This window comes from Alphaproteobacteria bacterium LSUCC0719 (assembly GCA_040839025.1).
Classification (GTDB): Bacteria; Pseudomonadota; Alphaproteobacteria; order Puniceispirillales; family Puniceispirillaceae; genus UBA8309.
This window is the reverse complement of record JBFPJN010000002.1, coordinates 114,788-172,123: the sequence shown is the minus strand read 5'-3', so window position 1 is coordinate 172,123 and position 57,336 is coordinate 114,788. Positions and strand designations below refer to the sequence as shown.

Below are 57,336 nucleotides of genomic sequence, written 5' to 3'. Positions count from 1 at the left end.
CGGAAAACCCCTGAACGAAATAGATGTCATCGTCGGTTCTGCCGAAATGCGGGATGCGGTTGACGGTGATGCCGATCCGGCCTGACCAGACCTGTTCGGTCTCGGCATCCGCCAGGATTGGAAACACATCCGTCATCCGGTGCCGCAGATCCATTTCGACATCGCCGAAATCGACATTTGTATAGCTGGCCCGGCCCCCGAATATCATTCTGTTGAGGCCATCAATCCGGTAGTAGTTCAGCGCCGCGTTTTCATCCGCCACGGCAGCGCCGGTTGGCAGGAGCTGTGTGACCATATTTTCTGAAAGCGGCTTTGTGGCCAGAATGGATGACGTGACAGGTGCCAGCCGCCGTCGCATATTCGGCAGCGCGACATCGGCAAGATAGGCATTGCCACACAGCATCACGACTGGCGTGTTCACCGAAGCGCCGCCCTCGATCACCAATGTCTTGCGGGGGCCACGCAAGATCTTTTTGACCGGTGCCTGTTCATAGATATCAGCACCCAGAAGGGTGGCCGCGCGGGCCAGGCCGTGAAGATATTTCAGGGGCTGGATATGTCCGCAGCCGGTGTCGTGAAGCGCGCCGACATAGGCATCACTGCCGATATGCTCGGACAGGGCGACCTTGTCGCCAAGACAGGTGAAATGCTCATAGCCGCGGGCTTCCCACGCGGCCTGCATGCTGTCCAGCCCCCGCATCTGCCGCCTGTGCAGCGCGGCATGAAGATAGCCAAAGGTCAGGTCGCAATCGATGCTGTAACGGGCGATCCTCTGTTTCACCAGTTCCACCGCATCCATGCCGGCCTGCCAGGCGATATCTGCCTCGGCGGGGCCAAGTTGACGGCTGATCCTGTCGAAATCATTCGGCCAGCCCTGACACAGATGGCCACCATTGCGTCCCGAACCGCCGTCCCCAATCGCCCCTGCCTCGAGAACAACGGCTTTGATCCCGGCCTCGGCAAGTGTCAGCGCTGCCGAAATGCCTGTCAGACCGCCGCCTATGATGGCAATGTCGGCATCTATCTGGCCGTCGGGCGTCGGGTAGGTTGGCCGGTTGCTGTATTCGATTTCGTAGATGCTGCCGGTGGTCATCGGTCGGGTGCCTTGGCGGGTCCGGGTCAAGGGTGATTTCGATTGTTTGCGAAACCCATTGCCTCAAGGTAGGCTGACGCCGCACAGTTGATCAAGCTGAACCGCATTGGCTGAACCGCATTGGCCGAACCGCATTGATCGAGACTGACAACTCTTTGGCAAATCCGTGAATGGTGCCGACATGACATATGACGACCTTTCGACTGACCAGTGGCAGGCACTGGATTCTGCGCATCACATGGCGCCTTTCACCGACTATGCAGATTTGCGTCAGCATGGCGCGAGAATCATCACCCATGCTGATGGCCATTATATCCATGACAGCGAGGGGAACAGCATCCTCGACGGTATGGCCGGCCTGTGGTGCGTGAATGTCGGCTATGGCCGGCAGGAACTTGTCGAGGCCGCCGCCCGTCAGATGACGACGCTTCCCTATTACAACAATTTCTTCAAGACCAGTAACCGCCCCGTTGCGGCGCTGTCGGCGCGGCTCGCCGACATAACGCCTGATGGTCTCAACAATGTGTTCTATGCCAATTCAGGGTCCGAGGCGAATGACACCATCATCCGAATGGTACGGCATTTCTGGGCGCTTGAAGGCCGGCCCGAAAAGCGGGTGATCATCGGTCGTGACTATGGCTATCACGGCAGTACCGTGATGGCGGCCAGCATGGGCGGCATGGCCGGTATGCATGCCCAGGCGGCACATGAACCCGATTTTGAACATATCCGGCCACCCTATGGGTTCAGGTATCAGGGTAATCAGGACGAAGGTGAATTTGCCGCCAACGCGGCTTCATGGCTTGCCGAACGGATCGACGAGGTCGGCGCTGACCGTATTGCGGCGTTCATTGCCGAGCCTGTCCAGGGTGCCGGTGGGGTGATCATTCCCCCGGCAGGCTATTTCGACCACATTCAGGAAATCTGCCGCCGCAACGACATATTGTTCATCGCGGACGAGGTGATCACCGGCTTTGGCCGTACCGGGCAGTGGTTCGCCAGCCAGACAATGGGGCTGTCCCCGGACATGATGACCCTGGCCAAGGGGCTGACGTCGGGTTATGTGCCGATGTCGGCGGTGATGGTTGGTGACAGGGTGGCAAACCGGCTGATTGCCGACGGCGGGGAATTCTATCATGGTTTCACCTATTCCGGGCATCCTGTCGCCGCCGCGGTTGCGCTGGCCAATCTTGAGCTGATTGAACGCGAAGGTCTGATCGAGCGTGTTCGCACCGACACCGGTCCCTATCTTGCGGCCGCGCTGGCGCCGCTGGCAGAACATCGGATTGTTGGTGAAGTCAGGACGTTTGGCATGCTGGCGGCGATTGAACTTGTGAAGTCCAAGGACGGGCCGGAAATGTTCAGCGATGAAGGTGCGGCTGGCATCATCTGCCGCGACCACGCCATTGCCGGTGGTCTGATGATGCGTGCGGTACGTGATGCCATGATCCTGTCGCCGGCGCTGACCTTTGGGCGGGATGACATTGACGCCACCGTACGGATTGCGTCTGCAGCGCTGGATGCTACAGCCGAGCAGCTTGGATTGTGACGCTGGCATGCCACTAACAGGAGACATCGCATGACATTCGACATGCATAGCTGGCTGACCGAACAGTCGATCACCGAGGTTGAATGCCTTGTCAGTGATATTGCAGGCATTCCGCGCGGCAAGATCCTGCCGGTGCATAAATTCCGTCAGGCCGCCGATTCAAGCGGGCTGCGCCTTCCCGAATATGTCTTTGGCCAGTCGGTCACAGGTGCCTATCTGGACAGTGAGGTGCTGAATGAAATCGGTGCCGATGTGATTCTGCGCCCGGACGTCAATTCCTGCCGCCTGGTGCCGTGGTATGACGAGCCGACAGCGCAAATCATCCATGATGCCTATAACCATGAAGGCAAGATCGTTCCCTTTACCCCGCGTGCCGTGCTGAAACGTGTTCTGGCATTGTTCGAGGATGCCGGGATGGTGCCGGTTGTTGCGCCCGAGCTGGAATTCTTTCTTGTTGAACAGAGCGCCGACGCCAACAACCCGCTTGTCAGTCCGAAGGGCAAGTCCGGACGCGCCGAAAAGGCGCGTCAGGCCTATGGCATCGATGCGGTGAATGAATTCGACCCGCTGTTCGAGGATATTTACGATCATTGCGAGGTCCAGAAGATTGACATCGACACGCTGAGCCACGAGGCCGGCGCGGCGCAGATGGAAATCAATTTCAATCATGGTGACGCGCTGGAACTTGCCGACCAGGCCTTTCTGTTCAAACGGACGGTGCGGCAGACCGCGCTTGACCATAATCTTCATGCCACCTTCATGGCAAAGCCGATGCAGGACCAGCCCGGCAGTGCGATGCATGTCCATCTGTCACTTCGTGACAAGGAAACCGGACACAATCTGTTCGTGACCAAAGATGGCGAAGACAGCGAGGCGTTCTTTCATGCGCTTTCGGGCATGCAGCGTTATCTGTCAAAGGCAATGGCGCTGATGGCACCTTATGTGAATTCCTACCGTCGTCATTCGCTGACCGAGGATTCGCCAACGAACCTTGCCTGGGGCATGGACAACCGCACCGTCGGCTTGCGGGTGCCAACGGGCGATCCGGCGAACCGCCGGATTGAAAACCGCGTTCCCGGGGCGGATGCGAACCCGTATCTTGCGATTGCCGCCAGTCTTGCCGCGATCTGGCTCGGCTTGAAGGAACAGCGGCGTCCCACGCGCCCCAGAACGGTGAGTGGTGAGGATCTGACCACCCTGCCACGCAATCTTGACATTGCGCTCGATGCTCTGGAACGTGCCGGTCCGCTCCAGGAGATTCTCGGTGAGCAGTTCGTAAAGCTGTTCATCGAAGTGAAGCGCGGTGAGGCGGACGCCTTTCTTGAGGTGATCAGCCCGTGGGAACGTGAATATCTTCTGCTGAATGTCTAGACGCCGGCTGGTCGGGAAGGGTCAGTGCTGAGCCGTCTGGCAGGCCTCGCATATGCCGGTGATTTCGATCATCTGGCGGCTGCCGCTGAAATTCCGGGCGGCGCAGGCCGATGCCAGCGCGGCCGCCGTGCCCGTATCGACGGCTTCGGTTACGCTGTCGCATCGCTCGCACAGCATGAAGATGCTGATCTCGCTGCCGCCACATTCATGATGTTTGCAGGCGACAAAGGCGTTCAGGCTTTCAATGCGATGAACCGAACCGGAATCGATCAATTTCGACAGCGCCCGATAGACCTGCAAAGGCGCGCGCAGGCCATCACCGCGAAGCCCATCAAGAATGTCATAGGCGCTTGCCGGCTTTCCGGCAGCCTCCAGAAATTCATAGACAAGGGTTTCGTTGCGGGATCGGTCCACGGCGGGCTCCTTGAAGAAGGGCCACATGATGCCGGGTGTGAAGGCGGCTTGTCAAACCTGCGATGACTTGCCTGCGCCCTGCCGGAATGCTAGCCAGACATCGCATGCGATAGTGCCAAGACTGCGTGAAGGACCGCCGGACATGACCCACAGCCTGACCCTGACCCGCCCGGATGACTGGCATCTGCATCTTCGCGACGGCGCGATGCTTGATGTGGTGACGCCGGACAGCGCTGCCGATTTCGGCCGGGCGTTGATCATGCCGAACCTGGTGCCACCAGTAGTCCGCGGTGTCGATGCGGCGGCCTATCGCGATCGTATTCTGGCCGCGGTTCCTGCTGGTGCCGATTTCACACCATTGATGACACTCTATCTGACCGAGACAACCGAGGCTGACGATCTGGTGGCGGCGGCAAGGGACGGCATCATTACGGCGGTAAAGCTGTATCCGGCAGGTGCGACCACCAATTCGGCATCCGGGGTCCGCGACATCAATGCCGTGATGCCGGTGCTGGAAGCGATGGCTCTGGCCGGAATCCCGCTCTGTGTACATGGCGAGGTGACCGACTCTGAAATCGACATCTTTGACCGCGAGGCGGTCTTTATCGAACGTGTGCTGGATCCGCTTCGGGGCCGGCTTCCCGAATTGCGTGTGGTGATGGAACATGTGACCACCGCCGACGGGGTGGACTATGTCCGTACAGGCGGGTCGAACATCGCTGCCACCCTGACCACGCACCATCTGTTCATCAACCGGAACCATATTCTGGCTGGCGGAATCAGGCCGCATTATTACTGCCTTCCGGTTGCCAAGCGCGAGACGCACCGCCGTGCCCTCGTTGCTGCGGCCACTTCCGGTGATGGGTCATTCTTTCTTGGTACCGACAGTGCGCCGCATCCTGATCCGGCCAAGCTGTCCGAATGCGGCTGTGCCGGAATCTATACCGCGCCCAATACGCTGGCCTGCCTTGCGCAGATATTCGAACAGGAAGATGCGCTGGACCGGCTGGACGGGTTTGTGGCGCGCCACGGTGCGGCCTTCTATGGTGTCGCGCCGAATGCAGGCACCATTACCCTTGTCCGCGAGACCGACCCACAGAAGGTGCCGCCGAACCGGGTCACGAACGATGGCGGTCTGACGGTCTTTGATCCGATGGTGCCAATTTACTGGCGGGTTGCCTGATGCGTCATAGCGGGGTTCGGACCTCGATATCCGAAGGTGGCGGGTTGCGCTTTGCCAGTGCCTCGCGCCGTGTGATATAGGCCGTCGAGGCAAAGATAACGCTGCCACCAAGCCAGATCCAGATATCCGGCCATTCACCGAAAGCCATCCATGCCAGCACCACGGCAAAGGGAAGTTTGGTGAATTCGAGCGGCTGCAGGCTGGTGATCTCGACCATGCCGAATGCGCGGGTGAGAAGAATATGCGCCGCCGTCCCGCACAGCGCCATGCCCCATAGATAAAGCCAGGCTTCAGCCGTTGGCCACTGCCAGATAAACAGCGTCGGCACCAGCGCGATCGGTGCCTGCATCATCACCATCCAGAAGACGATTGCGGATGCCGATTCGGTTTCCGTCATCTTCTTTACGATCAGGCTGGCAATGGCGATTGTCAGCGCGCTGACAAGGGCCAGCATGGCGCCTGTCGACACCTCGACCAATCCGGGGCGAAGGATGATCAGCGCGCCCAGAAACCCGACCGCAATGGCCGCCATCCGGCGCAGGCGGATCACCTCGCCAAGAAACAGCGCGGCACCAATCGTCACAAAGATCGGACTGGTAAAGGTCAGCGCCGTCATGTTGGCAAGCGGGATCAGTGTGACGGCGGTGAAACCGCTGAGCATGCCGATGAAATTGATCAGGGCCCGCCAGAAATACAGCTTCGGCCGGTTCATCCGGATGCTGGACACGCCACTGCGGATCAACAGCGGCGCCAGAATCAGCAGTGCCAGGAAATTGCGGAAGAATACGACTTCCAGCACCGGCACGAAGGCCGAGGACAGGCGGATGAAAATCCCCATCATGGTGAACATCAACATCGCAAGGATCATCATCAGCGTCGCTTGAAGCGCCGGTGACAGCGACGTGAATCTGGCGATCACATCAATGCTCGTATCTGTGGAATCATGGCAAGATTAGCGCACAGCGCCGGACAAAAGGCAAATCAAAGACATACTCTCTGTGACGGCTTTCTGTGACGGCTGTCATCGATCAAACCGCACCCTTTGCCGCCGCCCAGTCGCGCAGCGCGGCACGGTAGCGGGCGTCTTCTCCGGCAACCGACGGGTGCGCGGCCAGCGCAGCGGCATAATCCGCCAGACTGCCAGGCATCGTCACCGGCAGATCAAGACACTCTTTCAGAAGGTCGAGGATGGCAAAGCTGGCGACAAATCCGCAATCGGCAATCGCCAGATCGGCCCCGGTCAGAAGTGGCGCCGGGCGCGCCATGACGGCAAGCTGGTCAAGGCGCGATTGCAGGAGGCGCGCATTGTCGGCGATGAAACCGGGATCACGCCCATCCGGTGCAACCTGGCCGAAATAGCTTCGCAGAACAGGTTCCAGCCTGGTGTCATGAAACCGTGACAGCTCGCGGGCCCGGGCGCGCGCGGCGACGTTGTCCGGCATCATCGGCGGCGCGGGGAATGTCTCGTCGAGATATTCGGCGATGGCCTCGGAATCGGCAAGCGTAAGACCGTCATGGATGATTGCGGGTACGGTGCCAGCCGCCACAATCCTGCGATAGGCGTCACTGCCATACCCGTCCGGCGGCAGTGCGTCCGTCCAGGTCAGTGCCTTGTGACCAAGGATGATCCGGACCTTCGCACCATAGCTGCTGACAGCGACATTATAGAGTGTGATCGTCATCTCCGGGCCTCATGCAACAGACAGAAAAAAGGGCGGGATCAACTCCCGCCCTCCGGCCATATGGTCATGTCAGTTTGACAGCTGCCATTTCTTGCCAAGCTGGTCAAAGAAACCACGCTCGGTCTTCAGCTTGATCCATGTGTTTACATAGTTGATCCAGACCTGATCGCCCTGTGGCAACAGCATCGCAATCGGTGTTGGTGCCTTTGGCGCGGATACCGGCACAACCATCATCTCGGGATATTTCGCCACAAGCTTGTAGGCCTCGACATTCGAGGTGATATGCGCGTCGGCACGGCCGGCAAGAACTTCCTGGAAGTCACGGGCCGGGGCTTCGACAATCTTGTGTGTGGCATTCGGGAAGAATTGCTTGACCTGCTTTTCCTGTGTGGTGCCAAGCGTTGCCGCGACAGTTACCGATGACTTGTCGAGATCTGCCCAGTCACTGAATTTTCCGGCATTCTTCTTCAGTGTCAGCGGCACGGTGGCAAGCGAGAAATAGCTGTCGGAATATCCGGCTGCCTTGGCGCGCGCTGGCGAGATGGAGGCCGAACCGGTCATGTGGTACTTGCCGGATACGACACCGCTGACCAGTGTTTTCCAGTCGGTCGGCACGAATTCAATCTTGACGTCGAGGTCTTTGGCCAGCTCGGTCATCACGTCGATGTCATAGCCGGTATAGCTGTTGGTGGCCGGGTCTTTCATGGTCATCGGGTTCCAGTCGCCGGTTGTCCCGACCTTGAGAACACCGCTTGAAAGAATATCCTGCAGGGCGCTCTGGGCATGTGCCGGAATGGCGGCACAGGCAAGCGCAACGGCGGTAAGCGCCAATTTGAAAAATTTCATGAAACTGCTCCTAACTGAGATTGGGTGCGACAAACTGTCCTGAATGGTAGACGGGAGATGGCTATTTCATCAAGTCCCTGCAACCGCCTGGTTTGTTTTTTGGACAGATTTTTTTTGCGACGGGTGACCGGTGCGGGAGCCTTGCAATCAATCCGTATCGCGATCCTTGGCGCCGTCAATCCGACGTTCGACCATTTTGCGAAAGCGCATTGCGCCGGCGTCGATGCCCAGATTTATGTGCCGTGTCCGGCTCTGTTTCATGGCGCGATGGACCTCGACCAGCACATCACGGTCCTCGATAAAGGCGGTCTTGGCACCCTCGAACATCTGCCGTGACATCTCTTCATTGTCGGGATCGGAATTACGATGCTGGAACCAGAAATACCGCGTGTTGTCGGCATCGACCGGCGTCATGAAATTGTAGGAGATGTTCAGGAAAACATCATCCGGAAGGTTGGAGTCATCACCACCAGTGCCGGCGCGGCTGTAGACCGACATGTTGATCGCGGTCGAGGGGAGCCGGCATTCATAATGCTGCTTGCGGTCACAATTTCCCGAAAATGGCAGGATCGGCGCGTAATAGGGCGGCGGCGGCGCGTCCATTACCCAACGCGACACGATAATCCCGTCATCCAGTTTTTCGATATCAAGCGGCAGATTGCCAGTGCCCGCACCCGCAAAGGACGAGACATGCACCCAGGCGACATGTGACGGGTCGAGCAGATTATCGATGACATACAGATAGTGGCAGGCGATATCCATGCTGCCGCCGGGGGTTCGCCCCCAGGCCGGATTGTCATAATTCGGGATCTCCATGATGCTGTCCGGGTCAGCCGCGGTTTCATCGCCCATCCAGATCCACAACATTCCCCACCGGTCGACAACCGGATAGGATCTGACCCGCACGCCGGACGGGGGCGGGCCGTCCTGTGTCGGTGCCCTCACGCAGGCACCGCTGCAATCGAAGGTCAGCCCGTGATAGCCACATTCGATGCTGTCCCCCAGAAGCCGCCCCTTTGACAGCGGCAGCTTTCGGTGTGGGCAGGCATCCTCAAGCGCCGCCGCAGCCCCGGACTCTGTCCGGAAAATAACGATCGGCTCGTCAAGAATACGAAGCGGGGTCAGCGCATGGGTGAAATCCGCGCTCCAGCCGGCGACATACCAGCAATCGCGGATAAACTCGGTTTCGATATCAGCCATCAGATGCCTCTTATGATGCCAGCGCCGAACCTGCCGGTGGGGGGCCTGTCAGTGCGGTATCTGCGAGCGCCGAAACAGGTTCAACCCCGACTGCGCCGGCCGGCATCTGGAACGCGGCTGCCAGCGCCGGATCCCGATCAAGAATCTGCCGCATCGCTTCGAACCGTTCGGGATATAGACGCCCGTTTTCCCATAGAGCGATACCGTCGATCTCGATCGTCGGATCAAGAATCATCCAGCTGATCTCGCCTGGCGGCCCGCTGCCACAGGTGTGGAAATGCAGCAGGCGTGGATGCTGGAACGCCGACCCTGACCAGCGAAGCGGGTCTGCGGCTGCCGGCTGGTCATAGGCCATCAGCGGATGAATGCCGGCATGCCAGGAATCAACATTATATCCATCAAGGTCGAATTCACCCGCCACCCGGTCATAATGCGCCTCGACTTCGGCCACGATGTCGGCCGCACCGGAAAATCCGATGATCCGGTTGGCTTCGAAATGTGCAACCACAGGTTCGCGAAGCGGCAGATATGCCGGCGCATAGACCTTTGATCCGGTCGGCGTCAGATAATGGGACAGCACCGCCCGGCCCTGGAACCCGGCTGCCAGAACCGGCTGGGGAATTCCCATCGGGAACCGTTCGATGACCACCTCGCTGCCTGTCTTGACAGTGGCGCTGGGGCTGCCTTCGAAATTGGTCCCCAATGGACAGGTAACGCGAATATGGCTGGCCGACAGGGTCACCATGTCGACTGCGGCCTTTATCTGGCACATCGATTGATGGTCGAGCGATCCAAAACCGCCCTCAAGCATGGTTTCGTTCAGCGCGTAGCTCATCACGCAACGCGGCCCGGTGTAATGCCAGTTGAACCGGCCCTGGTCGCCAAGCCGCGAAAAGAACACCACCCGGTCGACATCATTCATCGCCGCCTGGACCTCGGCATTGGGATGATTCTCCGGCAGGTCGACAGTCATCCGTCTAACCGTGGCACCCCGTGCCGCCAATTCACGGTGAACGCGGTCGGGCGCGGCATTGTCATACCAGCCATGACGCGGATCCTCGCAGACGAGAAGGACGGTCATGCCCTCGACATTGCCGATGCAGTTATCGATCAGATTTGCCGCCCCGGCGCTCCGCGCAAGGTCCAGATCCTGAAGCCCGGTGGCGTCAGCCGCCACAAATCCCGGTATCTGGTTGTTCATTTCCCCACCCTACGCACGGTCAGTCGGCATAATATCCGATGACGTCTCCTTGTGTTGTCACGCCAAGGCCGTTGATGCTTCTGTTCACGTAATTGAAGTAACAGATGATCTGATTGGCCTCGAGAATGGCACCGTCATCAAGCCCGGCTTCGCGCAGGGCGGCCACATCCGCCTCTTCCATCGCGCCAGGCGAGAGAGTCAGTTTTTCCGCATAGCGCATCAGCGCCAGCTCGGCACCGTCGAACACGGTTTCCGGCTGGCGGGACCGGATGGCGGCTTCAATCCGGCTGGCGCGTGCAGCATCACCGATCAGATGCGCCGCGTTCTTCCAGTGATTGGCGAATGAGTAGGCGCAGTCATTCAGCACCGAAACGTAGGAGCTGATGGTTTCCTGCAGCCATGTCGGCAGGGTATTGGCATCGTCATGGAGCGCCGCGCGGTACAGCACGACATGGCCGTTCATGGTGTTCGGGCGCAATGAATGCACCCGCATGACATTGTCGACGGTTCCATGCGGTGTTCTGGCGAGGTTCAGCGCGTCCCGCAGTTCAGGACCTGCATCGGCATCGCTGATCATGCTAATCCACGCTGCCATTCATCCCCCCAGAACAGGCACTGTGTATTACTGGCAACATTCAAAATGTGCAGCTGCATGGTGAGCCTGGGAAAGGTCTTCGTCAATTGCATTTTCATAATTTAGAATATGTAAATATTGCGATGACTTAAGGTCTGTTTTCGGCTGGCCTCGCCACCGCCCGACAAATGAGAGATGAAGAAGTTGATTCGTCAGGTTGCGTCACGCTCCGCTGTCTGGTCTGATGGGCCGGTGAATGTCAGGACGGTGTCATGGGCGAGACTCAACGAGCAGAACAAAATGACGAGACGGCGGGTGCGGCTCTCATCCGCATGCAGGATGTCAGCAAGTTTTTTGGCACTTTTCAGGCTCTTGACAGGGTCAGCCTGGATATTGGCACCAGCGAGAAGGTTGTGATCTGCGGCCCGTCCGGGTCTGGCAAATCGACGCTGATCCGCTGTATCAACAGGCTGGAACAGCATGATGGGGGCGAGATCAGGATCGATGGTATTGCGGTTGATGACAGCGCCGCCGCGCGCGCTGTTCTGCGCAACAATGTTGGCATGGTATTTCAGCAATTTAACCTGTTTCCGCATCTTTCCATTCTCGACAACCTGACCCTTGGCCCGATCCGGGCGCGTGGTCTGGCACCGGCGGCGGCGCGTGAACTTGCCGAATATTATCTCGAGCGGGTCCGCATTCCCGAACAGATCCAGAAATTTCCCGACCAGCTTTCAGGTGGCCAGCAGCAACGTGTGGCCATCGCGCGGGCGCTGTGTATGGAGCCGCGGATCATGCTGTTTGACGAGCCGACCTCGGCACTCGATCCCGAAATGATTGCCGAGGTGCTGGATGTCATCAGCGAACTTGCCGCCACTGGCATGACGATGATTGTTGTCACGCATGAAATGGGTTTTGCCAGCCATGTCGCCGACAAGATGGTGTTCATGGATCATGGGCGGATTGTCGAGATGGCGCCGCCAGAGCGTTTTTTCTCGGATCCCGAAAGCGACCGCTGCAAGCTGTTCCTGCAGCAGATTTTGCGAAATTAGAGGCGCATCATGCGGATTTTGTCACTCTGGCCGTTGCTGTCTGTGTTTGCGCTTGCCGGCTGTTCGGGAAATTGGGGATGGTATGTGGTCAATCCGACCACCCCGGCCGGACAGCGCAACCTGATGTTTCTCCTCGACGGGCTGTACTACACCATCGCGCTGTCGGTGACGGCGATTGCCATTTCGGTACTGGTTGGCCTTCTTGTCGCGTTGCCGGGTCTCGCCCGCCAGCGCCCGCCACGAGTGATCAATCGGGTCTATGTCGAACTCGTGCGCGCGGTGCCGATCCTGGTGCTGATCCTGTGGGTCTATTATGGTCTGCCGCAGGTTGCTGACATTTCGATTTCCGTTTTCTGGGCCGGGGTGCTGGCGCTGGCGATTTCCGACAGTGCCTTCCAGGCGGAAATTTTTCGTGCCGGAATCCAGTCGATTGACCGTGGCCAGCATGAAGCGGCGCATTCGATTTCATTGTCCTATGTCGACAAGATGCGGTTCGTGATCCTGCCGCAGGCCATCAAGCGGATCCTGCCGGCGCTCGGAAACCAGCTTGTCTACATGCTGAAGATGTCGTCGCTGGTATCGGTGATCGGTATGGAAGAACTGACCCGGCGGGCGAATGAACTTGTCGTCACTGAATACCGGCCGCTTGAAATCTATACCGTTCTTGTGATCGAATATCTTGTGCTTATCCTTGTTGTTTCGGGAGGAGTCAGGTGGCTCGAAACGCGTATGGGCATGGCTGATCGCCGCTGACATCCTGCTCTTTTGTTTCTGATATTTTGTTTGTGATGATTGTTGCCAGCACCTGACATCACCGATCAGGGAGGGCCCGATAATGGCACATTCGCAGCCGATCCGCGCCACATTGCAATATCTGGCAATGGAGGATGATGGGGATGCCGTCTATCACGCCTCGCAGGCTGGCGGCGACACCGCCAGCCACGATGGCCAATATGACATGCGTGAGGTGGCAATCCACAATGGCAGGGGACAGCGGTTCGATCTGGACACGGCCGGTTTCATGCTGGTGCCTCATGTCAGCGAGATGACGGATTTTCACGATGATGCCGCGCTGGCGACAATCTATGATGCCGAGGCAAAACAGCTTGTTGCAGAGATCACGGGCGCGCGCCGGGTCGAGATTTTTGATCACACGCGCCGCGCCGCCAGTGACGCGATCCGCCGCCGGCAGGTCATGCGCGAGCCGTCATCCGTGATCCATAATGACTATACCCCCTGGTCGGCGGAACGCCGGCTTCGCGATGTTCTGCCGGATGAGGCCGAAACATTGCTTGCCGGCCGGTTCGCAATCATCAATGTCTGGCGGTCGATTGGTGGCCGTGTCGAAACCAGCCCGCTGGCGTTCTGTGATAGCCGGACGCTTGCCACAGGCGATCTTGTCGAGGTCACGCGCCAGGCAAAGGACCGTGTCGGGCAGATCCAGATGGCGCGGTTCAACCCGGCGCATGAATGGGTCTATTTCCCGGATATGGAGATGGATGAGGCGGTGCTGATCAAGACCTATGATTCGGCCACTGACGGGCGGAACCGATTTACCATTCATACCGCGTTTACCGATCCGGCAGCACCGCCCGATGCCGCCCCGCGGCAGAGTATCGAGACACGCTGTTTCGTATTTTTCTGAGCGATCCGAATTATCACGCTTTGCGCCGTTCAGGCCTTGAAAGCTGGCCCCGGCAACGCGATCTAAGACCGGTCGGATGTTGCGATCCGGACAATGAATATCTGCAAAGGAGGGGGAGCCGTTTGCACTGACACGCCGCGTCTTGCGTGGTGGAAAGGATGCTGAATGTCGCGCCCGCTGTCCATCTTCTGGTTTCGTCAGGACCTTCGTCTGGCGGACAATCCCGGGCTGTGCGCTGCGGCGGCGCGGGGCGAGGTGCTGCCTGTCTATATCCTTGACGACGTGAATGCGGGTGATGACAGGATGGGTGCCGCCAGCCGCTGGTGGCTGCATCACTCTCTCACCGCTCTCAAGGACTCGCTTGGTGGCACGCTCCATGTGGCGGCTGGTGACGCGCTGACGCTGATCCCGGCGCTGGCCCGTAAAACAGGTGCCAGCGCGGTATTCTGGAACCGCAGCTATGAATCCTGGTTGATCGAACGTGATACCGCACTGAAGACGGCGCTTGGTGATGCCGGGATCGAGGCTGAAAGCCATAATGGCGCGCTGCTGTGGGAGCCGTGGGAGGTCAAGAAGGGTGACGGCACACCGTTCAAGGTCTTTACCCCCTTCTACCGGCGTGGCTGTCTTGCCGCACCGCCGCCACGGGTGCCCCTGGCTGTGCCCGACATCACCGTAACCGACACCGCGCCGGACAGTGACATTGCCGCGCTGGACCTGCTTCCTGCGAGGGACTGGGGGGACATGCTCACGCCGCACTGGCAGATTGGCGAAGTCGGTGCCCGCGACCGTCTGGCGGCATTCCTTGATCATGGACTTGCCGGATACAAGGATGGCCGCAACCTGCCGGCGGCGCCGAACGTATCACGCCTGTCACCGCATATTCATTGGGGCGAGATTTCGGTCAATCAGATCTGGCATGCGGCGCGCGACCGCCCCGACCTGCCGGAAAGCGATGTCGACAATTTCTGTTCGGAACTTGGCTGGCGTGAATTTTCGCATTCCCTGCTCTATTTCAATCCGGATCTGAAACGGCGCAACCTGCAAACAAAATTTGACGGGTTTGACTGGCGCGACGATGCGGGTCTGCTGCGGGCCTGGCAGAAGGGCCGCACCGGCATTCCGTTCGTCGACGCGGCGATGCGTGAATTGTGGCAGACAGGCTATATGCACAACCGCATGCGGATGGTCACAGGCTCCTTCCTTGTCAAGAATCTGCGCCTTCACTGGCATCATGGCGAGGCCTGGTTCTGGGATTGTCTTGTTGATGCGGATCATGCGAGCAACAGCGCTTCATGGCAGTGGATTGCCGGCTGCGGGGCCGATGCGGCCCCCTATTTCCGGGTTTTCAATCCGGTGACACAGGGCGAGAAATTCGACCCTGACGGCGATTATACGCGCCGGTTTCTGCCCGAACTTGCAAGGCTTCCGAAAAAATATCTATACGCGCCCTGGACAGCGCCGCAGGCCGTTCTTGCAGAGGCCGGCGTGCGGCTTGGTGAAACCTATCCACGACCCGTTGTCGATCTCAAGGAGTCGCGCGAGGCGGCGCTTGCAGCTTTCAGCGCGCTGCGTCAGGGGTCCGGCTGATGGCAGGCGCATTGCGACTTGTCCTGGGGGATCAGTTGAGCCGGGGGCTTGCAGGTCTTGCCGATCTCGACCTGTCGCAGGATGTTGTCCTGATGGCCGAGGTGATGGAAGAGGTCACCTATGTCCGCCATCACAAGCGCAAGATCGCGTTTCTGTTTTCCGCCATGCGCCATTTTGCCGAGGCGCTTCGTGCCGAGGGTGTCACGGTTGCATATACAAGGCTGGATGATCCGGCGAACAGCGGCAGCATCGGCGGTGAAATCTCGCGCGCGGTGGCACGTCATGCGCCGGACAGGCTGATCGTCACCGAACCGGGGGAATACAGGCTGCTGGCCGCGATGAAAAACTGGCAGGAGGATCTTGTCATCGCTGTCGAGATTCGCAGCGATGACAGGTTCCTGTGCCCGCCGGGTTTCTTTGCCGACTGGGCGGACGGACGCAAACAGCTTCGGATGGATTTCTTCTATCGCGAGATGCGCCGCCATCACGACATTCTGATGGAGGGTGGTTATCCTGTCGGGGGCAAATGGAACTATGACGCCGACAATCGCGAGCCGCCGGATCTGTCGCTGAGGGTGCCGGGACCGCGATTGTTCAAACCAGATTCGATCACCGACGAGGTATTGGCGCTGGTAGAGAGCCGCTGCGGGTCGCATTTCGGCGATCTGGCGGATTTCGGTTTTGCGGTGACACGCGATCAGGCGCTGGAAGTACTTGACCATTTCGTTGCGGAAAGGCTGCCGCTGTTCGGCACCTATCAGGACGCGATGATCGAGGATGAACCGTGGATGTATCACAGCCATATCGGCTTTTATCTGAATGCCGGGCTGATTCTGCCGGTCGAGGCCATTCGGGCCGCCGAAGCGGCCTGGGCCACGGGACATGCGCCCCTGAACGCTGTTGAGGGGTTCATCCGGCAGATTCTCGGCTGGCGTGAATTTGTGCGTGGCATCTACTGGTTGAAAATGCCGGACTATGCCGAGATGAATTTCCTGGCGGCAGACCGGCGCTTGCCCGATTTCTACTGGACCGGCGATACCGACATGAACTGCATGGCGCAGTCGATCGACCAGACCCGGCGCTATGCCTATGCCCACCACATCCAGCGGCTGATGGTCCTCGGCAATTTCGCGCTGCTGGCGGGTCTGGCCCCGCAGCAGGTCAATGAGTGGTACCTTGTCGTTTATGCCGATGCCTATGAATGGGTCGAGCTGCCGAATGTGTCGGGGATGGTGCTGTTCGCCGATGGCGGTTATCTGGCCAGCAAGCCCTACGCCGGCGGCGGCGCCTATATCAATCGCATGTCCAATTACTGCGCCAGCTGCCGGTACAAGGTGGCAAGCAAAACAGGCGAGGGGGCGTGCCCCTTCAACTATCTCTATTGGGATTTCCTGATCCGCAACCGTGATAGTCTCGGCGGGAATGCGCGGCTCGGGATGATGTATAAATCACTTGATCGCATGGCGGACGAGCGGGTCGCGGACATCCGTGGTGATGCGGCGCGTTTCCTTGCCGCACTCGATCAGATCGAAGAAAGGAAATCGACATGACCAGATCTTCACCGTCCCTTGCCCGCCGCCTGGCCGGCATGATGGTTACCATACTGGTGGCGACCGGCCTTCTTGCCGGGCTGTCAGCCTGTACGCGCAAGGATGTGGCCACACTTGCCGATCGCCAGCCGCCGCTGGATCTTGCCTCATTCTTTGCCGGTGACAGTGTTGCCTATGGCATCTTCGAGGACAGGTTTGGCAATCTGCGCCGCCAGTTCCGGGTGAATATGACCGGCACTGTCGAGGGTGACACGCTGACCCTGGTCGAGGATTTTCTGTATGATGACGGGGAACGCGCTGATCGTACCTGGGTGATCCGCCGCAGCGGCGTCGATGCTGATGGCAATATGCGCTATGAGGGCAGCGCCGCCGATGTGAGCGGTACCGCAAGTGGTCGGATTGCCGGCAATGCGCTGAACTGGGAATATGACGTGGTGCTGGAAATGTCGGGGCGGTCGGTCGAGGTGCATTTCGATGACTGGATCTACAGGCAGGACGAGGATGTTGCCATCAACCGTGCGTTCATCAGCAAGTTCGGTGTCGAGATCGGGTCGGTGACAATCGTATTTCTGCGGGGTCGTGCGGCATCGGCTGTCGGGCCACTTGATCTTGAAAGCTGGCCGCAATAGGAAAGGACTCTCGAGCCGGGAGGTGCCACCGAATGACCATGCTGCCACGACGCCATGTCCTGCTGGCCTTGCTGGCGTTTGTCGCCATCCCGCATATGGCGCGCGCCGAGCTGATGCGTGACTATGTTCCTGATGCCGGGCTTGTCGGACAGGCGCGCTTTCAGGTGTTGTTCTTCAAGATCTACGATGCACAGCTTTTTGCCCCCAAGGGCCGGTATGACCGGAACGCGCCCTATGCCTTGCGGCTGACATATCTGATCAACGGCAAGAAAGACCGGATCATCAGCCAGACCGTCAAGGAAATGAAACGCCAGCGCGCGGCAAGCGATGCCGTGATTGAAAGCTGGCAGCCCTTGATGGACAGGGCTTTCATCGATATGCCAAAGGGCTCGTCGGCCGATTTCATCAATACCGGCGATGGCAGGCTGGTGCTTGCCACCGGGGGCAGGGTCATTGCTGAAATCGACGATCGCGACTTCACCCGCGCCCTGATGGATATCTGGCTTGGGCCAGATGTCCGCGATGCCGATTTTCAATCGGCATTGCTGGGAAAGGCGAAATGATCATGCGTGCCGCCATGTCCGGTGCCCTGCGGGCTGTCACCCCATGAAGCTTGGCGCCTTCTTTGTTGAAATTCTGCCATTGCTGGCATTTTTCGTCGGCTATCAATATCTGGGCCTGATCGCGGCGGCGGCATTGTCGGTCGGTATTGGCGGGCTGGTGATGGCGGTGGCGTGGCTGCGTGAAGGGCGGGTTGCGGCCTTTCCGCTGTTCTCGCTGGTCATGTCGGCGGCCTTCACCGCCGCTGCCTGGGCGCTTGGTGATGGCGTTTTCATCAAGATCCAGCCGACGATCTTCAACGGCATGTTTGCGGCGGTGCTTCTTGGCGGCATTCTGCGTGGCCGCGCGATGATGCGGCTGTTCTTTGCCGGTCAGTTCTCGCTGACCGAGGATACATGGCGATTGCTGAGTCTGCGCTGGGGATGTTTCTTTCTGGTTCTGGCGGTCGCCAACGAGGTCATCTGGCGCGGCTTCGACGAAGCCGAATGGGTGGTCTACAAGACTTTCATCGCGGCGCCGGCAAGCGCGCTGTTCATGCTTGCCCAGCTTCCGTTGACGCTTCGCGGTCGCCTTCCGGCATCGGATGGCAACCGGACCGGTGACACCGTCAATAGGGAATGACGCTGCCATCATAGGCGTGAAGCAGACCCGTATCCTGCGGGCCAAGCCTGTCCAGAACCTGCCACAGGCACCTCGCGGAATGGGTTGCCGTGAACAGCTTGTCAGCCGGCACATTCCCCTGAAAGGGCTGTGACAGCGCGGTATCGACGGTCCCGGGATGCAAGGTCGCCACACAGGCATTCGGGTTGGCCCGCGCCAGTTCGACAGACAGGGTCCGCATCAGTTGGTTCAGCGCCGCCTTGCTGGCCCGATAGGCGTACCAGCCACCAAGCCGGTTGTCCGAGATCGACCCGACACGTGCCGAAATGGCGGCGTAATGCAGCCTGTGATCACCCTTCAGAAGTGGCCATAATTCCCGCGCCAGAAGCACCGGCCCCAGCGCATTCACCCGATAGAGGTGAAGCAGATTGTCCTGTCTTATATCGGCAATCCGTTTTTCCGGTCTGATGTCCCCCTGCTGCAGGATGCCGGCGGTACAGATCACGCGATCCAGATGTGGAACCATATCTGCAATGGCCGCCGCGGCCGTGGTGATGCTGGCATCGTCCGTCACATCGAGCGGCAGGAAGCTGACACGATCATCCGAGGCCAGTGCCGCATATGCTGCCGAGGTCGAGGGGTCGCGCGCCGTTATGATCAGCCGTGCCACGCCTGTTGCCAGCGCCCCTTCTGCCAGCGCCCGCTCCGCCAGCGCCATACCGATTCCGCGTCCACCACCCTGGATCAGGACATTCATCAAGCTTCCTCCTGCAATCATCATGGCGTGACGCGATGTCACAATCCGGCCTGCGCCGCCGTGATTGCAGATGTGGGTGCAAGGCCCCATCTACACAAGACATACATGCAGGGGGACAAGTAGGGAGTCTGCCATGATGAAGATCAAATCCATCCTGCCGGTTATGGCTGTGTTTGCCGGGCTGATGATATCCAGCCTGTTTGGTCCCGGCCTTGCGGCCCGGGCCGCCGACCTTGTTGTCCCCGACCCGTCGATCGCACCAGAAGAGGTTGTCGCCATCCAGATGAAGGCGCTGCAGTTCAACGACAATCCGGTCCCGGATTTCGGCATTGCGCAGACCTGGAATTTCGCGCATCCGCGCAACCGCGCGATGACCGGCCCATTGCCGCGTTTCGCCAGCATGCTCAAGGGTCCTGCCTATGGACAGATGCTGAACCATGCCAGCCATCGTATCGTGCCGGTTCCCGGTGATGGCAGCCGTGCGAATTTCGACGTTTTCATGGAAACGGTCTCTGGTCAGGTGCTGTATTTCAGCTGGTCGGTCGAGCTTGTCCAGGGCGGTGAATACGACAATTGCTGGATGACTGTGGCGGTGTCGACGCCTCGTCCCGCCGGACAGGGCAGCTGATCACGCCGGGGTCCAGTCCACCGGTGTCACACCGTGGGATTCGAGCCAGGCATTTGCCGCCGAAAAGGGCCGGCTGCCGAAAAACCCGTTCGAGGCCGACAGCGGCGAGGGATGAACGCTTGTCAGCACCAGATGACGCTCCCGGTCGATGACCGCACCCTTGTCCTGCGCCTTGCGGCCCCAGAGAATGAAGACAAGATGCGCGCGCTCGCGGTTCAGTGCCGCAATCACCGCATCGGTAAAAGGCTCCCAGCCTTTTCCCTGATGTGATCCGGCACGGCCGTCCTCGACGGTCAGACAGCTGTTGAGAAGCAGTACGCCCTGGCGTGCCCAGCTTTCAAGATTGCCGTGTCCCGGATGTGCAATGCCCAGATCGCTCTCAAGCTCGCGATAGATGTTCCGCAGCGATGGCGGCGGCGGTACCCCCCTTGCCACGGAAAAGCTCAGCCCATGTGCCTGTCCAGGCCCGTGATAGGGATCCTGACCGAGGATCACGATCTTGACCTTGTCGAAGGGTGTCAGCTCGAACGCGCGGAAAATCTGGCCTCCCGGCGGGTAGATGCGTTTGCCGGCTGCCTTTTCGGTCCGCAGAAAGCCGCTCAGCGCCGCCATATGCGGCGCGGCAAACTGGCTGGCAAGCCTGGCACCCCAGCTTGCCTCGATCCGCACATTATCAGGCGGTGCCGGGGTATTCTGCGACATCGCACCAGTCTAGCCCGCCATCTAGGCGGCGGCAACCTGATCGGCGGCATAGGCAAAGGCAGCTTCTGTTTCCTGAAGGTCAGCCTCGCTCAGGGCCAGATGCGGATACAGCTTTGCTCCCGGCTTCAGAATGCCGCGATCGCGGACGGCATTGTTGAAAATGGCGGCAAGCCTGGCATCACCTGTTTGCATGTCGCGGTAATTGCGCACCGGTGTGGCGGTGAAGATCACGTCGAACAGAACCGGCGCACCGACAATCTGGTGTGCAATCCCCTTTGCGGCAAGCGGGTCCGACAGTGCCGCCATCAACCTCTCGCCGGTGGCGTAAAGCGTTTCATAGCTGTTGTCACGCCTCAGGATCTCCAGCGTTTTCAACCCGGCAACCGCGGCAAGGGGATTGCCGCTCAATGTTCCGATCTGGAAGGTGAATCCATCGCTGCCAACAGCGTCCTTGTCGAAATGGCGCATGATCGCCTCGCGTCCGGCGATCGCCGCCAGCGGCAACCCGCCACCGATAATCTTGCCAAGCGTACACAGATCGGGGGTTACGCCATAGGCTTGCTGTGCGCCGCCATAAGCAAGGCGGAACCCTGTCACCACCTCGTCGAAAATCAGCACGATACCATGCTGTGACGTCACCTCGCGAAGGGCTTCCAGAAAGCCGGGCGCCGGCGGGATCAGACGCTGCAAAGGCTCGACAATGACGCCGGCAATCTCGTCGGCATGTTCATTGATCAGAGAGGTTGCAAAATCCGCGTCATTGAACGGGGCGACAAGAATGCCATCCCCGACCGCGTCGGGGATGCCGGCGGAGTCGGGAACAGGACTCGGAAAATTCTGCAGCCTTGTCGGGGCAAGACTCATCAGCGCCTCGGCTGACATGCCATGATATCCCCCCTCGAATTTCAGGATTTTCGGCCGCCCTGTATGGGCGCGGGCCAGCCGCATGGCATACATGTCGGCCTCACCACCGGTGCTGACATAACGAAGTTGCTCGGCACAGGCGACAGCGCGACAGATTTCCTCGGCCAGTTCAAGCCCGGCGCTGTTGTTGGCGAAAAAGGTCATGCCACGGTCAAGCTGGTCGCGAATGGCATCATTCACTTCCCTATGGCCGTGGCCAAGGATCATCGGGCCCGAGCTGATCAGATAGTCGATAAATTCGCGTCCATTCTCGTCGATGACGCGAGACCCGTGCCCCTCGCGGATGAAGATGTCTGCGTCAAAATTGCCAAAGCCACCTGCTGGCAGAACAGCGCGGGCGCGGGCGGCAAGATCGTCCATAGGGGTGCTGGTGGTCATCATCGTCTCCTGTCCTGTGCCGGCTGGCCGTCCCCCGACGGGTCATGGGCGGCCTGGTCCGGCATGATGGTACGGCACGGCGCGGTCTTCACCGCCACGTGCAGCCCGGTGACGGGACTCGCAGAATGTGGTTTCACACAGGCAAAGGCAAGTATCCTGCCGACCCGGAAATTATATCACAGAAGTCTGGTAAAGGAACTATTCGGCAACCGACAGGTTGCGGGCATCGGCCAGCTGTCTGGCGCTGACCGTGCTGATTTCCTTGCGCGCGTCGTTGATCACGTCATTCCGGTTCTTCGACAGGCCAGTAACATCAATCATCGTCACATCATCGACACCGATGAAGCCCAGGATATGCCGGATATAGCTGGTGGTGAAATCGATGTCCTTGCCGGCAAGCGTGCCGCCGGATGTCACGATCACGGTTGCCCGCTTGTTTGAAAGCAGGCCGCGCGGTGTGTCGTTTTCATAGGTGAAGGTGATCTTGTCACGGCAGATCAGGTCGATCCATGCCTTCAGCGCGGCAGGCACGCTGAAATTGTAGATTGGTGTGGCGATGACAATGTCATCGGCAGCCTGAAGTTCGGCGACAAGGGCATCCGACTGGGTGAGAAGGGCGCGCTGATCGGACGTCCGGTTTTCTTCTGATGTCCGCTCGGCCTCAATCCATGCTGCATTGACGATGCCGATGCCGGCCGCAAGGTCCCGGGTGATCACATTGACGGACGATTTGCGCGCACCTAGCGCAGCAACCATCTCGTCGGCCAGCATCCGGCTGACCGATTTCTGCCGACGCATACTGGCGTCGATCCTCAGGATTGTGCGGTTGGATCCATTCATGATGATTGCGTTTCGCCCATTTTTCCTGTGTCGTCAACTGGAAGAGAAAGCTGCCAAAGGCGGGATAAGTGCCCAGCCGGCCAGATTTAAGCTAATTATTGCCGAGCCAAGTAAAAAGATGCTCTACATTAAAAATATAATTCTAATTTTCAGAATAATAATGTAGGCTGCGACATTATGAGCCAAATTGAGGAAATCCGAGCATTCGTCATGGTGGTCGAAACCGGAAGCCTCACTCAGGCTGCCGAGAGGCTAGGGATCGCTGTGTCCGCCGTCAGCCGTCGCCTGAAAGACCTGGAAATCAGGCTGGGCGCACCTCTTATCCAAAGAACAACCCGTCGGATGTACCTCAATGAGGTGGGTCAGGGATTCTATGAAAGATGTAAAGCGGTACTCGACGAACTGGAGGCCGCGCAACAGGAGGTTCTCAATTCCGGTGGTGGCCTTGGCGGCATTCTGAGAATAAGCACGCCACTTTCATTCGGTGTGTCGCATATGTCATCGGCGATCTCGCAATTCATGCACGCGCATCCCGATGTCAGAATCGACATGGATCTGTCCGACAAGCGTGTGGATCTGGTTGCCGAGGGGTTTGATCTGGCCATCCGGATCGGGGTGCTGTCGGATTCGAGCCTGATCGCCAAGAAGATCTCGACTGTGCGCAACATACCCTGTGCCTCGCCGGATTTTCTGTCGCAATATCAACCAATCACCAAGCCTGAAGATCTGGAATCGATACCGGCGCTGGTCTATTCCAATGACAAGACGCCAAATGACTGGCGGTACCGGGGGCCTGACGGCAAGCCCGGCGTGCTGCGTGTCACGCCAAAGCTTTCGGCCAATAATGGTGATGTTCTGCGCGAGGCAGCCATTGCCGGGCTTGGTGTCACCTGTCTGCCGAACTTTCTGCATTACGACGCCATCAATAACGGTCTTCTGAAGCCGGTGCTGGCCGATTATGAATGGGCCGAATATGACGTCTATGCCGTCTATCCAAAGACAACCATTCTGCCGAAGCGCACGCGGGCCTTTGTCGACTTCATGTCGACCCGCTATGGCATGGACCCCTACTGGAACAAAATTCACGCCTAGCCAGGCTGACAATCTGCGGGCGGTTTCGCTGGCAATGGCGTTGTCATTGTTGAGGGCTGTGGAAAAATCTTTTCCCAAGCCAGCCCTTTATAGTGATTCGGGCAGCCGCTACGCTTTTACCAGATTTGAAGCGGCGATGACGCCGCGACCTCAAGGCCTTTGTGTGATGGCACCCACACAAAGCTCCAACTCATCCTTCAGTTGGGGCACACTAAAAGAGGCGCGAAAGCGCCTCTTTTTTTTATGACTGACTGATTCGGGCGGACAGAATTTCGGGGCCTCATGTCGAAATTGTGATTTGGCGGCGCCAATGCCGCCTGCAAGAATGGCTGCAAGACTGATGGTGTGTTGGCGCGCGTGCGACGCCGGACCTGAACATCACTGAAACGCAGAAGCATGACTGACACGCACAACTGACAGCAGACCATTGATCATGTGGACCACTCACCACGCAGGGCGACCCGGACATGCCTGAACCGGTCCATCACAAAATTGACTATGTCGAATTCGCCTCGGCGGATATCGCGGCAACACAGGCCTTTTTTGCCGCCGCCTTTGGCTGGCAGTTCGAATCCTATGGGCCCTATCTGGCTTTTCATGGGGCCGGCCTTGATGGGGGGATCTATCCCGCCGACCTGAAAAGCCGTACCGAAACAGGGGCCATGCTGATCGTCTTCTACAGTGCCGATCTCACCGCGACGGAACGGCTGGTCAGGCAGCATGGCGCGACCATCATCAAACCTGTTTTTTCCTTTCCCGGTGGCCGCCGCTTCCATTTCACCGAACCGGCGGGAAATGAATTCGCCGTCTGGTCTGATCGCTGACCGAGCAAGCGCGCTGACCCCTGCTCCATATTTTGGGTCGTGTATTTTAGGCCGCATATTTAAGGTCCAATATTTTCGACCCACCGGTGATGCGGGCAGCGCATTCATCTCTTGGCCGCGCTGTCAAACCTGTGATAGTTGGGTATCTGCATCTCGGATACCTAAATGATCGCAAGATCCAACCTGACATTTCTAAGTTTTGTGCATCGCCGGATCAGGCTTGTCTGTCTCACCATTGCATGGGTGGCGGCTGTTGGTGCCATTCTGACGGCGCAACCTGACGGCCTGATTGCCAGCACGGGTGCGCTTGCCTTTGGGCTGTTCATCCTGTTGACGGTGGCGCGGCTGCGCTGGGACAGTCTGGTGATTCTGGCGGTTCTGGCGGCGGTGACCTGGCTTCTTCTTGATGAAATGCCCGGCCCCGGCGACATTCTGGCGGGTGGACAGCGGGTGCTGATTTTCGCCGCGCTGTTGCCGACGATGGCGCTGGTCAGGGCAACGGCGATGACCATGCCGTCTGTTCATGCCACCCAGCGCCGCCTTGTCGCGCTGCCTGACGGGGCGGCGTCCGGTGGCCAGCAGCTGGCGGCACATGTGTTTGGGGGAATCATCAACACCGGTGCCTTTGCGTTGCTGTCGGCCGCCCTGCCGGCGAATGCCGACATGCCGCGCCGCCGCGCCGCCGCCGAGGCAGTGATTCGCGGCATGGTGTCGTCCTCTGCCTGGTCGCCCTTCTTTGTGGCGTTTGCCATCGGCCAGAATTTCGTTGCGCCCGTCTATGCCTGGATCGCCATTGCCATCGGGATGCTGTCAGCCTTGCTGTTCAGCTGCGCCACCCTTGTCGGGCTCAATCCGGATTTTTCGATGGAACGACTGCGATTGTCGCTTGCCTGTCTACGCCCGGTTGCCTGGCGCCTGGCCATTACGCTGCTGTCAGTGCTGCTGGTGGCGCTTGTCTTCGGCCTGACGGCATTGTCGGCGGTGGTGGTGGTGATGCCGCTTCTGGTGCTGCTGCAGCTGTTTCGGCATCGTGACAAGGCGGCGGTGATCCTTGCCGAGACGCGCCAGTCCATGCACAGCACGGCGGATGATCTGGTGGTCATCACGGCGGCGATGCTGGTTGCCTTCTTTGCGACGCAGAATGACAGCCTGGCCGGTATCGTTTCCGGCATCCATGCCGGACAGATCCCCGGCTGGGTGGCGTTGATGACAACCCCGGTGGCGATGATGGTGCTGTCCATAATCGGCATCCATCCCGTGATCACCAGCACCGCGCTGCTTGCCACCTTCAGCGGTGGCGGGGCCGATGTGCATCCGGCGCTTCTGATGCAGGCGCATCTGATTGGCTGGGGTGCCGGTACGATGAGTTCCGTTGCCTCGCTGTCGGTGCTGACATGTGGCGGCCTGTACCGGGTGCCGACACGCCAGCTTGTTCTGGGCGACAACATGCTCAGCGGGTTTCTCTACGCATTGCTGGGGGGTGCGATGCTGGTGGCGTGCAATTTCATGATGGGACATAGCTGAACCGGTGATGCCGGTCGGCCCCGTGCGCATGGGTGCGACGCTGTCACTTTGCCCTGTTGCCTTGGCGGCCAAAATTCTGCAATTTCAGACGAGACAGGAGGAGCTATTCATGATTTTTCGGCAGTTGTTTGATTCGGTGTCTTCGACCTACACCTATCTTCTGGCAAGTCGCGTTGGTGGAGAGGCGCTGCTTCTCGATCCGGTGTTCGAGAAAACCGACCGCTATCTGACGCTTCTTGAGGAACTTGATCTCAAACTCGTCAAGGTCGTGGATACGCATGTTCATGCCGATCATATCACCGCCATGGGCGCGCTTCGTGACCGCACGAACTGCGTCACCGTAATGGGCGAGCAATCACCTGTCGATGTCGTGTCGATGCGCGTGTCCGATGGCGAGACCGTGACCATTGAAGGGCTGTCAATGACGGCGATGCACACGCCCGGCCATACCGATGACAGCTATTGTTTCAGGATGGATGACCGGGTGTTCACCGGCGATACGCTGTTGATCAGGGGAACCGGTCGCACGGATTTCCAGAATGGCGATGCCGGCGATCAATATGATTCGCTGTTCGGCAATCTGCTGACGCTGCCCGACAGCACGCTTGTCTATCCGGCACATGACTACAAGGGCGACATGGTGTCCAGCATTGGCGAGGAGAAAGCCTTCAACCCGCGGCTCCAGGTTGATTCCCGCAACGCCTATATAGAGCTGATGGCCAATCTGAATCTGCCCAATCCAAAGATGATGGATGTCGCGGTGCCGGAAAATATCCGCATGGGGATCAATATTGACCGCCAGCGCGCGGTGGCGACCGTGACGCCGGAATCCATCATCATGGAAAATGCCGAAGGGATGTTGCTTGTCGACCTTCGTGAAGAGGCCGAACGTGTGAAGTCAGGCGTGATCCCGGGGTCGGTCCATGCCCCCTACAGCCGCCTTGACCAGCATCTTGGGATGCTGAAACAGGCTGGTGACAAACAGGTTGTCTTCTATTGCGCGGTTGGCGAACGCTCGACGATGGCGGTCGAGATCGCGCACCATGACGGGGTGGGGGGTTGTGCCCACATTCCGGGTGGCTTCGTCGCCTGGACCGAGGCTGGCGGTAACGTCGCACGGGTCTGACGCCAACCGGACCGGGACAGCATATGGCGGAAGGGAACATGCAAAGCATTCTGGTTGTCGGAGGCGGCATTGTCGGCGTCTGCAACGCACTTGCGCTGCAACGCGCCGGTCATGATGTCACCCTGATCGACCGCGGTATGCCGGGACGCGAGACCTCCTACGGCAATGCCGGGGTGTTGTCGGAATCCTCGGTGGCGGTGTTGAACAGCCCGGGCCTCCTGAAGGCGCTTCCCAAACTGTTGCTTGGCCGTTCCAACGGCCTTCGCTATTCGCCGCTTTTCGTCCTCAAACGGCTTGGCTGGATGCTGCGATTTCTTGCCCATTGCACGCCGCGCCACTGGCGCGCCGCCGCCTATGCGCTGCGGCAGCTGCAGGTTCTCTCGCTGACCCAGCACAAGGAATGGATTGCCGAGGCCGGGGTGCAGACATTGCTCCGTCATGGCGGTTGGATGAAGGTCTTTCGAAGCGAATCCTCATTCGCCGCCTATGCCTCGGAACTGGCACTCTATGACAAGGTTGGCGTGCGTTACACCGTCTTTGACAGGGACCAGCTTCGCCAGATCGAACCCGGTCTGAAACCGATCTATGAAAAGGCGGTGCTGTTCGATGACACTTGTGGTGTGTCCAACCCGGCGGCCCTGACCGATGCCTATCTGGCGCTGTTCGCTGCCGCCGGTGGTACGGTCGTCCAGGGCAGCGTCACCGGGCTTGACCAGCAGGCCGATGGATGGCGGATAACGCTTGCCGGTGCCGATACCACGACACTCGAAGGTGACGGGGTGGTGCTTGCCGCCGGTGCCTGGACGGCCGAGATTGCCGGCTGGCTTGGCTATGATCTGCCGCTGGGATGGGAGCGGGGATATCATCTTCATCTTGCGCCCGCCGACGGTCCCCAGCTGAACCGCGCGGTGAATGATGTCGATGGCGGCTTTGCCATCGTACCGATGCAGCAGGGGGTGCGGATCACCAGCGGTGTTGAACTGACCGCCCGTGATGCGCCGCCCGACTATACTCAGATCAGAAAATCCGTGTTGTTGGCCCGCGAGGCCCATGAGATGAAGGACGAAATCGACAGCGAACCCTGGATGGGCCGACGCCCGACAATGGTGGACTCGCTGCCGGTGATTGGACCGGCCCCCCGGCATCGCGGCCTATGGTTCAATTTCGGGCACCAGCATGTCGGCCTGTCGATGGCGCCGGGATCGGCGCTTGCGATTGCCGCGATGGTGGCCGGTATGCCGCCGCCGCTTGATACCACGCCGTTCCGCGCCGAGCGGTTTTCCATCTAGTTCGACTGGCTGATAAAGGCCGCTTCGCGCGCCCGCACGATGGCGCTCAGTGTCTCGTTGACGGGGGTGGCAATCCCATGCCGCGCCCCGATCACCGGCACCATTCCATTGATGGCGTCAATTTCCGAGGCGCGCCTGGCAAGATGATCCAGCCGCAGGGACGGGCTGGCATCAGGCATCAGCGAGGCAAACTCGCTCACATAGCGGTCGATGTCGTCGAACGAGAAATTCACCCCCTCGGCATGTCCGCACTGATAGGCCTCGCGCGCGCACTCCAGCGCCACCGCCCAGGCTTCGGGATTGGCCATCAAGGTTCCGACATTGCAGTCAAATGCGGTGCAGGGCGCGCTCAGGGTCACGTTGCAGACAAATTTTTCCCAGATCAGCTGCGTGATGTCGGCAAAGGCGCGGGCGGTGAAACCGGCCTCCTGCCAGAGCGCTTCAAGATTGCCAAGGCGGTCGGTCACGCCACCATCGATCTCGCCAAGCCGGATCATCCGCATGGCGTTGTGGTGAGCATGGCCGGGACCGCGAATCGAGGCACCAAACCCGTCGGCGACGCCAAGCAGAACATTGTCGGTCGGCATATGGGCGGCAATCCTTTCAGCGGCACCAAGCCCGTTCTGGATGGTCAGAACCAGCGAATCCGAACGCATCACACTGGCCACTGCACGCGCCGCATCGCCGACGCCGTCGGCCTTTGTGGCGATCACATACAGATCGCACGCCCCGGCCACGGCCAGGTCTGTCGCGGCAGTGATCGTGCTCACACGGCGATCACCGCTGATTCCTTCAAGTCGCAGCCCGTTTGCGTTGATGGACTCGACATGGTCTTTCCAGCTGTCTATCGCCCAGACGTCATGGCCGGCCTCGGCCATCATCACGGCATAGATCGATCCCATGGCGCCGGTGCCGATAATGGCGATCCTTTTTAACTGCACCTGTTTCGTCATCTGTCCACCTTTCTGAAAACAAGCTCGGTTGGTGCCAGCAGACCGGCTTCGATATGCGCTGCCAGATTGCGAAATCTGTCAGTCGGCATATCCGGCGCCGGCGCCGGTTTGGTTGCCAGTACATGGTCGATGAACGCCCTTGCGGCCTGTGTGGCGTCATGGCGCTCCAGCAGATCAAGCCCGGCGCCGGTGGCGGCGTCGATATAGGCGTCGGGCGCTGCCACGGCGCTGACCGATGCGTCTGATGCCCAGGGAAGCGGAAAGGTGATCTCGCCCTCGCCAACACGCATCACATCATAGACGCAGAACAGCCCATCGGCCGTGAGAACCCGTGCCGCCTCGGTCATCAGGGTGTGTTTGTCAGCGATGTTCATGCCGACATGAAGCATCATCGCGCGATCAAAGCTTTCCTGATCAAACGGCAGGTCAAGGGCGCTTGCCTGATGAAGTGTCACTTGCGATCGCATCCCGCAGGCCGCGCTCAACCTGTCGCCGGCGGCGATGAAATCGCCGGTGAGATCAATCCCCGTGACATGGCATCCATACGTCGCCGCAACAGCCCGCGACGGTCCGCCGGCACCGCAACCGATATCCAGCAATCGGCTTGATGGTGCAAGGCGAAGCCGCGCCGCAATCCGCTGCGTTGCCGCCATCCCGCCAACATGGAATTCATCATGGGGGGCCAGAATCTCGGGCGTCAGACTTGTGATGTCCCGGCCTTCCCTGGCCAGCGCGGTAAAGATCCGCTCGGCAAGCCCCTGTTCGCGATAATAGGTTTCGACAGCGTCTGGTGTGGTCACGGCAGGTCCTGTGGCGATTGGCGATCCGGTGATTGGCGATCCGGTGATTGACGATCCGGTGATTGAAGGGGTGGCGGAACAAACATCGCAGCAGGATAGCAGCCTTGCCGCAAATCGTAAGCACATCCTATCCTGACCGCTGAAACGCCATGTCTGAAAGGTTCGCAGGATGAACCCAGCTCCATTGATCGAGGCCGCGGTGCCGATTCCCTTTCATGCGCTGGCGGCCTTTGCCGCGACGGCACTGGGGGCAGTGCAGCTGTGGCGACCGAAGGGTGGCTGGACCCATCGCCGGCTTGGCTATCTGTGGGTGGTGTTGATGGCCAGCGTGGCGATATCGGGATTGTTCATCCATGAAATCAGAATGTTCGGGCGATTCAGCCCGATCCATCTGCTGTCGCTGTTGACGCTTGCCAGCCTGTGGATCGCCATATCACGGGCGCGGCGTCGCGATATAAAGGGACATCGCCGGGTGATGGTTCTGCTGTTCTGGCTGGCGCTGGTGCTGACAGGATTTTTCACCTTCTGGCCAGGACGGGTGATGCACGAGCTGTTGTTCGGAGTCTAGCCGCCAGCCGGCATGTCGACGCTTTGACTTGGGCTGGCTGAAAGGTATGATCCGGCTGTGAACCCGTGTTGTCGGGTCTGTAGGTACAAACCCGGGAACGTCGAAATCATGGCAGAGTTCATGTCGCTGAAGGACGCCGTCGCCACGCATCTGTCGGACGGCATGATGGCGGCCTTTGAAGGGTTCACTCATCTGATGCCCTATGCCGCCGCGCATGAAGTCATTCGCCAGCAGCGGCGCGATCTGGTTGTTGTGCGAATGACGCCGGACGTGATCTATGACCAGCTGATCGGCATGGGCTGTGTCGCCAAGATGATCTTTTCCTATGCCGGCAACCCCGGGGTCGGTCTGTTGCGGCGGCTTCGCGACTCGCTTGAAAATGGCTGGCCGCACCGGATCGAAATCGTCGAACATTCACATGCGGCACTGGCGCATGCCTATGAGGCCGGTGCCTCGAAACTGCCGTTTGCCGTGTTGCGGGGTTATGTCGGCACCGACATGCCGCGGGTCAATCCCGAAATCAGGGAGATCATTTGTCCGTTTACCGGCCAGACGCTTGCCGCGGTGCCGGCAATCAACCCGGATGTGAGCTTCATTCATGCCCTGAAGGCAGACCGCAAGGGCAATGTCCTGATCGAAGGTATTGTCGGCGTCCAGAAAGAGGCCGTCCTTGCCGCCAGGGCCGCCGTTGTGACGGTTGAAGAGATTGTCGACAGCCTGGACTCGCACCCCAACGCGCTGGTTTTGCCGCACTGGACAGTGGATGCCATTGCCCATGTTCCGGGCGGTGCGCACCCCTCATATGCGCATGGCTATTATGCGCGTGACAATGCCGCCTATATCGCCTGGGACAAGGTCGCCGCCGATCGTGACGGCTTTCTTGCCTGGATGGCTGAACATGTTCTGGCTGTTGACGAAACTGTCTTTGCCGAACGGGTGACGTGGAGACATGGTCGATGAATGCCGCGTTCACACCTGATGAAATGATGACTATCGCGGCAGCCCGGATGTTGACGTCCCGGGATGTCTGCTTTGTCGGTATCGGCCCCCCATCTGCGGCCTGCAATGTGGCGCGCCTGACGCACGCCCCCGGCATTACCCTGATCTATGAATCGGGGACCATCGGGACCGAACCATCGGTGCTGCCGCTGTCCATTGGCGATGGCGAGCTGTGCGATACCGCTCTGACAACCGTGCCGGTGCCGGAGATGTTTCGATACTGGCTTCAGGGCGGGCATATCACCATCGGGTTTCTCGGTGCCGCACAGATTGACAGGTTCGGCAATATCAACACCACGGTGATTGGCGACTATGAAACGCCAACGACACGCCTTCCCGGCGGTGGCGGCGCGCCGGAGATTGCCAGCCTGTCGCAGAAGGTGTTTGTCACGATGAAACAGTCGCGTCGCGGCATGGTGGAAACAATCGACTTCTTCACCAGCTTTGGCCACGGCGAAGGTGGTGACCACCGCCGCAGGATGGGGCTGGACACGGCGGGACCGGTGGCGCTGATCACCGATCTTGCGGTGTGGGAGGCGGATCCGGACACGGGCGAGCTGACGGTCACACAGCTTCATCCCGGCGTAACGGCTGAAATGGTTCAGGACACATGCGGATGGCCGGCACGCTTTGCCCCGGATGTCGTGCAGACCGCGCCACCGGATGACACCGAACTGTCGGTGCTTCGCGAATTGAAGGCAAATACCGCCCGCGCGAATGCTGCAGGCTGACCATTGACCCTGTGCAAGAGATCATATGTCAAAGCTGGTCGCGGCACCTGATCACGGTACCTGTCAGACCTTGCCGCCATTGATGGCGATCTCCTGCCCGTTGACGGCATCCGACCCTGGTCCGCACAGCCAGAGTGCCGCCTGACTGACCTCGGCCGGGGTGATCAGCCTGCCGAGCGGGGTGGTGCTGATGAGAGCTGCGCGCGCTGCTTCGGGGGTCCTGCCGGTTCGTTCGACAATGGTGGCGATGCTGCGATCGGTCATTTCGGTGTCGAGATAGCCCGGACACAGCGCATTCGCGGTAATGCCGCTGGTTGTCAGCTCGGCGGCAAGTGACTTCACCAACCCGTTTACCCCATGTTTGGAGGCGCTGTAGGCGGCGGCATAGCTGTATCCTGCCAGCCCCATGATCGACGAGATGGCGATCAGCCGGCCCCAGGATGTGCCTTCATCACGAAGCGCCCTCAGCCCGGCCCGGAATGTCAGAAAGCATCCGGTCAGATTGACTGCCATGATCTGCTGCCATTGATCAAGCGAGGTATGGTGAAGTGGTGCGCTGTCGGCGATCCCGGCATTCGCGATGACGATATCGCAGCTGCCAAGCGTGGCGAACAGGGTGTCGGTCGCGGTCTCATCCGTGACGTCAAGCTGATGTGCCGTGACCCCCGATAGTGCCGCCACCGCGGCATCCAGCGCCGCTCTGCGCCGCCCTGTGATATGCACATCGGCACCGGCTTTGGCAAAATCAGCGGCCAGCACGCGGCCAAGGCCGCCACTGCCGCCGGTGACAAGCACCCGTTTTCCGGAAAGGTCCATAGCGGTTTCCCCTGTCTGTCAGACTGCGAGGCTGGCACCCGTCCTGTATAATTTCAAGCCCAGCGAACTGTGATATCCGGCATGGCATGCTGAATATAGGGCTGGCCTTCCGAAGGCAGGGGCTGGCAAGATGGCATGAATGCCGGGCCGGTTTCCAGGAGCGGGCGCGCCGTCATTCTTGCGGGAGGGGCACGCGCCCACAACGAACATCATGTCGACAAATCCGGACATTGTAAGCCATCGCAGGATCGGACGGGCGGCGCTTGTCGAAATCGACCGCCCCCCGGTCAATGCCATCAACCATGACATCCGGGCTGGTCTGCTTGCGGCGCTGGCGGCCATCGCAAAGGATGATGATGTCGACCGGATCATCCTTGCCGGGGCAGGTGATATTTTTGCTGCTGGCGCTGATGCCGGTGAATTCGGCCTGCCAATGGGGCAACCGGACCTGCCAACAGTGGTGGCGGCGCTGGAAACGACGACGGTTCCGGTCATTGCCGCGATAAAAGGGGCCTGTCTTGGTGGTGGATTGGAACTGGCGCTGGCCTGTCGGTGGCGCATAGCCGCGCCAACCGCGCAGCTTGGCCTTCCTGAAGTGATCCTTGGGGTGGTTCCGGGATCAGGCGGCACCCAGCGTCTGCCTCGGCTTGTCGGCATGAAAGCCGCGCTGTCGATGATCCCGGCCGGGCGAAGCGTACGCGCCGCCGAGGCGCTGGAGATCGGGCTGATCGACCAGCAGGATGACGACCCGGTGGCGGCGGCGCTGACCCTGTCGCCGGCAGCCATTCAGGATCGCCTGCCTGTCTCGTGTCGTCCGGCACCGGATGCCGACCCCGAAGCGGCGGCAGCGGCTTTGGCGCAGGCGCGTCGCAGAATGCCGCGCCAGCGCGCGCCGGAAGAGGCTGTGAGGCTGCTCGGGCTTTCGCAAACCATGCCTTTCGACGAGGCGCTGGCCGAGGAACGTGCCACCTTCCTTGCCCTGCGCGATGGAGATGAATGCCGGGCGCTGCGCCATATTTTCTTTGCCGAGCGGGGTGCGCGGGCCCCGGCGCATCTGAAGGCTGCGGCGACAGCGCCGCTGGATACCGCCATTGTCATTGGTGGCGGCACAATGGGGGCCGGGATCGCGCATGCGCTGGCCCGTTCGGGAAGCGCGGTGACACTTGTCGAGCGCGATGATGAGGCTGTGCGGGCGGCGCACCGGCGCATGTCCGGTCTGTATGATGCTGCGGTCGGCCGCGGGCTGATGCAGGCCGATTCGGCGGCGCGCGAACTGGACGCAATCCGGTTCCAGGCTGGCTATCACGGTCTTGAAGACGCCGGACTTGTGATCGAGGCTGTTTTCGAGGATATGCAGGTCAAACGTGATGTTCTGACGGCCCTCGACAGGGCAGCCCCTGACGCGGTGCTGGCAAGCAACACCTCGTATCTGGATATTGATGTGATGGCCGGCTGTCTTGCCGACCCGTCACGGCTTGTCGGTCTGCATTTCTTCAGCCCGGCGCATATCATGAAGCTGCTGGAGATTGTCCGCGGCGCGAAAACCTCGGATCGCGCGCTGGCCACTGGATATGCGCTGGCCAGGAGACTGCGCAAGATACCGGTGCAGGTTGGCGTCTGTGACGGATTTGTCGGCAACAGGATGCTGCAACGGGTTCGCGAGGCCGCGGAACTGCTGCTGCTCGACGGGGCCGGGATTGCACAGATCGACCGTGTCATGCGCGATTTCGGCTATGCTATGGGGCCATATGAAACACAGGACATGTCGGGCCTCGATATCGCCTGGGCAAACCGGCGACGACAGGCGGCAACACGTGACCCGGCGCGCCGCTACAGCCGCGTTTCCGATCTTGTCTGCGAGGCTGGCTGGCTTGGCCGCAAAGCCGGGCGGGGCTGGTATCTATATGAGGATGGCAGGGCCATTGGCCCGAACCCCGACCTGGTGCCATTGATCGAGGCAGAAGCGACCCGCCACGGCATCACCCGCCATGAACTTGCCGATGATCTGATCGAGGAAACGCTGTTGCTGGCGCTGATCAACGAAGCTGCGGCCTTGCTTGAGGATGGAATCGCCGCTGATGCGTCGGACATCGATCTCGTCCTTGTGCATGGCTACGGCTTTCCCCGCTTTCGTGGGGGGCCGCTTTTCCATGCCGACAAGATGGGGTTGGACCTGATCAGGGACCGTCTTGCCGCCTTGCAGGAACGCGACCCGGTGATCTGGGCATTGTCGCCGCGGATTGTCCGGCTTGCGGATGCGGGGCGGGGCTTTCTCGACTAGCCCCGAAACTGTGGCCTTCTTGACCTTGCCCTGACATCCCAATAGCGTCGAAGTCGAAGTTCCCGAGGGGGGAGAACAGGGATGGCCGGCGATATTCAGGACCGTTTGCGTGCCGAGATTGACCAGCGCCGGGACTCGCTGATCGAAACGGCGCGCGACCTGATCCGGATCCCCACCATCAATCCGCCCGGCGATAACTACCGGGAAATCTGCGATCATCTGGCGGCCCGGCTTGCCACAAGCGGGTTCCGGGCAGAATTTGTCCGTGCCGAAGGATCGCTTGGTGATTCGGACAAATATCCGCGCTGGAACGTCATCTGCCGGCATGATGGTGCCGGTGGTGGTGACTGCGTTCATTTCAATGCCCACACCGATGTCGTCACTGTTGGCCAGGGATGGACCCGCGATCCCTTTGCCGCCACCGTCGAAGGCGACCGGATCTATGGGCGTGGCGCCTGTGACATGAAGGGGGGGCTTGCCAGCGCCATCATCGCCGCCGAAGCCTTTATCGCCACCTGCCCCGACTATCGGGGCGCGATCGAGATTTCCGGCACCGCTGACGAAGAAACAGGGGGCTTTGGCGGCGTCGCCCATCTTGCCGAAAAGGGCTGGTTCGACCCGTCACGGGTGCAGCATGTGATCATTCCCGAACCGTTGAACAAGGACCGGATTTGTCTTGGTCATCGGGGTGTCTGGTGGGCCGAGATCGAAACCGAGGGTCGCATCGCCCATGGCTCGATGCCGTTCCTCGGTGATTGCGCGGTGCGTCACATGGGGGCGGTGATCGCCGAAATGGAGGCAAGCCTGTTTCCCGCACTGGCTGCGCGGCATACGGATCTGCCCATAGTGCCCGAGGGCGCCAGACAATCAACGCTGAACGTCAACAGCATTCATGGCGGTCTTGCCGAACCCAAAGAAGGCTATACCGGTCTGCCGTCGGCCTGTGTTCCGGATCGCTGTGTGATCACCATCGACCGGCGGTTCCTGGTCGAGGAGGATATCGCCGAGGTCAAGGCCGAGATCGATTCGATGATGCAGCGTGTGGCCGCCTCCCGACCCGGTTTTCGCTATGAGATCCGCGATCTCTTCGAGGTGCAGCCTGTCATGACCGCCGAGACAGCGCCTGTCGTGACAACAATCCGCGACGCGATCCGCGACGTCATGAAGGTGGACCCGGAAATGGTGCTTTCGCCGGGAACCTATGACCAGAAACATATCGACCGTATCGGCAAATTGCAGAACTGCATTGCCTATGGGCCGGGTCTTCTGGAACTGGCGCACCAGCCGGACGAATGGATTGGCATCGGCGATATGATGGATTCGGCGCGTGTCATGGCGGTCAGTCTGGCGCGGTTGTGTGGCATGCTGCCGCGTCACTAGCTGTTTTGGGCCGGTGTCATCGGCCGTAATGTTCATGCAGGCAACAGGAGTGACGCCATGACAGGGGTCTTGAAGGGAAAAACGGCAATCGTGACAGGTGGCGGGTCGGGGTTTGGTGCTGGCATCGTCGCCCGCTTCGCCGCCGAGGGCGCGCAGGTCATGGTGGCCGATATCAATGGCACTGCAGCCGCCGAGGTGGCGGCCGGCATCAATGGCATCGCATGCGAGGTTGATGTTGCAGATGCCGGGTCTGTTGCCGCCATGGCAGCGACGGCACAGTCGGCCTTCACCACCGTCGACATTCTGGTCAACAATGCCGGCATAACCCATGTGGCTGGTCCGCTCGAGAGCGTGGACGAGGAGATGTTCGACCGCGTCATGGCGGTCAACAACAAGGCTGTTTATCTGGCCGCCCGACAGTTCGTGCCGATGATGAAAGCCGCCGGCAGCGGGGCGATCCTGAATGTGGCCTCGACAGCCGGTGTCTCGCCACGGCCAAATCTCAGCTGGTACAACGCTTCAAAGGGCTGGATGATTACCGCTACCAAGGCCATGGCCATTGAACTTGCGCCCTTTGGCATAAGGGTAAATGCGGTTAATCCTGTGGCTGGCGAAACGCCTTTGCTCGCCAGTTTCATGGGCGAGGATACGCCCGAGATGCGGGCGCGGTTCCTGTCGACAATTCCGCTTGGCCGATTTTCTCAACCTGCAGATATCGCGGCGGCGGCGTTGTTCCTGTGTTCGGATGACGCCTCGATGATTACCGGCGTTGCGATGGAGGTTGATGGAGGCCGCTGTATATAGCTGTATATAGCTGTCCGAACCGGATTCGGAGGCAAGTCAGGATCAGCGGGCGAGTCCAGTTTCTGCTTGAACGCGCTACATCAAGCGCTAGGGTGAAATACTACACACCAATGTATAAACATAAATATTTGGGGGAAAAAGCGATGATGAAAAGATTTGTCGCAGTGTCGTCAGCACTGGCGATGGCGGTGGCCCTGCAGACCGGGGCCGCGCTCGCAGATGATGGCGCAAAGCGTGGCGGTACCTTGATCTGGGCCGTACAGAATACACCTCGGCACCTGAACCCGGCCGTACAGTCGGGAATTGCCACTGGCGAGCCGGGAAACCAGCTCTTCGCAGCACCGCTTCGGTATGACGAGGATTGGACACCGCAGCCATATCTGGCCGAAAGCTGGAATACGTCGGATGACGGGCTGACAGTGACATTGAATCTTGTGAAGGGCGCGACCTTCCATGACGGAACGCCGATCAAATCGTCCGACGTCGCCTTTTCGATCAAGACAGTGCAGGAAAACCATCCGTTCAAGACGATGTTCGCACCTGTCGACTCGGTAGAGACTCCGGATGACCACACGGCGGTGATCAAGCTCAGCAAGCCGCATCCGGCGCTGCTCCTGGCCATGTCTTCGCAGTTGCTGCCGATCATCCCCGAGCATGTCTACGGTGATGGTCAGGATCCAAAGACGCATCCGGCCAATTCGGAAAATGTTGTCGGGTCGGGACCGTTCAAGCTTGTCGAGTTCAAGCGTGACCAGCACATCATCCTGGAACGGAATGACGATTTCTTCATCGAAGGTCGTCCCTATCTCGACAAGGTCGTGATGCGGATCATCAAGGACGGTTCGGCGCGCACCATCGCGCTGGAGAATGGCGAGGCGCATCTCAGCGGCTTTGAACAGAATCCGCGTGACATCAATCGTCTGAAAAAGGCCAGCGGCGTGACGGCAACAAGCGAGGGCGTCGCCTATGCGGCGATCGGACCGATTGCCTGGCTTGCCTTCAACACCGCGTCTGACGGGCCGACCGGCAACAAGAAGGTCAGACAGGCCATTGCCTATGCTGTGGACCGCGACTTTGTGAATAAGGCGATCATGCTCGGCACCTCGACACCGGCGCTGACCGGCATTCACCCCGGATCACCATTCTACGAGCCGAATGTCGAGACCTATGACCTTGATCTCGACAAGGCGAATGCGCTTCTCGACGAGGCCGGCTATCCACGCGGTGCCGATGGTAACCGGTTTACCCTGACAGTCGATTATGGCTGGGCCGGGATCAAGGCGCAGGCCGAATATATCAAGCCGCAGCTGAAGAAGGTCGGCATCGATGTTGAAATCCGCTCCTCACCCGACTTCCCGACCTGGGCCAAGCGGGTTGGCGGTCATGATTTCGAAATGACCTGGGATGTTGTCTTCAACTGGGGTGACCCTGTGATCGGTGTTCACCGGACCTATTCGTCAAGCAACATCAAGAAAGGTGTGATCTGGTCGAATACGCAGAGCTATTCCAACCCTCGTGTTGACGAGCTGATGGAGATGGCTGGCAGCGAGACGGATCCGGCGAAACGCAAGGCGCTCTATTCCGAGTTCCAGAAGATCATTGCCGAGGATGTGCCGGTGTATCACACCTATGCGCTTCCCTATCACACCATCTACTCGGACAAGGTCGGCAACCCGCCGGTCGGCATCTGGGCAACGGTGTCGCCACTTGATCGGGTCTATCTGAAATAGTCCCCGTAACGCGCCCCCGCGCCGTTCCGGCGGCGTGGGGGATTCCCGACCAGCCTTCCTTCCGCGAGCAGACAGAGCGGTGACACTTCTCAGACAAATAGCCATAAGGGCATGTTACGCGCTGGCGCTGCTACTGGCTGTGGTCGTTCTCAATTTCACGCTGATCCATATTGCACCTGGTGACATCGCCGACACCATCGCCGGCGACATGGGGGGTGCCACCGAAGAGGTGATGGCACAGATCAGGGCGGATTACGGTCTCGACAAACCCTTTCCGGTGCAGCTTGGAATCTATCTTGGCAATGTGGTCAGGCTGGATTTCGGATATAGCTTCTTTTTCAATACGCCCGTCACAAGCCTGATTGCCGAGCGTCTGCCAGCGACCTTGCTGCTGGTTTTCACGGCGCAGATCTTTGCCCTGGTCATCGGGGTGATCCTGGGCGTGATTTCGGCCCGGCGGCCTGACGGGCTGTTCAGCCATTTTGTTACGCTGCTGGCGCTGTTTGGCTATTCGGCACCGGTGTTCTGGACCGGCATCATGCTGCTGATCGGCCTGTCGCTCATGCTGCCGCTGTTTCCGGTTGCCGGGATGATCGATGTCACGCTGATCGAGGCACCCCTGTGGCGTCAGTATCTGAGTGTGGCGCATCATCTGTTCCTTCCGGCGCTCACCCTGGCGTCGATCTTTCTGGCGCTCTACAGCCGCCTGTGTCGCGCCAGCATGCTCGAAGTGCTGGGTGCCGACTATATCCGCACCGCGCGTGCCAAGGGATTGTCGGAGCGCGACACCGTCTATCGTCACGCGCTGAAGAACTCGCTTGGTCCGGTGGTGACACTGGCCGGTCTGCAGTTTTCCGCCGTCGTATCGGGGGCGGTGCTTGTCGAAACGGTGTTCAGCTGGCCCGGTCTGGGGACATTGGCGCTGCAGTCGATTCTGGCGCGTGACACCCCGACCATTCTCGGCATTCTGTTTTTCTCGGCACTTGTGGTGATTGTCGGCAACCTGCTGACTGACCTTGCCCTTCGACTCATTGATCCACGGATCAGGGGGGGAGGTGGCTGATGGCCGATGAAACAAACATGGCCAGCCTTGAGCCGCAGGCACCGCGCGCCCAGCATCCGTTCCGCGAGGTCGTGCAGATGTTTGTCGGCAACCGCGCCGCGGTTGTGGCCTCGGCTGTGCTGACGGTCATCGTTCTGGCGGCGGTGTTTGGGCCGATGCTCTATCCGACCGATCCGTTCGAAATGGTCTGGGCGCCGTTCACGCCGCCGGGTACGGACGGTTTCATTCTTGGCACCGATTATCTGGGCCGTGACATGCTGGCCGGATTGCTGAATGGCGGGCGTGTCAGCCTGACCATCGGGCTTGTCGCCGCGTTGATGAGTGTCTTTATCGGTATCTCCTTTGGGGCGCTTGCGGGGTTCTATCGCGGCCTTGTCGAGGAAGTGCTGATGCGGATCACCGAGTTTTTCCAGGTGTTGCCGACCCTGTTGTTCTCGATGGTCATCGTGGCGCTGTTCGGTGCCTCGCTGACAGTTGTCACCATCGCCATCGGTGTTGTCAGCTGGACTGCGGTGGCGCGGATTACGCGGGCGGAGTTTCTGCGGATCCGCGAGCTTGAATATGTCACCGCATCCCGCGCCGCCGGTGCATCGAACCTTGTTCTCATGACCCGCGTCATTCTTCCCAACGCGCTGCCGCCAATCATTGTCCAGGCAGCGTTGATGGTCGGGTCTGCGATCCTGTTCGAGGCCGGCCTTGCCTTTCTCGGGCTCAGTGATCCGAATGTTGTCAGCTGGGGCCAGATCATCGGATCGAACAGAACCTACATCCTTGATGCCGGCTTCACAGTGACAATTCCCGGGCTGGCGATCTTTGTCACTGTGCTGTCGATATCCCTGATTGGCGACGGGCTGAACGACGCTCTGAACCCGAAATTGCGGCGGAGATGACGATGACAGCGCCGCTCCTCGAAGTTCGTGATCTTGGCGTCAGATTCACCACCCGTGACGGTCAGGTGACGGTGCTTGATGATGTGTCCTTTTCCCTGGAGCGTGGCGAGCGGATCAGCTTTGTCGGTGAATCCGGTTGCGGCAAATCAATGACGGCGCTGGCGCTCATGGGTCTGTTGCCGGCGATGGGGCGGGTTTCGGGCGGGGCGATCACCTTCAAGGGTGAAAATCTTGTCACCGCATCCGAGGCACGGATGCGGCAGATTCGCGGTAATGAAATCTCGATGATTTTTCAGGAGCCGATGACCTCCTTGAACCCGGTCTTCACCATTGGCCGGCAGATTGGCGAAGTGCTGCAGCTTCATCGTGGTCTCGACAGGCGTACCGCGCGGGCGCGGGCCATCGACCTGCTGGAGGCTGTGCGGATCCCGAATGCCGCAGCGCGGATTGACGACTATCCGCACCAGCTGTCGGGGGGACAGCGGCAGCGGGTGATGATTGCGATCGCTCTTGCCTGTGAGCCTGAAATCCTGATTGCAGATGAACCGACAACGGCCCTCGATGTGACCGTACAGGCGGAGATTTTTGCCCTGCTCCGCGACCTTGGTGCCAAGCTTGAAACCGCCATCATCCTGATCACCCACGATATGGGTGCGGTTGCCCAGATGGCGGAACGGATGCTGGTGATGTATGCGGGGCGACGGGTCGAGGAGGGGCGTGTTGCCGATATCATCGGGGCGCCGGCCCACCCCTATACGCGGGGGCTGATTTCCTGCGTGCCGCATATTTCATCCGACGCCACACAGCGCCTTGACCGGCTTCCCGAAATTGACGGCATCGTTCCGCCGATCACAAGTTTCGGACGTGATGCCTGCCTGTTCGCGCCGCGTTGCGGTCGGGCCAGTGACAGATGCCACACCGGTCGGCCGGTAAAGGCCGATGTGGCCGGTCACAGCGCGCATTCGGTCGCCTGCTGGCATCCGCATGAGGAAGGGGCGCAGGATGGCTGATCAACATTCCGAAAACGCGCTTGAAGTCGAAAACCTAAGCGTTGCCTACCCGCTTCGGGGGCGTGATTCATCGGGCGCCCGGCGACGCCTTCTGGCGGTTGATGATGTCAGCTTTGCCATTCCGCGTGGCACCACCCTCGGCATCGTCGGCGAGTCCGGTTCTGGAAAGACCACAGCCGCGATGGCGGCGGCGCGGCTTGTGCCACATAGCGGCGGCACCATACGTCTTGATGGCGAGGATTTCGGTGCCCTTGGCGAGGCGGCGTTGCGCCGCGCACGCCAGCGTGTGCAGATCATTTTCCAGGATCCCTATTCCTCGCTCAACCCCCGGCTTCGCGCGGCAGATATTGTCCGTGAACCGATGATCTATGCCGGTCTTGCCAGCCGCGATGAACAGGATCGTGTCATTGACGAACTTTTCGAGGCTGTGGGTCTTCGCCCTGAACAGAAATCGTTGTTTCCGCATCAATTCTCCGGTGGCCAACGCCAGCGTATCGGCATTGCCAGGGCGCTGTCGACGCGACCATCATTGATCATCTGTGATGAACCTGTATCCGCTCTTGATGTGGCCGTGCAGGCGCAGATCCTGAATCTGCTGAAATCGCTGCAACGGCAATTCAACCTGACCTATCTGTTTATCAGTCACGATCTCGGCGTGGTTCAGCATATGTGTGACGAGATTGCGGTGATGTATATGGGCAAGTTCATGGAACAGGCGGGGCGAGATTCGTTTTTTGCCGCGCCGCGTCATCCCTATAGCCGCGCATTGCTTGACGCGGTGCCGAGCATCGATACCGCCGCCCGCCCCCGCGCGAGGCTTGTCGACGGTGCCATTCCGGACCTGTCAGAGCCGCAGACAGGGTGTCGCTTTGCCAGCCGTTGTCCGCATGCGGCGTCGATCTGCACCCGGCAGGTGCCGCCACTTGCATCGGCGCCCGGGGGTGCGGAACACCACCGTCTGGCCTGTCATCTTGCCGCTGAAATCGGGACCGGTTCCGGTGCCAGCAGCTGAAACCCCAGCGCGGTAAAGCTGGCAACAGCCTCATCAAGTGGCGCGGTGGCAATCAGCACGATCCGGGAATCCGGACCGGCACTCGTTGATTCGAAGTCACTTGCGACAGGGTGAAACTCGGTGCGGCGTCCGCTCTGCTGCCAGACACAGACCCCTTCGACAAAGCCGACAATACCCTTGCCGCGCACAAGCAGGCCGCTATGCAGGTCACAGGCGTCCCGGAAGGCCGCCTTGTCGATCGATGTGGTGGCGGTCATCGCGACAGATATGAAGTCGGGATGGGGTTGATGTTCAGTTGCCGTTGATCTGTCCAGTGCTGGAAGATCATGTCTCGTCAACAGCATCTCGATGATATCGGCGTCATCGGCGCGCCCCGTCAGAACCGGCGCGCCCGGCTGGTGGGTGGCAAGATAATCGCGTGTTCGCGTGAGGTCTTCAGCATCTGCGATATCGGTCTTGGTCAGCAGGAACATATCCGCATCCTGCATCTGGGCGGCGATTACCTCTGCCAGACGCGGATCCTCGAGCTGTGCTGGCATGCTGCTGGCATCGATCAGCACCAGTGTCAGGCCGGCGCGCAGATCAGGATCGATCCGCGCGAAATCCATGATCCGCCCCGGATAGGAGACACCGCTTGCCTCGATCAGGATGTGATCAATCCGGTCGCGATAGGCCATCAGCGATACCATCGCATCGACAAGGCCGCCGGCAAGGGAACAGCAGATACAGCCATTTGACAGCTGCATGATCTGCGAGTCCTGACTTTCGATCAGAGCCTGGTCGATGTTCAGCGCGCCAAAATCATTGACCAGCACGGCAAAGCGAACGTCGCCCGCGCCCGCCAGCACGCGGTTTACAAGACTTGTCTTGCCAGCCCCCAGAAACCCGCCGATGACGGTGAATGTGATCTGGCGGGTCATGGCCTGTTGCTGTCAGCCCTGCCGGGTTGCGGCCGCATGGAATTCGCCACCCGAGATGGTGCCGACAACACCGATATCGCGAATGGCCTCCGGCTCCACATCAAGCGGTGAGGCGTCAAGAACCGCAAAATCCGCATATTTTCCAGGCTCGACGCTGCCGACGAGATGATCCATGCGAAGTGTGTAGGCAGGACCAAGTGTAATGGCATGAAGCGCCGCCGCGGCGCTGATCCGTTCTTCGGGGCCAAGCACGGCGCCGCTGGCGGTCAGTCTGTTCACCGCACACCATGCGGTGAACAGGGGTGCCATCGGGGTGACTGGGGCGTCGGAATGAATTGCCAGCGGCACGCCCTCGCGAAGCGCGGTTGCGCAGGCATCCATGCGACGCGCCCGGTCAGGCCCCATGGTGATCCCGGCATGCTGGTCGCCCCAGTAATGGACATGGTTGGCAAACAGGTTCACGCACATGCCAAGCTTTTTCATGCGGCGGAACTGGCTGGCATCCGCCATCTGGCAATGCTGCAGCGTATGGCGGTGATCTGGCCGGTAATGCGCCTCCTGCGCCGCTTCCACAGCATCAAGCATCACTTCGGACGCTTCGTCGCCATTGGTGTGGATGTGAAGATGCATGCCGGCCTTGTGGTAATGCATCACAAGCTCGGCAAGTTGTGCCGGGTCCATGTTCCACAGCCCGTTTGGCTTGCCATTGTAATAGCCGGGCCATTTCAGCCGCGCGGTGAATCCCTGTATCGATCCATCTGTCATCACCTTGCAGAGCCGGTTGTGAAGCCGGTCATTATTCATCGCCATCGCCTGCTTCATCAGTTCCAGCCCGTCATCAAGCGACTGTTCGATGGTGTTCATCGCCGGCATCAGACGCAGTGCGTAGCCTGGCATCAGGCTGACCTCCTTGTAGGCGGCCAGTGATTCGGCGTTGAATGTCGCGAACAGGTCGGTTGCCGTGGTGACACCGCAATTCACCGCCGATTTCGCATAGGACAGCAATGACGGGGTGCGGATGCCGCCAAAGAACGGGTTTCCGGTCTGGCGGTAGGCCATATATTTGGCCGCCATCTCCATCAGCTCGCCGGTCGGCTTTCCGGCGTCGTCCTTCAATACGCCATAGACATTGGTGTCGGCGGTAATGCCGGCCATGTCCAGAATGCGGCTGTTGACGTTCAGAAGGTGGCCGTTCGAATGCAACACGAGGATAGGCCGGGTCATGGAAATCTTGTCGAGATGCGTCACCGACATGCGCCCGCCATCGAAATAGATCGGGTCGAGGCCCCATGCGAACAGAGTTGTTTCGGCGTCGGGAAGATTTGCATCTGCTTCCTTCAGGCGGGTCAGCACCTCATCAATGGTGGCCGCCCCGCGCCAGCGCCGTCCGTCAGGGTCCCAACGGTCCTGAAAGCCGACATAGGTATAATCCCAGATGCCGCCTTCCATCGCATGGGCGTGGCCTTCGACAAAGCCCGGTGTCAGCACCTTGTCGGCAAAATCGTCATTCAGCTCAAACGGTCCCCACCCGGCCATCTCGTCTTCGGAACCGGCCGCCAGGATGCGCCCATCCCGCACCGCGACATGGGTTGCGAATGGCCGGGACGGATTCATTGTGATGATTTGCCTTGCGGCAAAAACAGTGGTCTTTGTCATGGGGATTCCTCGGTAAATCTCTGCTCTGAGCCTAGACCAACTGCCAATGGTGGAAAAGCCAAAACACATTTGTGGGATAGTGCAGGGGCCCGGATATTGCCGGGATCGAACGTGTCCGGTCTTTGCGCTGGTATCTTGTCTTGTGTAGTCTGGCGTCAGGCCGTTCAGGCCTTGGGGAGTCCTGATGCAACTTGCGACGATGCCGCTCGACCGGGTACCAGTTGTCTCGCTTGATCTCGAGACCACGGGCCTTCGTGCGCGGGTCGACAGGATCGTCCAGATCGGGGCCATCCAGTCGCAGGACGAGATGGCAAGGTTTGCGGCGCTTGTACAGCCTGGCGTGCCAATCCCGGCCGCCAGCACCCGCATTCATGGTATCACCGATGAAATGGTCGAGACCGCAGACAGGCTGCCGCTGGTGATGCCACGGCTGCGGGCGCAGGTCGCGGGCTGCCTCATACTTGGTTACAATATCGGCTTTGATCTGGCGGTTCTGGATGCCGAGGTCGCGCGTCACGGGCTGGACTGGTCCTGGAACGCCGCCCTGTGCCTTCGTCAGCTTGCCACCTGCCTTCTTGGGTCTGAGACGATGATGATGCTTGGCGATCTCGAGGCGCTGGCGACGCATTATCAGGTGCCGGTGATTGACCGGCACACCGCGCTTGGTGACGCGGCCATCGCGCTTGGGGTTTATCATCGTATGCTGCCGGCGCTGGCGGCACAGGGAATTGTCACGCTTGGTGATGCATGGCGCGAGGTGGCAAAGCTTGACGCGCTTCGCCAGGCGAATGTCAGCGCAGGCTGGGTCGATGTCGCGGCGGCGCATGCGGCACCGCAGGATCACGCCCCGCTGGCGCGGATCGACCCCTATCCCTATCAGCATCGGATTGCCGAACTGATGCTTGGCACCCCGCTGGTCATGCCGAAGGATGCCACGCTGGCCCAGGCAGCGGCGGCCATGAACGAATCGTCCTCGGACTGTGTGTTTGTCGGCGATGATGCCGCCGGCATTGTCGGGATTGTGTCCGAGCGGGATATCGTCCGGCAGGTCAGGATCCCGGTGACCTCGCCAACGCGCGTTCGTGACATGCCGCTTGGCGCCATCATGTCAAGCCCGGTGATTACGGTCAGTGCGGATGATTTCATGCATGTGGCGCTGGGCAGGATGAGCCGGTTTGACATCCGGCATCTGGGTGTTCTTGACGACTCCGACACGCTCGTCGGCTGGGTGTCCTCGCGCGAACTTGTTCGCCAGCGGGTGACGTCGGCGCTTGTCATCGGCGACCTGCTGGCCACGGCCGAAGGCACGGATGATCTTGCGGCGGGGCTTCGTATGCTGCCGACACTGGCAGCTTCGCTGACCAGAGAGAATGTTCCGGGCCAGGATATCGCCGCTGTCATCAGCAGTCAGTACCGGGCCGCGCTGCGCGAATCCGTGCGGCTTGCCGAACAGATGATGCATCAGGCTGGCAGGGGACATCCGCCGGTCGAATATGCGGTGCTGGTTCTGGGATCGGCGGCACGCGGTGAAAGTCTGCTGGCGGCTGATCAGGATCATGCCATTCTGTTTGCCGACTCGCCTGAAAACGATGCCAACCGTGCCTGGTTCATGGAACTTGGCGGGCATGTGGCCGATATTCTCGACGCCGCCGGGATTCCCTATTGCAGTGGTGATATCATGTCACGCAATGCCGCCTGGTGCCGGTCGCTGGCGGGCTGGCGACAGGTGATCAGCGACTGGGTGCGGCGTGCCAGTCCCCGCGACCTGCTGAATGTCGATATTTTCTTCGATTTCCAGCTGGTGCATGGCAGCGCGGCGCTGGCGGACCAGCTTCAGACGGCGATGTCGGGACGTGCGGCCCGGCGCGGCGAATTTCTGAAACAGCTGGCGCATAATGTCGGCAATCACAGCGGTGGGCGCGGGTTCCTCGGTGGGTTGCGGACCGAGGATGGCCGGTTCAACATAAAGGCAAATCTCGGGCTGCCGCTTGTCGAGACATTGCGTGTTCTGGCGATTTCGCGCGGCATAGAGGCCCGTTCCAGCGCCGGTCGTGCCGCTGCCCTTGTTGCCCGTGATGACATACCGCCTGAGGTGGGGCGTCTTGGCGAGGATGTGGCGGTGTGTCTTCGTCTTGTCCTGCGCCAGCAGATTGCCGACATTGCCGCCGGTCAGCCGCCTGGCACCAGAATTGACCTGAAACAGCTGTCTGGCGCCGAGATCAGCCTAGTCAAATCCATTTCCGGTACCGTGTCACGGCTGGAAACGCTTCTTACCGACACGCTGTTCGCCTGATTGTGGCCAGAGTCATGGCGCTTGCCTGCAAACCGGTGATCCAGAATAGGATCAACCGGCAAGGCCGCAGGTAAACAGCCTGCCACGTCCCTCGATCCTGTCGTCAATTCCGGCAAGCCGCAGACAATGCCAGGCAAGGGCATGATTTGACGAGGTGACAGGAAGGCCGGTACGCCGTTCAATGCCGGCGACAGCATCCGCCAGCCTGACGGTTGTGCAGGACACGAAAATGGCGTCGAGGTCCTGACCCTCGCGGATCGTGTCGATGGCCTGAACAAGGCTGTCTTCGTCGATGGTGGCGACAACGGGATCCATTTCCTCGTTGAAGGATCCAAAGACAGGCACCTCAAATCCGTGGCTGGTGATATAGCGCCAGACGATCTCATTGACATCGCGCCGATAGGGGGTCAGGACACCAATCCGGCGCGCGCCAAGCGTCCTGAAGGCGGCAAACGCAGCCGAGATGGGGTCTGATGGCCGCGCCATCGGCTTTGCTTCACGAAGAAGGGTTGCGATGCGCTCGCCGCCAAGCACCGTCGATGCCGAGGTACAGCCGAAGGCAAGAACATCCAGATCATCACCCGGCAGGATGCGGTCTGCCGTTTCGGTCAGCAGCGGCTCCATCGCTGCCAGTGTCTGCGGGGTGATCTGCGGCGAGTTGCGGATTCGCGCGGCATAGACATCCACACCCGGAATCGATATCAGGGCGCGGAATTCATGTTCAAGGGTATAGTCGGACGCCAGCACGACAACCCCGATTCTGGCGCGGCTGCCAATCACCTTTGCGGTGGTGAAGGGAATATGCTCAATCAGCCTGAAGCCGTCATCGGTGGTGCTGTCGGGTGCGGCGGCCATCTGGGCTCCTAGCGGGCGGCGATCAGCCCGATCTCAACCGTGAAATTCGGCGAGGCCAGACGAGGCGATTCCACACAGGCCCGGCAGGGCGCGGCCCCACCTGTTGCCCAGGCATCCCAGACAGCGTTCATTTCGGCAAAATCGTCCATGCTGCATAACCAGATGGTGGCGGTAAGTGCCTTCGATTTGTCGGTGCCCGCCTCGGCAAGAAGCGCATCGATCTGTGCCAGAATGGCCCGCGTCTGGTCGGCAACGCTTTCTCCGGGTGCGCTCTGCGCGACCTGACCTGCAAGATAGACGGTGTCACCATGGATCACCATCTGGCTCATTCTGTCATTGGTGTGGAATCGTTGAATGGTCATGAGTATCTCCTTGTCAGATTCACGGTAGGGCAGATCAGGTCACCGCGTCCAGCGGATCCTGTCGCCTGTCAGACTGCTTCTTCGGGCATCGGTGCGCCGATCAACATGATCAATCCCGGGGTGGTGTCCGGCTAGTCTCCTCCCTGTTCCGGCCCTCAGGCCTCTCGATGTCGCCGCCAAGCCGCACTGCCAGTGCCGGCAGTGTCAGAAAAATCAGCATCACCCGGACCGTGTGATGGAAAGCGACAAAGGCAACGTCAAAGCCGAACACAAGTGCCAGCAGCGTGACCTCGTACAGCCCGCCCGGAACAAACGCCAGCCAGGCAGCCAGAAAGCTGATTCCGCTTGCCTTGGCGATCATCACTGTTGCCAGCAGATAGGCACCCAGAATTACCGCCGAGCTGGCGCAGGCATCCTTGAGATAGCCCAGCAATTCGCCAAAGGGCACCTTTGCCAGCCGCGCGCCAACCGCGCCGCCTATGGCCAGCTGTGCCAGAATGACGAATTCGGTTACCCGCGGCAGGTCGGCCCATCCCATCAGGTGGAACAGCGTCGACAGGCCGACCGGTCCGATGAGATGCGGCATCGGAATGCGCAGCCGGGAGGCGACCATCATGCCGACAACGCCAAGCAGGATGAAGATGGCGATGTCAGCAGCCGGCAGGTCCAGAATGCTCGGCATCGTCAGCAGCGCAACATTCGACTGGTCAACGGCTTCCTGTCCTTCAATCAACCGCAACAGCAATGGTGTCGATACAAATACGACGACAACCCTCACCAGATGGAACAGCGCGACAACATAATCGCGATCGACCATGTCACGGGCCATCGCGATGGCCTCGGCCTGGCCGCCCGGTACACTGCACAGAATGGCAAGACGGGGTTCATAGCCTCGAATCCGACGCAGGAACTGATAGCCGATGACCGTCACCACGAAGGTTGTCACGATCATGGTCATCAGTGTCAGCGACCATTTTTCAGCCTGCTCCAGAACCGACTGGTTGAAGGTGGCGCCGATCAGGACACCAAGTCCAAGCACCACCGGTTTGTGAAACCAGCGGGCAACACCAAGATATGGTTGAAGGCCGGTGACCAATCCACCACTGATCCAGACGCCAAACAGACTCCCCATCAGATAGGGTGCCGGGATGCCGATCTGGAGGAATCCCCAGCCACATGCCAGCGCCACGGCAAATGTGACAGCAAGACGCCTTATATCGGCCAGCAGCCAGGTGGGCATGGCGGTGTGGAACCGTCCATTGTGGCGGGCGGGATTCCGGCGGGTGGTCACTCGGCGGCCTTGCGGGTCTGGTCGAACCATTGCTGAACCGACGGGTCGCCAGCCGGGCGGTCCCGTGGCGTGCGGACCCGGTCGGACAGGTCGGCTGATTTCTGAACGAAATCCAGCGTCGCCTCCCAGTCGAAATTCCGGTACACGGCACCCATCTGGGCAAAGGGTGCCGACTGCGCGAACAGCTGGAATGTCAGCCTGTGACCGGCATAGTCCGAATTCAGCAGGTCCCGGGCATAGGCCAGCAGCTTGCGCCTGTCCTCGGCCTGCCATTCATCGTTGATGGTATAGTATTTCTCCATCCACGGTTTGGTGTCGGGCGCGCTAAAGCTTGCCATGTTGGGGGTGACGCAGATCTGCCCACCGCACAGTTCCCGCGCGACATGCATCATCTCGTTCAGCTGGTTCAGCGCTGCGCATCTGCCGGTGAACAGCAGTGACTGGTTCGGCATCATCAGTCCGGCCGGCGACGGCTCGGCAAGGGTAATGGCCGCGGTCAGGTGGGCATTGATATTCTCGCGCCAGATGGCAAGCCGGGACAGTTTTTCCTGAACGGCCGGCTGATTTTCCAATCCGGTCTGGCGCACATTGAACAGCGCCGCGCCGATCATCATGTCGGCAAGCTTCAGCGTACGCTGCACAAAGGCAAAGGCGGAATAGCGATGCAGCGTCGCGCGGATAAAGGCGGCCGCACGCGTATGGCGGTAGAACAGCACATTTTCCCAGGGGATCAGCACATTGTCGAAGATCACCATCGTGTCGACTTCATCGAACTTGTTCGCCAGCGGATAATCCTGCTGGTCGGCCCGCGGGCATCCGCCACTGGCCCCGGCAAAGCCCCCCCGGCAGATGAATTTCAGGTTCGGCGAGTTCAGATCACAGATGAAACCGACAGCATAGTCGGACAGGGTAGCATTACCCCAATTGGCAATGGTTGGCTTGGTAAAGGCCTGGTTGGCATAGGCGGCGGCGGTCTCGAACTTGGCGCCGCGGACGACGATGCCTTCATCGGTCTCCTTCACAACGTGAAGAAGCATGTCCGGGTCCTGATCCTGTGGCGGTTTCGACCGGTCGCCTTTTGGGTCGGTATTGGCCGACACATGGAACGGGTCCTCGCGAAGCACCTTGTGGATATGGGTCTTGATGTTCTGCGAGAATTGCGGATCCACCTCGTTCAGCACATCCTGGCCGTCATAGAGCGACCACATCTCGCCTACCGTCTCGTCACCGACACGGGTGACGACACCGCCAATTTCCTCCATCACCAGATCGCTGGCGCGGCGCTTTGCCCACCAGTCTTCCTGGCTGAAGGGAAGGGCATTGCCGACGGCATTCACCTCATCGCCGTCACGCACCGTCATCACCTCGCGCGTCGCCTGATCATGCTGCATGTCATAGATCCGGGCGCGGATATCGACGATCGGCTTGAACATGGGATGCGTGGTGACGTCCTTCACCCGCTCTCCATTCATGTAAACATCCCGCGTGCCGCGGATACTGTCCCGGTACTCCTTGCCTGTACGGATCATCGCGCTGTTTCCTGTTATCAACCCCTGAATGGTATGAAACAGCAAATTCCCGCCATGCGAAACCATGAAAAGCCCGCAGGGAGCCACGCCAGGGTGATTGTCGGTGTCAGAAGTCCTGATTCAGCGCGTCCATGACCGGTATTTCGGTCTCGCGGCGGGCAACATAGTCGGCAAGCGCCTCGGCGATACCCGGATCCAGCGGCGGTGCCTCATAGGATTGCAGCAGCGATTTTGCCGTCTGCAGGGCACGTGCCGTCACATCCAGTGATCCTTCGGCAACCCATTGTTCATAGGAGTTGTTGTCAAACATCCTTGGCATGAAAAAGGCCTGCTGGAACCGTTCCTGGGTGTGTGGATGGCCAAGATAATGTCCGCCAGGCCCGATGTCGCGGATCGCTGCCAGCGCCTCGTCGAAATCATCCCAGTTCAGCCCTTCGGCCATCCGGTATCCCATTGCGCATTGTTCGGCATCGACAATGAATTTGGCGATCGAGCAATGCATGCCGGCCTCGTTCCAGCCAGCCGAATGCCAGATGTAATTCGCGCCCGACAGCAGCACCGCCATCAAGGTCGTGGCCGATTCATAGCCGGACTGTGCGTCCAGCGTCTTGGCACCGCCAAGCGTGTTTGAGGTTCTCCACGGAATGCCGTAATGGCGCGCCATCTGGCCGATCATGAAATTCATCAGGCTGATTTCGGGCGTTCCGGCCATCGGGGCACCGGACTGCATCGATACGGTCGACAGATAATGGCCATAGATTGCCGGGCATCCCGGGCGTGTCAGCTGCGTATAGGCAAGCGCCGACAGCGCCTCGGCATTCAACTGCGCCACTGTCGGCACCGTCGAGGCGGGTGTATTGGCACCGCCAAGAACAAAGGGCGAGCATAGAACCGGCTGGTTGCGCCGGTTGAAGGCACGCATTGCCGACAGCATGGTTTCATCCCACACCAGAGGGGAATTGCCGTTGCAGTTGCCCACCACAACGGGGTGTGTTTCCAGAAACGCCTCGCCAAACAGGATCGCCGCCATCTCCAGAACATCCTCGGCATTTCGACCGGATGTCGTCATGCCCATGAAGGTCTTGTCCGAATGCAGGATCGACGAATGGGTGATCCGCAGATGACGGTGCGAAATCGGATGGTCCATCGGCTCGACGATATGGTGTGCCGAGGAATGCATGGCCGGCAGCATATGTGACAATTTGTGAAAGGTCGCCAGATCATCAAGTGTCGGTGCCCGTCTGACATCCTCAAGATCACGAAGATAGGGCGCGCCGGTCATCGGCACGAAAATCGACTGCCGTCCCCCAAGTGTGACGCTTTTTTCGGGGTTGCGGGCATGCAGGGTGATTGTCGACGGGATGGTACTGATCAGCGATTTCACCAGCGCCCGGTCGAGATGTACCCGCTCGCCGCGTATATCGGCACCGGCACGACGCCAATCCTCAAGCGCGATATCATCCCGGAACACCACCCCGACATCTTCCAGAATATCAAGCGACGCTCGGTCAATACGCTCGATCTGCTCGGCATCCATGGGTTCAGTCAGCGGCAGTCTGCCGGTCAATTGTGGCAGCATCGCATGGTCCGGGCGTGTGCGAAGGCTCCGTCTTTCGCGTCTGCCGCCACGGCGGCGCTGGTCCTGGGGGGCTGCGTCGGTCATGAATTCGCTTCCTGTGCAGGTCACTGACCACTAGAACAGAGGTTGTGACCAGCACACAAGTGGGTGGGAGACCAGAATTGACCGTAAACCGACAGATTACGCAGTTGCCGCGCGACACCGGGGTCACTGGCTGGAACGCCATTCTGGGTCCGGCGCCCCGCTATCCCGAAGCCGAGGGCGAGATCAATGTCGACTGGCTGGTGATTGGCGGCGGCTTTGCCGGCCTGTCGGCTGCCAAGCGCCTTTGCGAGCTTCGCGGCGGTGACCGGATTGCGTTGATTGAGGCGGCGCGCATAGGCGAGGGTCCGGCCGGCCGCAATTCGGGTTTCATGATTGATCTGCCGCATGAATTGTCAGGTGACGGATATGCCGGCAGTGCCGATAGTGACAGGCTGCAGATCAGCCTGAATCGACACGCTCAGGACTTTGCCAGGAGTTGCGCTGTCGAATATGAAATGCCGTCCGAGGCGGTCAGCCGGATCGGCAGGATGAATGGTGCGGTGAACCGGCGGGGCGAGGCGTATAATACGGCCTATGCCGCCCAGCTTGCGGCGCTGGAAGAGGAACATACCAAATTGTCAGCTGCCGAGATGGCCGAGATGACAGGCACCGATATCTACCGATCAGGCCTGTTTCTTCCCGGCGCGGTGATGCTGCAGCCGGCGCTCTATGTCCGCGAAATGGCCGCAGGTCTGACCGGTCGCGAATCCACCCCCATTGCACTCTTCGAGGCAAGTCCGGCTATCGCCTTTGAACGTCAGGGCGAAAGCTGGAAGATCACAACGCCAAAGGCAACCATAACCGCCGGCAGGGTGATCATGGCGGTCAATGGTCATGCCGAGAGCTTCGGATTTTTCCAGCAGCGGTTGATGCATGTCTTCACCTATGCGTCGATGACAGCGGCACTGAGCGGCGAGCAACAGGCACGCCTTGGCGGTCTGCCGGCCTGGGGAGTCACGCCGGCCGACCCGATGGGATCGACAGTGCGTCGCCATACCGGCATTGGCGGCACCCGGATCATCATCCGCAATCGCTGGACATATGATCCGTCAATGCAGGTGGATGCGGCGCGTGTCGGCAGATTCAGACATGATCACGACCATGCGTTCCGGCGTCGGTTCCCGATGCTTGCCGATGTCGATCTCGAATTCAGCTGGGGTGGGCGTCTGTGTCTGTCGCGCAATTCCGTTCCCGCCTTTGGCGAGGTGGAACCGGGCATGTTTTCAGCCTGCTGCCAGAACGGGCTTGGCACGGCGAAGGGAACCTTGGCCGGCATTGGTGCTGTTGAGCTGGCAACGCGCGCCAACTCGCCAATTGTAAGGGATCTGCTGTCCTATGACGCGCCGACGAAACTGCCTCCTGTGCCAATTGCCAAGCTTGGCGCGACGATTGTGCTGCGGTGGCGTGAATGGCGGGCCGGGGCGGAAATCTAACCGCTACAGCCCGGACCTGTTTCGCCTGTCAGTCATTACTGTCAGTCATTATCGGTGAGCCCGGCTCCGGCCCCGGCAAGACGTGACTGGCTTGTTGCCGGCGCATAGGTGCGGTGCGCATACCCTGTCAGACGGTCAACACAGCAGGCAAAATGATCCGCAAGGCGGGTCTGGCCGGCATGGCCGGGATCGATCTGGGGCCCTGCAGCACACCGCAGCTGACAGGCGGCGCTGCCACGCAACCAGTCACTGTGCCAGTGGTCCGGTGGGCTGGATGTGGCCGTGCTGGCCGCGCCAGCTTCAAGCCAGATGGTGCCCGGAGAGATCGTTGCCACAAAGGGAAGCAGCAGTAACGGTGCCGCCACCACGCCAAGGTCAATAGTGTCATCCATCTGTGATGGGCAGGGGTGGGACCCGTCACTCAACGCCGCGCCGGTCACAAGCGGGCAGAGCGCTGTACCGGTGCGTTGTGGCTGGTCGCGGCTGGCAAGATATCCACACAGGGCAGAGATACCGGGAAGGTTGCGTTGATGAAGCCAGAAGACCGCGCCGGCGGCCTCTTCGGCCAGCCCCCATGGCAGCCCGGCCCCGCGTGTTGCTTTCAGGGCCAATGCCGCCATTTCGCCAAGCGACCAGCTCATCTGCCGGGGCAGGCCTCTTGCAGAGGCGGATAGACCAGGTCGTCGGGATCAAGCATCGCAAGCTCGTCCGGGAAAGGCGCACCCTGATACATGGTGATTCGAAGCCACCTGTCGGACCGGGGGTCAAACTTCGTCGCGCCGAAAAATGACAGCTTGCAGCGCAGCAGATCAATCGGGATCATCGCGGCACCGATGGTGTTGTCTCGAATTTCACCGAATGCCAGCTTGCTGACAATCTGCAGGCGTCGCGCCATGTGCCGGTGTTCCGGATGTTTCAGAAGGAAGGCACCAAGAGTGCTGTCCGGATCGAAGCTGGCAAGATCATGGCACATACGCACCGCATCGCGTCCCGGGCACAGGGGTTGCTCATAGGGCTCCAGCGGTTCCTCGTGGCGTTCACCAAGCCGCGGTTCCAGCTTTTCCTCGGACACATACCAGACTCTGGCCTGTGACTCCGGATTGTCATAATCGATGCTGTCGGTCCAGTCATACTGTGCCTCAAGCATCATCATCACGTCAGCGGCGCGCATTGTGCCGTCAATCCGGTGGGCGACGTCCTCGTCGGCATGCATGCAGTCGGCAAGGCCGTCGACAAGATCGGCATATGGCTCGAACATCAGCGAGACAAGGGCTTCCTGGCCTTCGAGTGACAGCGCCTGTTCAGCGGCGCGGTAGATCCCATCCCACGGCATGTCGTCATCCGGGGTCATTGTATCGGCTCTTTCGATGATCCAGTCGAAATCGCGACACAGCCTGTCGATACGCGACGCCTGGCGTTCATCGGCAACGTGCCATTGGTGGGCATTGCGCGCGGCGCGCCGGCTCAAGTGCC

At 60.0% G+C, this 57,336-nt stretch carries 55 protein-coding genes (2 of these 55 only partly in view); 31 read left to right on the top strand and 24 right to left on the bottom strand.

The window, feature by feature from the left end; genetic code table 11:
- Positions 1–1,093 carry the 5' portion of an NAD(P)/FAD-dependent oxidoreductase gene (locus AB3X55_05530; GenBank protein MEX0503040.1) on the bottom strand. It extends 185 nt beyond the left edge of the window, so the window shows 1,093 of its 1,278 coding nt (coding positions 1–1,093); it begins with the start codon at positions 1,091–1,093; its stop codon lies beyond the left edge, outside the window.
- Positions 1,094–1,274: 181 nt separating this feature from the next.
- Here AB3X55_05530 and AB3X55_05525 point away from each other — a divergent pair, with 181 nt between their 5' ends.
- Both AB3X55_05525 and AB3X55_05520 read left to right on the top strand, forming a co-directional pair.
- Positions 1,275–2,642: an aminotransferase gene (locus tag AB3X55_05525; GenBank protein ID MEX0503039.1), complete on the top strand. Its 1,368-nt coding sequence runs from the start codon at positions 1,275–1,277 to the stop codon at positions 2,640–2,642.
- 30 nt (positions 2,643–2,672) lie between these two features.
- Positions 2,673–4,013: a glutamine synthetase family protein gene (locus AB3X55_05520; protein ID MEX0503038.1), complete on the top strand. Its 1,341-nt coding sequence runs from the start codon at positions 2,673–2,675 to the stop codon at positions 4,011–4,013.
- A gap of 21 nt (positions 4,014–4,034) precedes the next feature.
- On the opposite strand, the gene AB3X55_05515 is transcribed toward AB3X55_05520, so the two are convergent.
- A complete protein-coding gene (locus AB3X55_05515; protein MEX0503037.1) occupies positions 4,035–4,427 on the bottom strand; it encodes a transcriptional repressor in 393 nt (130 codons plus the stop codon).
- A gap of 142 nt (positions 4,428–4,569) precedes the next feature.
- On the opposite strand from AB3X55_05515, the gene pyrC reads away from it, so the two are divergent.
- The gene (gene pyrC / locus AB3X55_05510; protein MEX0503036.1) at positions 4,570–5,610 is read left to right on the top strand and encodes a dihydroorotase; all 1,041 of its coding nucleotides are present in this window, start codon (positions 4,570–4,572) and stop codon (positions 5,608–5,610) included.
- A gap of 4 nt (positions 5,611–5,614) precedes the next feature.
- Here the strand turns inward: pyrC and AB3X55_05505 are convergent, their stop codons facing one another.
- From AB3X55_05505 to AB3X55_05480, 6 genes are all read right to left on the bottom strand, one after another.
- A complete protein-coding gene (locus AB3X55_05505) occupies positions 5,615–6,529 on the bottom strand; it encodes a DMT family transporter (GenBank protein ID MEX0503035.1) in 915 nt (304 codons plus the stop codon).
- 109 nt (positions 6,530–6,638) lie between these two features.
- Positions 6,639–7,292, bottom strand: coding sequence for a glutathione S-transferase family protein (locus AB3X55_05500; protein ID MEX0503034.1), 654 nt, complete (start codon positions 7,290–7,292; stop codon positions 6,639–6,641).
- A 69-nt stretch (positions 7,293–7,361) separates the two neighbouring features.
- Positions 7,362–8,138: a transporter substrate-binding domain-containing protein gene (locus AB3X55_05495; protein ID MEX0503033.1), complete on the bottom strand. Its 777-nt coding sequence runs from the start codon at positions 8,136–8,138 to the stop codon at positions 7,362–7,364.
- Between the two features lie 147 nt (positions 8,139–8,285).
- Positions 8,286–9,338 carry a Rieske 2Fe-2S domain-containing protein gene (locus tag AB3X55_05490; GenBank protein MEX0503032.1) on the bottom strand — a complete coding sequence of 351 codons (1,053 nt, stop codon included), beginning with the start codon at positions 9,336–9,338 and terminating at the stop codon, positions 8,286–8,288.
- Between the two features lie 10 nt (positions 9,339–9,348).
- On the bottom strand, positions 9,349–10,539 hold the full coding sequence (locus AB3X55_05485; protein MEX0503031.1) for a hypothetical protein: 1,191 nt from the start codon (positions 10,537–10,539) through the stop codon (positions 9,349–9,351).
- A gap of 19 nt (positions 10,540–10,558) precedes the next feature.
- On the bottom strand, positions 10,559–11,134 hold the full coding sequence (locus AB3X55_05480; protein MEX0503030.1) for a carboxymuconolactone decarboxylase family protein: 576 nt from the start codon (positions 11,132–11,134) through the stop codon (positions 10,559–10,561).
- A 251-nt stretch (positions 11,135–11,385) separates the two neighbouring features.
- On the opposite strand from AB3X55_05480, the gene AB3X55_05475 reads away from it, so the two are divergent.
- The 8 genes from AB3X55_05475 to AB3X55_05440 all read left to right on the top strand — a co-directional run bounded on the left by AB3X55_05475 (position 11,386) and on the right by AB3X55_05440 (position 18,761).
- Complete coding sequence (locus AB3X55_05475; GenBank protein MEX0503029.1) at positions 11,386–12,165, top strand: amino acid ABC transporter ATP-binding protein; 780 nt, start codon at positions 11,386–11,388, stop codon at positions 12,163–12,165.
- Between the two features lie 9 nt (positions 12,166–12,174).
- Entirely contained in the window at positions 12,175–12,918 is a 744-nt protein-coding gene (locus AB3X55_05470) for an amino acid ABC transporter permease (protein ID MEX0503028.1), read from the top strand.
- 82 nt (positions 12,919–13,000) lie between these two features.
- Positions 13,001–13,810, top strand: a complete 810-nt coding sequence (locus tag AB3X55_05465; GenBank protein ID MEX0503027.1) for a CmcJ/NvfI family oxidoreductase — start codon at positions 13,001–13,003, stop codon at positions 13,808–13,810.
- Positions 13,811–13,975: 165 nt separating this feature from the next.
- Positions 13,976–15,400 (top strand): deoxyribodipyrimidine photo-lyase, encoded by a 1,425-nt coding sequence (locus tag AB3X55_05460; protein MEX0503026.1) that lies wholly within the window; start codon positions 13,976–13,978, stop codon positions 15,398–15,400.
- On the top strand, positions 15,400–16,950 hold the full coding sequence (locus AB3X55_05455; protein MEX0503025.1) for a cryptochrome/photolyase family protein: 1,551 nt from the start codon (positions 15,400–15,402) through the stop codon (positions 16,948–16,950). The genes AB3X55_05460 and AB3X55_05455 overlap by 1 nt, the downstream gene beginning before the upstream one ends.
- Positions 16,947–17,579 (top strand): DUF3833 domain-containing protein, encoded by a 633-nt coding sequence (locus tag AB3X55_05450; GenBank protein MEX0503024.1) that lies wholly within the window; start codon positions 16,947–16,949, stop codon positions 17,577–17,579. The genes AB3X55_05455 and AB3X55_05450 overlap by 4 nt, the downstream gene beginning before the upstream one ends.
- A 32-nt stretch (positions 17,580–17,611) precedes the next feature.
- Complete coding sequence (locus AB3X55_05445) at positions 17,612–18,142, top strand: chalcone isomerase family protein (GenBank protein ID MEX0503023.1); 531 nt, start codon at positions 17,612–17,614, stop codon at positions 18,140–18,142.
- Between the two features lie 43 nt (positions 18,143–18,185).
- Positions 18,186–18,761 carry an inner membrane-spanning protein YciB gene (locus tag AB3X55_05440; protein ID MEX0503022.1) on the top strand — a complete coding sequence of 192 codons (576 nt, stop codon included), beginning with the start codon at positions 18,186–18,188 and terminating at the stop codon, positions 18,759–18,761.
- Here AB3X55_05440 and AB3X55_05435 read toward each other — a convergent pair.
- On the bottom strand, positions 18,748–19,497 hold the full coding sequence (locus AB3X55_05435) for an SDR family NAD(P)-dependent oxidoreductase (protein ID MEX0503021.1): 750 nt from the start codon (positions 19,495–19,497) through the stop codon (positions 18,748–18,750). The genes AB3X55_05440 and AB3X55_05435 overlap by 14 nt on opposite strands.
- A 133-nt stretch (positions 19,498–19,630) precedes the next feature.
- Here AB3X55_05435 and AB3X55_05430 point away from each other — a divergent pair, with 133 nt between their 5' ends.
- A complete protein-coding gene (locus AB3X55_05430) occupies positions 19,631–20,125 on the top strand; it encodes a hypothetical protein (GenBank protein ID MEX0503020.1) in 495 nt (164 codons plus the stop codon).
- Here AB3X55_05430 and ung read toward each other — a convergent pair whose 3' ends face one another.
- The 3 genes from ung to AB3X55_05415 form a co-directional block, all read right to left on the bottom strand.
- A complete protein-coding gene (gene ung / locus AB3X55_05425) occupies positions 20,126–20,827 on the bottom strand; it encodes a uracil-DNA glycosylase (GenBank protein MEX0503019.1) in 702 nt (233 codons plus the stop codon).
- 21 nt (positions 20,828–20,848) lie between these two features.
- On the bottom strand, positions 20,849–22,132 hold the full coding sequence (locus AB3X55_05420; protein ID MEX0503018.1) for an aspartate aminotransferase family protein: 1,284 nt from the start codon (positions 22,130–22,132) through the stop codon (positions 20,849–20,851).
- A 195-nt stretch (positions 22,133–22,327) separates the two neighbouring features.
- The gene (locus tag AB3X55_05415) at positions 22,328–22,969 is read right to left on the bottom strand and encodes an FMN-dependent NADH-azoreductase (protein ID MEX0503017.1); all 642 of its coding nucleotides are present in this window, start codon (positions 22,967–22,969) and stop codon (positions 22,328–22,330) included.
- 177 nt (positions 22,970–23,146) lie between these two features.
- Between AB3X55_05415 and AB3X55_05410 the strand changes: the two genes are divergently transcribed.
- From AB3X55_05410 to AB3X55_05390, 5 genes are all read left to right on the top strand, one after another.
- Positions 23,147–24,061, top strand: coding sequence for a LysR family transcriptional regulator (locus AB3X55_05410; GenBank protein ID MEX0503016.1), 915 nt, complete (start codon positions 23,147–23,149; stop codon positions 24,059–24,061).
- 467 nt (positions 24,062–24,528) lie between these two features.
- Complete coding sequence (locus AB3X55_05405; protein ID MEX0503015.1) at positions 24,529–24,885, top strand: VOC family protein; 357 nt, start codon at positions 24,529–24,531, stop codon at positions 24,883–24,885.
- Positions 24,886–25,050: 165 nt separating this feature from the next.
- Entirely contained in the window at positions 25,051–26,409 is a 1,359-nt protein-coding gene (locus AB3X55_05400; GenBank protein ID MEX0503014.1) for a hypothetical protein, read from the top strand.
- Between the two features lie 109 nt (positions 26,410–26,518).
- Complete coding sequence (locus tag AB3X55_05395) at positions 26,519–27,535, top strand: MBL fold metallo-hydrolase (GenBank protein MEX0503013.1); 1,017 nt, start codon at positions 26,519–26,521, stop codon at positions 27,533–27,535.
- A gap of 38 nt (positions 27,536–27,573) precedes the next feature.
- Positions 27,574–28,824, top strand: coding sequence for an NAD(P)/FAD-dependent oxidoreductase (locus AB3X55_05390; GenBank protein MEX0503012.1), 1,251 nt, complete (start codon positions 27,574–27,576; stop codon positions 28,822–28,824).
- On the opposite strand, the gene AB3X55_05385 is transcribed toward AB3X55_05390, so the two are convergent.
- Positions 28,821–29,777 carry a ketopantoate reductase family protein gene (locus tag AB3X55_05385; protein MEX0503011.1) on the bottom strand — a complete coding sequence of 319 codons (957 nt, stop codon included), beginning with the start codon at positions 29,775–29,777 and terminating at the stop codon, positions 28,821–28,823. The two genes, AB3X55_05390 and AB3X55_05385, sit on opposite strands and share 4 nt — an antisense overlap.
- A complete protein-coding gene (locus AB3X55_05380; GenBank protein ID MEX0503010.1) occupies positions 29,774–30,577 on the bottom strand; it encodes a cyclopropane-fatty-acyl-phospholipid synthase family protein in 804 nt (267 codons plus the stop codon). Before AB3X55_05380 ends, AB3X55_05385 begins: the two co-directional genes overlap by 4 nt.
- 10 nt (positions 30,578–30,587) lie before the next feature.
- On the opposite strand from AB3X55_05380, the gene AB3X55_05375 reads away from it, so the two are divergent.
- From AB3X55_05375 to AB3X55_05360, 4 genes are all read left to right on the top strand, one after another.
- Positions 30,588–30,713, top strand: coding sequence for a hypothetical protein (locus AB3X55_05375; GenBank protein ID MEX0503009.1), 126 nt, complete (start codon positions 30,588–30,590; stop codon positions 30,711–30,713).
- A gap of 33 nt (positions 30,714–30,746) precedes the next feature.
- On the top strand, positions 30,747–31,145 hold the full coding sequence (locus tag AB3X55_05370) for a DUF2306 domain-containing protein (GenBank protein ID MEX0503008.1): 399 nt from the start codon (positions 30,747–30,749) through the stop codon (positions 31,143–31,145).
- 108 nt (positions 31,146–31,253) lie between these two features.
- The gene (locus tag AB3X55_05365) at positions 31,254–32,105 is read left to right on the top strand and encodes a CoA transferase subunit A (protein ID MEX0503007.1); all 852 of its coding nucleotides are present in this window, start codon (positions 31,254–31,256) and stop codon (positions 32,103–32,105) included.
- Positions 32,102–32,875, top strand: a complete 774-nt coding sequence (locus AB3X55_05360; protein MEX0503006.1) for a CoA-transferase subunit beta — start codon at positions 32,102–32,104, stop codon at positions 32,873–32,875. Before AB3X55_05365 ends, AB3X55_05360 begins: the two co-directional genes overlap by 4 nt.
- A gap of 63 nt (positions 32,876–32,938) precedes the next feature.
- Here AB3X55_05360 and AB3X55_05355 read toward each other — a convergent pair whose 3' ends face one another.
- Positions 32,939–33,691, bottom strand: coding sequence for an SDR family NAD(P)-dependent oxidoreductase (locus tag AB3X55_05355; GenBank protein ID MEX0503005.1), 753 nt, complete (start codon positions 33,689–33,691; stop codon positions 32,939–32,941).
- A gap of 211 nt (positions 33,692–33,902) precedes the next feature.
- Here AB3X55_05355 and AB3X55_05350 point away from each other — a divergent pair, with 211 nt between their 5' ends.
- The 8 genes from AB3X55_05350 (at position 33,903) to AB3X55_05315 (ending at position 43,861) form a co-directional block, all read left to right on the top strand.
- Positions 33,903–35,972 (top strand): FAD-dependent oxidoreductase, encoded by a 2,070-nt coding sequence (locus AB3X55_05350; GenBank protein ID MEX0503004.1) that lies wholly within the window; start codon positions 33,903–33,905, stop codon positions 35,970–35,972.
- An 81-nt stretch (positions 35,973–36,053) separates the two neighbouring features.
- Positions 36,054–37,352 carry an acetylornithine deacetylase/succinyl-diaminopimelate desuccinylase family protein gene (locus AB3X55_05345; GenBank protein MEX0503003.1) on the top strand — a complete coding sequence of 433 codons (1,299 nt, stop codon included), beginning with the start codon at positions 36,054–36,056 and terminating at the stop codon, positions 37,350–37,352.
- Positions 37,353–37,409: 57 nt separating this feature from the next.
- The gene (locus AB3X55_05340) at positions 37,410–38,156 is read left to right on the top strand and encodes a glucose 1-dehydrogenase (protein ID MEX0503002.1); all 747 of its coding nucleotides are present in this window, start codon (positions 37,410–37,412) and stop codon (positions 38,154–38,156) included.
- A gap of 143 nt (positions 38,157–38,299) precedes the next feature.
- On the top strand, positions 38,300–39,886 hold the full coding sequence (locus AB3X55_05335) for an ABC transporter substrate-binding protein (GenBank protein MEX0503001.1): 1,587 nt from the start codon (positions 38,300–38,302) through the stop codon (positions 39,884–39,886).
- Positions 39,887–39,965: 79 nt separating this feature from the next.
- On the top strand, positions 39,966–40,949 hold the full coding sequence (locus tag AB3X55_05330) for an ABC transporter permease (protein ID MEX0503000.1): 984 nt from the start codon (positions 39,966–39,968) through the stop codon (positions 40,947–40,949).
- Positions 40,949–41,839: an ABC transporter permease gene (locus tag AB3X55_05325; GenBank protein ID MEX0502999.1), complete on the top strand. Its 891-nt coding sequence runs from the start codon at positions 40,949–40,951 to the stop codon at positions 41,837–41,839. Before AB3X55_05330 ends, AB3X55_05325 begins: the two co-directional genes overlap by 1 nt.
- 2 nt (positions 41,840–41,841) lie before the next feature.
- Positions 41,842–42,849 (top strand): ABC transporter ATP-binding protein, encoded by a 1,008-nt coding sequence (locus tag AB3X55_05320; protein ID MEX0502998.1) that lies wholly within the window; start codon positions 41,842–41,844, stop codon positions 42,847–42,849.
- Positions 42,842–43,861, top strand: a complete 1,020-nt coding sequence (locus AB3X55_05315) for an ABC transporter ATP-binding protein (GenBank protein ID MEX0502997.1) — start codon at positions 42,842–42,844, stop codon at positions 43,859–43,861. Before AB3X55_05320 ends, AB3X55_05315 begins: the two co-directional genes overlap by 8 nt.
- On the opposite strand, the gene AB3X55_05310 is transcribed toward AB3X55_05315, so the two are convergent.
- Together AB3X55_05310 and AB3X55_05305 are read right to left on the bottom strand one after the other, a co-directional pair.
- On the bottom strand, positions 43,816–44,781 hold the full coding sequence (locus AB3X55_05310) for a GTP-binding protein (protein MEX0502996.1): 966 nt from the start codon (positions 44,779–44,781) through the stop codon (positions 43,816–43,818). The genes AB3X55_05315 and AB3X55_05310 overlap by 46 nt on opposite strands.
- Positions 44,782–44,793: 12 nt before the next feature.
- Positions 44,794–46,437 carry an amidohydrolase gene (locus tag AB3X55_05305; protein MEX0502995.1) on the bottom strand — a complete coding sequence of 548 codons (1,644 nt, stop codon included), beginning with the start codon at positions 46,435–46,437 and terminating at the stop codon, positions 44,794–44,796.
- 184 nt (positions 46,438–46,621) lie between these two features.
- On the opposite strand from AB3X55_05305, the gene AB3X55_05300 reads away from it, so the two are divergent.
- Entirely contained in the window at positions 46,622–48,730 is a 2,109-nt protein-coding gene (locus tag AB3X55_05300; GenBank protein ID MEX0502994.1) for a DUF294 nucleotidyltransferase-like domain-containing protein, read from the top strand.
- Positions 48,731–48,781: 51 nt separating this feature from the next.
- Here AB3X55_05300 and AB3X55_05295 read toward each other — a convergent pair whose 3' ends face one another.
- The 5 genes from AB3X55_05295 to AB3X55_05275 all read right to left on the bottom strand — a co-directional run bounded on the left by AB3X55_05295 (position 48,782) and on the right by AB3X55_05275 (position 54,430).
- Positions 48,782–49,585, bottom strand: a complete 804-nt coding sequence (locus tag AB3X55_05295) for an Asp/Glu racemase (GenBank protein MEX0502993.1) — start codon at positions 49,583–49,585, stop codon at positions 48,782–48,784.
- An 8-nt stretch (positions 49,586–49,593) separates the two neighbouring features.
- Entirely contained in the window at positions 49,594–49,947 is a 354-nt protein-coding gene (locus AB3X55_05290; protein MEX0502992.1) for a RidA family protein, read from the bottom strand.
- Positions 49,948–50,056: 109 nt separating this feature from the next.
- Positions 50,057–51,187: an AbrB family transcriptional regulator gene (locus AB3X55_05285; protein MEX0502991.1), complete on the bottom strand. Its 1,131-nt coding sequence runs from the start codon at positions 51,185–51,187 to the stop codon at positions 50,057–50,059.
- A gap of 47 nt (positions 51,188–51,234) precedes the next feature.
- The gene (locus tag AB3X55_05280) at positions 51,235–52,767 is read right to left on the bottom strand and encodes a 4-hydroxyphenylacetate 3-hydroxylase family protein (protein MEX0502990.1); all 1,533 of its coding nucleotides are present in this window, start codon (positions 52,765–52,767) and stop codon (positions 51,235–51,237) included.
- A 106-nt stretch (positions 52,768–52,873) separates the two neighbouring features.
- Positions 52,874–54,430 (bottom strand): trimethylamine methyltransferase family protein, encoded by a 1,557-nt coding sequence (locus AB3X55_05275; protein MEX0502989.1) that lies wholly within the window; start codon positions 54,428–54,430, stop codon positions 52,874–52,876.
- 77 nt (positions 54,431–54,507) lie between these two features.
- Here AB3X55_05275 and AB3X55_05270 point away from each other — a divergent pair, with 77 nt between their 5' ends.
- The gene (locus AB3X55_05270) at positions 54,508–55,863 is read left to right on the top strand and encodes an NAD(P)/FAD-dependent oxidoreductase (protein ID MEX0502988.1); all 1,356 of its coding nucleotides are present in this window, start codon (positions 54,508–54,510) and stop codon (positions 55,861–55,863) included.
- Between the two features lie 41 nt (positions 55,864–55,904).
- Here AB3X55_05270 and AB3X55_05265 read toward each other — a convergent pair whose 3' ends face one another.
- Both AB3X55_05265 and AB3X55_05260 read right to left on the bottom strand, forming a co-directional pair.
- Positions 55,905–56,504, bottom strand: coding sequence for a DUF3726 domain-containing protein (locus tag AB3X55_05265; protein MEX0502987.1), 600 nt, complete (start codon positions 56,502–56,504; stop codon positions 55,905–55,907).
- Positions 56,501–57,336, bottom strand: the final stretch of a protein-coding gene (locus tag AB3X55_05260; GenBank protein MEX0502986.1) for a hypothetical protein. Its footprint extends 889 nt past the window's final position; 836 of the gene's 1,725 nt are visible here — the last part of the coding sequence; its start codon lies off the right edge, out of view — the gene reads right to left on this strand; the stop codon is at positions 56,501–56,503. The genes AB3X55_05265 and AB3X55_05260 overlap by 4 nt, the downstream gene beginning before the upstream one ends.

Coding starts and splice junctions, on each gene's coding strand:
- AB3X55_05525 (MEX0503039.1), top strand. CDS start 1,275: ATGACATATGACGACCTTTCGACTGACCAGTGGCAGGCACTGGATTCT.
- AB3X55_05520 (MEX0503038.1), top strand. CDS start 2,673: ATGACATTCGACATGCATAGCTGGCTGACCGAACAGTCGATCACCGAG.
- pyrC (MEX0503036.1), top strand. CDS start 4,570: ATGACCCACAGCCTGACCCTGACCCGCCCGGATGACTGGCATCTGCAT.
- AB3X55_05500 (MEX0503034.1), bottom strand. CDS start 7,292: ATGACGATCACACTCTATAATGTCGCTGTCAGCAGCTATGGTGCGAAG.
- AB3X55_05495 (MEX0503033.1), bottom strand. CDS start 8,138: ATGAAATTTTTCAAATTGGCGCTTACCGCCGTTGCGCTTGCCTGTGCC.
- AB3X55_05490 (MEX0503032.1), bottom strand. CDS start 9,338: ATGGCTGATATCGAAACCGAGTTTATCCGCGATTGCTGGTATGTCGCC.
- AB3X55_05485 (MEX0503031.1), bottom strand. CDS start 10,539: ATGAACAACCAGATACCGGGATTTGTGGCGGCTGACGCCACCGGGCTT.
- AB3X55_05480 (MEX0503030.1), bottom strand. CDS start 11,134: ATGGCAGCGTGGATTAGCATGATCAGCGATGCCGATGCAGGTCCTGAA.
- AB3X55_05475 (MEX0503029.1), top strand. CDS start 11,386: ATGGGCGAGACTCAACGAGCAGAACAAAATGACGAGACGGCGGGTGCG.
- AB3X55_05470 (MEX0503028.1), top strand. CDS start 12,175: ATGCGGATTTTGTCACTCTGGCCGTTGCTGTCTGTGTTTGCGCTTGCC.
- AB3X55_05465 (MEX0503027.1), top strand. CDS start 13,001: ATGGCACATTCGCAGCCGATCCGCGCCACATTGCAATATCTGGCAATG.
- AB3X55_05460 (MEX0503026.1), top strand. CDS start 13,976: ATGTCGCGCCCGCTGTCCATCTTCTGGTTTCGTCAGGACCTTCGTCTG.
- AB3X55_05455 (MEX0503025.1), top strand. CDS start 15,400: ATGGCAGGCGCATTGCGACTTGTCCTGGGGGATCAGTTGAGCCGGGGG.
- AB3X55_05450 (MEX0503024.1), top strand. CDS start 16,947: ATGACCAGATCTTCACCGTCCCTTGCCCGCCGCCTGGCCGGCATGATG.
- AB3X55_05445 (MEX0503023.1), top strand. CDS start 17,612: ATGACCATGCTGCCACGACGCCATGTCCTGCTGGCCTTGCTGGCGTTT.
- AB3X55_05440 (MEX0503022.1), top strand. CDS start 18,186: ATGAAGCTTGGCGCCTTCTTTGTTGAAATTCTGCCATTGCTGGCATTT.
- AB3X55_05435 (MEX0503021.1), bottom strand. CDS start 19,497: ATGAATGTCCTGATCCAGGGTGGTGGACGCGGAATCGGTATGGCGCTG.
- AB3X55_05430 (MEX0503020.1), top strand. CDS start 19,631: ATGATGAAGATCAAATCCATCCTGCCGGTTATGGCTGTGTTTGCCGGG.
- ung (MEX0503019.1), bottom strand. CDS start 20,827: ATGTCGCAGAATACCCCGGCACCGCCTGATAATGTGCGGATCGAGGCA.
- AB3X55_05420 (MEX0503018.1), bottom strand. CDS start 22,132: ATGATGACCACCAGCACCCCTATGGACGATCTTGCCGCCCGCGCCCGC.
- AB3X55_05415 (MEX0503017.1), bottom strand. CDS start 22,969: ATGAATGGATCCAACCGCACAATCCTGAGGATCGACGCCAGTATGCGT.
- AB3X55_05410 (MEX0503016.1), top strand. CDS start 23,147: ATGAGCCAAATTGAGGAAATCCGAGCATTCGTCATGGTGGTCGAAACC.
- AB3X55_05405 (MEX0503015.1), top strand. CDS start 24,529: ATGCCTGAACCGGTCCATCACAAAATTGACTATGTCGAATTCGCCTCG.
- AB3X55_05400 (MEX0503014.1), top strand. CDS start 25,051: ATGATCGCAAGATCCAACCTGACATTTCTAAGTTTTGTGCATCGCCGG.
- AB3X55_05395 (MEX0503013.1), top strand. CDS start 26,519: ATGATTTTTCGGCAGTTGTTTGATTCGGTGTCTTCGACCTACACCTAT.
- AB3X55_05390 (MEX0503012.1), top strand. CDS start 27,574: ATGCAAAGCATTCTGGTTGTCGGAGGCGGCATTGTCGGCGTCTGCAAC.
- AB3X55_05385 (MEX0503011.1), bottom strand. CDS start 29,777: ATGACGAAACAGGTGCAGTTAAAAAGGATCGCCATTATCGGCACCGGC.
- AB3X55_05370 (MEX0503008.1), top strand. CDS start 30,747: ATGAACCCAGCTCCATTGATCGAGGCCGCGGTGCCGATTCCCTTTCAT.
- AB3X55_05365 (MEX0503007.1), top strand. CDS start 31,254: ATGGCAGAGTTCATGTCGCTGAAGGACGCCGTCGCCACGCATCTGTCG.
- AB3X55_05360 (MEX0503006.1), top strand. CDS start 32,102: ATGAATGCCGCGTTCACACCTGATGAAATGATGACTATCGCGGCAGCC.
- AB3X55_05355 (MEX0503005.1), bottom strand. CDS start 33,691: ATGGACCTTTCCGGAAAACGGGTGCTTGTCACCGGCGGCAGTGGCGGC.
- AB3X55_05350 (MEX0503004.1), top strand. CDS start 33,903: ATGTCGACAAATCCGGACATTGTAAGCCATCGCAGGATCGGACGGGCG.
- AB3X55_05345 (MEX0503003.1), top strand. CDS start 36,054: ATGGCCGGCGATATTCAGGACCGTTTGCGTGCCGAGATTGACCAGCGC.
- AB3X55_05340 (MEX0503002.1), top strand. CDS start 37,410: ATGACAGGGGTCTTGAAGGGAAAAACGGCAATCGTGACAGGTGGCGGG.
- AB3X55_05335 (MEX0503001.1), top strand. CDS start 38,300: ATGATGAAAAGATTTGTCGCAGTGTCGTCAGCACTGGCGATGGCGGTG.
- AB3X55_05325 (MEX0502999.1), top strand. CDS start 40,949: ATGGCCGATGAAACAAACATGGCCAGCCTTGAGCCGCAGGCACCGCGC.
- AB3X55_05320 (MEX0502998.1), top strand. CDS start 41,842: ATGACAGCGCCGCTCCTCGAAGTTCGTGATCTTGGCGTCAGATTCACC.
- AB3X55_05315 (MEX0502997.1), top strand. CDS start 42,842: ATGGCTGATCAACATTCCGAAAACGCGCTTGAAGTCGAAAACCTAAGC.
- AB3X55_05310 (MEX0502996.1), bottom strand. CDS start 44,781: ATGACCCGCCAGATCACATTCACCGTCATCGGCGGGTTTCTGGGGGCT.
- AB3X55_05305 (MEX0502995.1), bottom strand. CDS start 46,437: ATGACAAAGACCACTGTTTTTGCCGCAAGGCAAATCATCACAATGAAT.
- AB3X55_05300 (MEX0502994.1), top strand. CDS start 46,622: ATGCAACTTGCGACGATGCCGCTCGACCGGGTACCAGTTGTCTCGCTT.
- AB3X55_05295 (MEX0502993.1), bottom strand. CDS start 49,585: ATGGCCGCCGCACCCGACAGCACCACCGATGACGGCTTCAGGCTGATT.
- AB3X55_05290 (MEX0502992.1), bottom strand. CDS start 49,947: ATGACCATTCAACGATTCCACACCAATGACAGAATGAGCCAGATGGTG.
- AB3X55_05285 (MEX0502991.1), bottom strand. CDS start 51,187: ATGCCCACCTGGCTGCTGGCCGATATAAGGCGTCTTGCTGTCACATTT.
- AB3X55_05280 (MEX0502990.1), bottom strand. CDS start 52,767: ATGATCCGTACAGGCAAGGAGTACCGGGACAGTATCCGCGGCACGCGG.
- AB3X55_05275 (MEX0502989.1), bottom strand. CDS start 54,430: ATGACCGACGCAGCCCCCCAGGACCAGCGCCGCCGTGGCGGCAGACGC.
- AB3X55_05265 (MEX0502987.1), bottom strand. CDS start 56,504: ATGAGCTGGTCGCTTGGCGAAATGGCGGCATTGGCCCTGAAAGCAACA.